Genomic DNA, 54,045 nt, shown 5'->3' with positions numbered 1-54,045 from the left:
CGAGAGCGAGCCGCAAGGCGGACCCCCCGGCCCCCGCCCGACCCGCTCCCCGCCCCGGCGCGTCACGCCTCCGGACCCCACCGGTCCCCCTAGGGGGTGTCTTGTCGGTCAGGCCGGGCTCGCGACGCCTGGCACCGCACCTCGCCGCGTTGTCGTCAGTCGACATGGCTCCGCCATGCCTCCCTCCTCCGCCTTGCGAGGCACGGCACCAGACGCCGCTCCCTGATCCGGCCTGACCGACAAGACACCCCCTAGCGTCGCTCGCCGCCACGTACTCTCCCCGTGCTGTGTCCGCCGTGCCCGGTCCGATTCATTCTCCCACCCGGTAAGGACGAACACACGGGCCGATCAGTTCGCCGCACACGCAAACCCCTTGTCGACAAAGAGTCACCACCAGACGACCCACCGTCCCCCCGACCGGGAACACCCCGCCGAACAGGCATCCGTTTGCGACACCCACCGGTGCGCCATGTAGGCTGTTGCCTCTTCCACGGGTGCGTAGCTCAGGGGTAGAGCGCTGCTCTTACAAAGCAGATGTCGGCGGTTCGAAACCGTCCGCGCCCACCAGTGCAAAGGCCCCCAGCCGATCACGGCTGGGGGCCTTTGGCGTCGATCATGGTGAGCGTCAGGGCTGTGGTTCCGTCGAAGGGGGAACGGTGGAGGACGTTTTCGACACGACTGGGAGACCGCCGACGGGATGGATGCACGCGATCTTCCACGGTGGCCCGTACGGGGAGGACGTGGGCCGTTGCGTTCCCGGTCCTCCCGCGCCGGCAACCCTCGCAGTGCCGCTGGCCCAGGGCGGTGTCCACGTGTACCGGCTGTGGAAGATCGGGTCGTGGTCCGATCCGGACGACCCCATAGCCGTCTACAACCCTGCCGGACCCGTCGTGCCGCCGTCTCTCTTGAGTGGCCAGGAGAAGAAGTGGCTCCGGGAAGGGCAGGGCAGGAAGGGTCTCGGCCCGGTCAGGCTCGTCGCACTGGGCGGTGACGGACGTATGGTGCGCGACCCCGATGTCCCCACCATCGAGGCGATGCTTGGCGAGCTGCGGAACGGGGAGGGCATGCTTCTCCAGCGGCTGACCGGCCACGATGAGGGTGACTGGTACATCCAAGTCCTGCTCGCTGAGGACGACACCTACGAGGTGGAACACCAAGCGGGCACAGCAACTGAGCGCGATCGGATGCGGTCAGCTTCCCTGGCAGCAGTCCGTGATGCCGTACTCCGCTGGTCCTGAGCCCTCAGGTCGACCACCGGCAGGGTGCCGAACTTCTCCTGGCCCAGTCGGACCGGACCTACCGGACGACGACGTTGTGGGCCGGAATGATTGTCGGCTGTACGTCGGCGTGGCCGAGGTCCGCCAGGATCGGGCCGAAGGCCTTCGCGTGGGTTTCCAGGGCCTCCGTGCTCTCCCAGACCTCCGTCACGCGGAACCCTCCGTCCACCGGGCCCGCCGCGTGGGAGAGAAGACCTGGGTTCGGGAGGTCCGCGAACCGGGTGAAGCCTTGCCCGTCGGTGACTCGTTCGATGACGGTGTCGTAGAGCTCGTGTCCGGCGCCAGGGAAGTCGAAGGTGACGATGATGGCCATGCGGATGCCCCTCTCTCGGTTGGCCGCGCGGCTGCGGCAACGCCCGTGATGTTAGCGGTAGGTGATCGAGTGGGATCACGGTGTGATCATCTGCTCGTCGGTCGACCGGCCCGTGGCCCTGCTGGAGTGAGTTGTGCGGAACTCGGGGTGTGACGGTGCCCCTGTCGCGTCTTGTGGTGGTCGCCGTGGCAGTGGCCGTCGCCGGGAGTTGACGGCTGTTCGATGCGGCGGGTGTACTCCCCCGTATGGTTGACGCGGGGGACGCGCCCGAAATCGGGGTGCAGGGTGGCGAGATGACGTCGCAGCGGTACATCGAGACGCGGCTCTCGCAGTATCAGGAGTGGTACGACTCCAAGGCGACCCGGATGAAGGCGATGCATCTGCGGATGCGTACGGTCTCCGTCGTCGGTGCGGCGCTGGTGCCGGTGTTCGTCAATCTCGATCTCGACTTCGCGCGGGTCACGGCCACCGTTCTGAGCGTGGTCGTCGTCGCCGCCGTGTCGCTGGAGAGCGTCTACCGGTACCGCGAGCAGTGGAAGAACTACCGGTCGACCGAGCAGCTTCTCGGGCACGAGCGGGTCTACTTCGAGGCCAAGGTGGGGCCGTATCACGGCCTGCCGAAGCGGGAGGCGTTCTCGCTGCTCGTCGCCCGGGTCGAGAAGGCCATCGCCAACGAGAACTCCGCGACCCTGAACGTGATGACGCTCGGCGGGCAGGTCGGCGCCGACGTGCAGCAGCACGGCATCCCGTCCCCGCGGGTGCCCGTGGAGTCGAGCTCCGAGTAGCGGACCGGAGCGGGCCCCGAAGATTCCTCCGGGGCCCCTCGTCCGTCAAGCGCGGTGCGGAGTCAGCACCACGTGTAGTCGACCCGCGTCGAGTTGTACGAGCAGACGTCGACGCGCGTGCCGTTCGACTTCTTCAGGGTCGCCGTATCGCGGTCGTTGTTCCAGACGTACGTGCCGCGGTTCTGGTAGACGTTCGCGGACGCGTTCGTGCCGCGGCCCGTGCGGACCGTCACGATCTTGCCCTTGCCGAGCGTGAAGTTGCCGAAGGTGTACTTGTGGTTGGCCGCGTCCGTGAGCGTCCAGCCCCGCAGGTTGACCGCCGCGCCGGTCGTGTTGCGTATCTGTACGTACTCGGCGTTGAGGCTCGTGTTCGAGCGGAGGTCCGTGCCGGGGCTGTCGTAGTAGATCTTGTACAGGTGGACCGAGCCGGCGGCCTGCGCCTGCGTGGGCAGCAGCAGGATGCCGGAGGCGGCGGCCGCGGTCACGGCCGCGAACGTGCGTGCGCGAAGCATGAATGTCCCTCAGTTTCTGTCGGACGCCCGCCGATGGGGTCCGACGAGCACACAGAATACGCACGACCTTCACGTAGTACGCACAGGATCAGGGGAGTTGGCGGGGGTGTTTTAGGGTTGTCCCATGTTCGACGAGTCCCTGCGTCTCACCGTCCTCGGCTCCGCCACCCCCTTCGCCCGGCCGGACAACGCGTGCTCCGGCCTCCTCGTCGAAGGCGGCGGGGTCCGCGTCTGGGTCGACGCCGGCAGCGGCACCCTCGCCGAGCTCCAGCGGTACGTCACCCTCGGTGACGTCGACGCCGTGTGGATCTCCCATCTGCACGCCGACCACTCCGCCGACCTCCTCACCGCCTCCTACGCCCTGCTGTACGCGGGCCTCGACGTACCGCTGCCCGTGCCCCTCCTCGGACCGCCCGGAATCGCCGACCGGCTCGCCGAGTTCCTCACCAACGGACCCGACCGCAGCCCCGTCGAGCAGGCCTTCGCCGTGGACGAGCTGTACGACGGTCATGCCGTACGGATCGGGGGGCTCACCCTGTGGTCCCGGGCCGTCACCCACGGACCGCCGGCCTTCGCGCTGCGCGTGGAGGACGAGGACGGGCGCTCCCTCGTGTACTCCGGTGACTGCGAACCCTGCCCCTCGCTGATCGAACTCGCCCGCGACTGCGACCTGTTCGTGTGCGAGGCCGACGGCGAGGTGCCCGGCCACCACTCCGCCGCGCAGGCCGGCCGGAGTGCCGCCGAGGCCGGTGCCCACCGGCTCGTCGTCACCCACGTCGGCGGGGGGACGCGGCCCGAGGATGCCGTCGCGCTGGCCGCCGCCGAGTTCCCCGGGGACGTCGCCCACGCCGATCCCGGGCGCCGGTTCGAGGTCACGCGTCGAAGTCGTACTCCAGGACGTACGCCGACGAGTCCAGCGTCATCTCGTTGAGCTCCACGGCCGTCCCGGCCCCGGTGAACGCCGTACGCCCGATGAGGACCACCGGCGTCCCGAACTCCAGGGTCAGCCGGTCCGACTCGTCCGCCGTCGGCATCCGGCAGCGGATCTCCTCACGGAACCGCACCGGCCGGTGACCCAGCTCCGTCAGCCGGGCGTACGTCCCTCCCGGGCCCGTGTCCGGCTCGGTGATCGGCGTGCCGCGCACCAGCTCCGCGGAGAGGTACGAGACGGACAGCAGCACCGGCTTGGCATCCAGGACGAAACGCCGGCTCCGGACACAGACCGGCGCGCCCGGCGCCAGGTCCAGCGCCGCCGCGACCCGCGGACCCGCCTCCGCCTCGGCCACCTCGATCTGGTCGACGACCAGGTCCCGGTCCTCCACGTCGGCCGACCAGACCGAACGCCCGTTGCCCCACCGCTCGCCGGACAGCCGCGGGATGCCCCGGCGGCGCAGCGGGCGGAAGACACGGACGAAGACCCCGGCACCTTTGCGGGCCTCGGCGAGACCCTCGTTGCGGAGCACGGAGAGGGCCTGCCGCGCCGTCATCCGGGCCACCGCGTACGCCGTCATGAGGTCGTTCTCGCCGGGGAGCCGGTCGCCCGGCCCGAAGGCGCCCGACTGGATCGCGGTTCTCAACTCATCGGCGATGCGCTGGTACTTGGGGCGACGAGCGCTGTCCTGGTCAGTCACGGGCGGACCACTCCCTTCATTTGCGGGACACCCTACGGCGCACCCCGAGGCCGGGGTGCACACGTGTGCGCCGTCCCGCCCCGCCGATCCATCCATCGGGGGACATCTCTAGAGATACGTTGACAGGGCGGGGCCGCCGGGCTTCCCTGGGTGTCCCCCAAACTTCAGGGACCGGGACGGAGGGGAAACGTGCAGCCACTGCCCGAGGTCGGTGACCTCGTCCGCGACACCGCCACCGGGCGGGTCGGTTTCTATGTGGAGAGCGTCTCCGGGCGCTTTCTGATCCGGGCCGTCCACGGCGGCGCCGAGTGGGAGGCCGAGCCCGTCGACGTACAGCTCGCCACGCCCCTGCGTGAGCTGCGGGCCCGGGCCGCCGAGATCAACGCGCGTAGCCGGCGGGGGCTCGGCACCTGAGGAGGGGCGGGCGGGCTAGGGGGTGTCTTGTCGGTCAGGCCGGGCTCGCGACGCCTGGCACCGCACCTCGCCGCGTTGTCGTCGGTCGACAACGCTCCGCGTTGCCTCCCTCCTCCGCCTTGCGAGGCACGGCACCAGACGCCGCTCCCTGATCCGGCCTGACCGACAAGACACCCCCTGGGGCTCCGCCCTGAGGAGGCCGGTCACGCGAGGGGTCCGGGGCGCCCGGTCGGTGCTCTCGCGGCGGTTGTCAGTGGGGCGCGCCACACTGGAGGCATGTGCCGCAGCATCAAGACGCTCCGACCGCCCGCGCTGCCCGAGGAGGCGACCGAGGACGACATCCGCGCCGCCGCCCTGCAGTACGTCCGCAAGGTCTCCGGGTTCCGTGCGCCCGCCGCCCACAACCGCGAGGTCTTCGACCGCGCCGTGGAGGAGATCGCCGAGGCGACCGCGAGACTCCTCGACGGCCTCGAGGTGCGCGGGGCGCACCCCGGTGTCAGGACGCGGCAGCGGGAGCCGCAGCCGGACGCCGTATGAGACAGGCGGCGAGACCGCCCGCCAGGAAGAGCGCGAGGGTCGACACCCCCGCGCTGAACCAGGTCGCGCCCAGCCACTGACCGCCGAGCCAGCCGAGCCCCACGCTGTACGAGGCCCAGGTGACGCCCGCGAGCGCCGACCACGGCAGGAACTCCTCCACCCGCCGCTTCGCCGCGCCCGCGCCGAGCGAGACCACGGACCGGCCCGCCGGGGCGAAGCGCGCGAGGACGACGAGCAGGCCGCCACCCCGGGCAAGCGCGGTGCCGAGACGTTCCTGCGCAAGGGACAGGCGCTTCGAGCGGGCGATGGCCCGGTCGAGCCTGGCACCGCCCCGCCGTGCGAGCCGGTACGCCAGGAAGTCGCCGAGGACCGAGGCCGAGGCCGCGCAGAGAAGCAGGGGGAGCAGAGACGGTACGCCGGGGGTGGCCGCGGTGGCCGTCGCCGCGGCGGTGGCGGCGGTGATCACCAGGAAGCCGCTCGGCAGCACGGGCAGGAAGACGTCGAGCAGGATCGACGTCGCCACCACCGGGTAGATCCACGGACCGGCGGTGAGCGACCGCAGCGATCCCAGGCTGTCGAGCAGATTCACAGGGCCAGAGCCTACGCGGGCGCGGGGAACCGCCTGCCGGGCGGGTGCCGGGGGATGAGTGGGGGGGCGCCTGGGGGTGTGGGGGGACACCTCCACGTACAGGTCGGCGGAGCGGCACAGGCGCCGGCATGCGGCGCCCGTACCGCTCCGCCGAGCGGACCGAGCGGACCGAGCGGACCGAGCGGACCGAGCGGACCGAGCGGACCGAGCGGACCGAGCGGACCGAGCGGACCGAGCGGACCGAGCGGTCCGAGCGGTCCGAGCGGAACAGCGACGGTCAGGCGGTGACCGGCGTGCCCTGTTCCTCGCGGGTCCCGTCCGTCTTGCGGGTCGTCGAGCGTGCGCCGACCCGGCTTCCGAAGAGCCGGTCCAGGGCCAGGGCGCCCGGGCCGGTGAACACGAGCAGCAGGAAGGCCCAGCAGAACAGGGCAGCGGTCTCGCCGCCGTTCTGCAGCGGGAAGAGGGACTGCGGCTGGTGGACCTTGAAGTACGCGTACGCCATCGAGCCGGAGGCGAGGAACGCGGCGCTCCGGGTGCCGAGACCGGCCAGGACCAGGACGCCGGCGCCGAGCTGGATCACGGCCGCGTACCAGCCCGGCCAGGTGCCGGCCGGGATCGTGCCGCCGCCCGCCGCGCCGCCGAGGACGCCGAAGAGCGAGGCGGCGCCGTGGCAGGCGAAGAGCAGGCCGACGACGATCCGGAAGAGGCCGAGGGCGTACGGCTGGGCCTGGTCCAGGCGGTCCACGAGGCCGTTGGCGCTGTTCGCGCCGTTCTGGCCGGCCGCACCGTGCGAGCCGGTCGGGTTGACGGGGTTGTTCATGGGGGGACTCCTTCGGCCTGACCGCGTCCGTGGGGTGGACGGGCAGTGGGGGACGGGAACCGATGAGGCCGCTAGGTTAGGCACCCCTCACTAGTACTTGCAAGTTCAACATTCAGGCCACCGGGGTGGGTGTGGCGAGCCTCACTCCCCGGTGGCCGTTGCTGACGCGGATTCAGCGACCCCGGGATCAGCAGCCGTTGAGAACCGACTGGAGGGCGCTCTTCTCGGCGGAGTCGATGCTGAGGTTCCAGTGGTACTTCACGTGCACCCACGCGCGGACGTACGTGCAGCGGTAGGTGGTCCTGGAGGGCAGCCACTCGGCCGGGTCGAGGTCGCCCTTCGCCTGGTTGACGTTGTCCGTCACGGCTATGAGCTGCGGCCGCGTCAGGTCGTTCGCGAAGGCCTGGCGCTGCGAGGTGGTCCAGGAGTTGGCGCCCGAGCGCCACGCTTCGGAGAGGGCCACGACGTGGTCGATGTCGAGGTCGGACGCGACGGTCCAGGTGGCGCCGTCGTACTCGGAGTACCAGCTGCCGCTGACGGAGGCGCAGCTGGAGTCCGTGACGACGTTCACGCCGTCGCGCTTGAGGACGGTCTCGCGGGTGTTGCAGGCGCCGGACTGGGTGATCCAGTGCGGGAAGAGATCCCTGCTGTAACCGGTGGAGGAACCTTCCGCCTTCACGGTGAGGGCGGCCAGGTAGGTGCGGGCCGTGGCGGCGCTGACCGGGGTGGGCATGGCCGCCTGTGCGGCGGGTGCGGTGGCGAGGAGGCCGGTGACGGTGAGGGCGGCGGAGGTGGCGAGAACGGCGATTCGACGCGCGTAGACCATGCCGACGGGCATGTGAACTCCCTTGAGATGGGGGGACTTTGGCTGGATGCCGTCCCCGCGGGGGTGCCGGGCGGCGGCCCGGTCATCGTGGCGGCGCCAGGTTTCGGTGGGGGGTGCGCCAGGTAACAGAGTGGCGACATGGACACGTCACATCAAGGGGTGTGGAGTATCCGGGATAGTCCTGGACTTCGCGGAGGGGTGGGGTCGGGGGTGCGACGAGGCCCGGATCCCCCGCCGACGCACGGGCGTACGGGCGTACCGGGCGTACGGGCGTACGACGAGACCCCGGGCTCATTCCCCGGCCCGGGGTCTTCGTGTCTGGAGGGGGCTCCCCTCGTGCGGGAGCCGTGTCCTACGGGAGGGCGGTCAGGTGGATCGAACCGTCGGCCGCGGGCTCGACCCGCACGTGGGTGAGGTCGGCGACATGGACGTCGGGCGCGAAGGCGGCCGCGCGCGGGCCCACGCCCACGACCCTCATGCCGGCCGCGCGACCCGCCTGGATGCCGGCCTCCGAGTCCTCGAAGACGATGCAGTCCGCGGGGTCGAAGCCCAGCTCGGCCGCCCCCTTCAGGAAGCCCTCGGGGTCCGGCTTGCTCGCGCCCACGCACTCCGCGGTGACCCGGGTCTCGGGCATCGGCAGCGCCGCCGCGCCCATCCGGGCCTGCGCGAGCGCCTCGTCCGCCGAGGTCACCAGGGCGTGCGGCAGCTTCGCGAGCGCCGCCATGAAGGCGGGGGCGCCGGGGACGGGGACGACGCCGTCGAGGTCGGCGGTCTCCTCGGCGAGCATGGCCCGGTTGTCGGCGTGGTTCTCGTCCATCGGGCGGTCCGGGAGGAGGACGGCCATCGTCGCGTACCCCTGGCGGCCGTGCACCACTCTGAGTACGGCGTCGGTGTCGAGGCCCTGTCGCTCCGCCCAGCGTCGCCAGCAGCGTTCGACGACGGCGTCCGAGTTGACGAGGGTGCCGTCCATGTCGAGAAGGAGGGCGCGGGCGGTGAGCGTTGCCGGGGTGGTGGCAGGCATCAGGTCTCCAGAGGGGTGGTACGGAGAACGAAGCGGTCCCGCCCACCGGTCAGGGTATGCGGGCGGGGCCACTTTGTTTTCCTACGATACAAAACCGGGGGCCGTCTTGGCCAGCCCGTCCGCATACCGGGACCGGGACGGAGCCGGTACGGGTCGGGCTGGAGCCGGTACGGGGTCGGGACGGGGGAGGGGCGAGGTTCGGACCAGGGCGGTCAGATGTCCGGTGTGCTCTCCTCCAGGACGCCGCGCGTAGCGGGGCCGTACACGCCCTCCGGGTCGCTCAGGCCGTAGTGCCACGACTGGTACCACGCCACCGCTTCCCGGACCCCCTCGTCGTACCTTCCGTTGATGGGGCCGCGGTAGGCCCACACGGCGGTCAGCCGCCGCTGGAGCTCCCGCACCTCCTGCCCGGTGGAGCCGAGGCTCAGGGTCGGCTCTTCCTCGTTCTCCTCCGGCGCCTCCGTCGGAGGGGCCGTCGCGGCCGGCGCCGTCGTCGTCGGCGCGACGCCCGGCGCCGAGGACGCCGACGAGGACGGGGACGCCGGCGGCGCCGCCGCGCCCGTCGTGCTCGCCGAGGCGCTGGGCGACGCGGTGGTGCGGCTCGCGGAGGGGCTGGGCGTCGGTGACGCGGACGTCCGGCGCGGGGTGGGGGAGGAGGAGGTCGGCTCCGGGCTCTCGGGCGAGGCGGACGGCGACGGGGCCTCCGACACGGCCAGGTTCAGCGACGCGCTCGTGGTCACCTCGGGTACGGCCGCCCGGTCGCCGGCCTCGTTCCCGCCGCCGAGCACGGCCGCCGCCAGGGCCGCCGTCCCCGCCACGGCGACGGCGGCGACGGCCGCCACCACCAGTCCCCGCCTGCGGCCACGGCCACGCTCCTCGGCGTGCGGAGGCGGTACGGCCCCGACGCCGCGCAGCAGCAACGGCATCGTCTCCGAGGGGTCGCCCTCGGGGTGGTGAGGTGTGGGGTACGGCTCCGGTGCTACGACCGCCCCCGGTACCGGCCCGGTGACAGTTCCCCCGTCCGGCCGGACCGCCGCCAACTGAGCCGTCGGCGGATCGTCACCGCCGCCCCCCGCCCCGTACGGGCCGTCCCCCGCCGCGTACGGACCCGCATCGCCCCCTTCCCCGTACGGGCCGCCTCCCGCCCCGTACGGGAGGCCCGGGTTCCCCTCCCCCTCCCGCGAGTCCAGCGTCACGTACGGCCTGATCCTGAGCGGATCGAAGTCCTCGGCCGCCGCCAGTTCCGCCTGGGCGCAGGCGCAGCCAGGTCTGTGTACACCGCATTCAGGACAGACGTGTCCCGTCATGATGGGTCCCCTCCCCGATACAACTGCGAGCGATTATGCAGCCCGACCCTTTCCGATGGGCGAACACTCGTGCCCCTCCGGAGGCCATAACCGGACATTCGGACCAGGATGGAGAGGCCGTCCCATGGGCCGTCCGGCGGGACGCCCGACGAGACGCCCCGAGGAGACGCCCATGGCCCAGGAAGCAAGCCCCTCCCAGCTCGGCGGCGCCCCCGCGCCGGGGGAGGGGCAGAGCCACCGCACCGTCCTCGTCGCGATCGGCGCGCTGCTGCTCGGCATGCTGCTCGCCGCCCTCGACCAGACCATCGTCTCCACGGCCCTGCCGACGATCGTCAGCGAGCTCGGCGGCATGGAGCACCTCTCCTGGGTGGTCACCGCCTACATGCTGGCGTCCACGGCGGCCACCCCGCTCTGGGGCAAGCTCGGCGACCAGTACGGGCGCAAGAAGCTCTTCCAGGCGGCCATCGTCCTCTTCCTCATCGGCTCGGCCCTCTGCGGCATCGCCCAGAACATGCCGCAGCTCATCGCCTTCCGCGCGGTCCAGGGCCTCGGCGGCGGCGGACTCATGGTGCTGTCGATGGCGATCGTCGGCGACCTCGTGTCCCCCCGGGAGCGCGGCAAGTACCAGGGGCTCTTCGGCGCCGTCTTCGGCGCCACCAGCGTCCTCGGACCGCTGCTCGGAGGCCTCTTCACCGAACACCTCTCCTGGCGCTGGGTCTTCTACATCAACCTGCCGATCGGGATCGTCGCGCTCTTCGTGATCGCCGCCGTCCTGCACATCCCGGTCCGCTCCACCCGGCACACCATCGACTACCTCGGCACCTTCCTCATCGCCTCCGTCGCCACCTGTCTGGTCCTCGTGGCCTCCCTCGGCGGCACCACCTGGGCGTGGGGCTCGGCGCAGATCATCGGCCTCGCCGTCCTCGGAGCCGTACTCCTCGTCTGGTTCGTCCGGGTCGAGCGGCGGGCCGCCGAGCCCGTACTGCCGCTCAAGCTGTTCCGGATCCGGACCTTCACCCTGGTCTCCGTCATCAGCTTCGTCGTCGGCTTCGCGATGTTCGGCGCCATGACCTATCTGCCGACCTTCCTCCAGGTCGTGCAGGGCGTCACCCCCACCATGTCCGGCGTGCACATGCTGCCCATGGTCGCCGGCATGCTCATCACCTCCACGGCCTCCGGCCAGATCGTCTCCCGCACCGGCCGCTGGAAGGTCTTCCCCCTCGCCGGCACCGCCCTCACCGGCCTCGGACTGCTCCTCCTCAACGAACTGACGGAGACCACCTCCACCTGGGAGATGAGCGTCTACTTCTTCGTCTTCGGAGCGGGACTCGGCCTCGTCATGCAGGTCCTCGTCCTCGTCGTGCAGAACGCCGTCTCGTACGGGGACCTCGGCGTCGCCACCTCCGGAGCCACCTTCTTCCGCTCCATCGGAGCCTCCTTCGGCGTCGCCGTCTTCGGCACGATCTTCACCAACCGCCTCACCCACAAGCTCGGCGAGGTGTTCGCCGCGGCGGGACCGGACGTGCCGCCGGGCATCGGCCCCGAGCAGGTCGCCGCCGACCCCCGCACCCTCACCGAGCTCCCGCCCGACCTGCGCCCCTCCGTGATCCACGCGTACTCCACGTCCATCACCGACGTCTTCCTCTACGCGGCGCCCGTCGTCCTCGTCGCCTTCGTCGTCGCCTGGTTCCTCAAGGAGGACAAGCTGCGGGCCTCGGTCACCGCGCCCGACACCAGCCAGACGCTCGCCTCCAACCCCGTCGAACGCTCCTCGCACGACGAATGCGCCCGCGCCCTGTCCGTCCTCGGCTCCCGCGAGGGCCGCAAGGCGATCTACGAGAAGATCACCGCCCGCGCCGGGCTCGACCTGCTGCCCGCCGCGAGCTGGCTGCTGCTCCGCGTCCGCCGCCACGGCACCGTCGAACCGGCCCGGCTCGCCGAGACCGTGCCCGTACCGCTGCGGGTGATCACTGAGGCCTCCCGGCAGGTGGAGGAACGGCACCTGGTCACCAGGGAGGGGCTCCAGCTCTTCCTCACCGAGGAGGGCGTAGCGGTGGCGACACGCCTTGCGGCGGCCCGGGAGGAGTCCCTCGCCGAACTCCTCGGCGACTGGTGGGGACCCGACCGGCCCACCGACCTCGTCCAGCTGGTGGAGGAGCTGACGGCCGAGCTCTGCGGCTCGGACGGGGAGCGGCCCCACGACCCGGACCCGCCCCGGGACCACCACGCCTAGGGTGCGCAACTGGGCCTCCCGCGGCCCTGTATGACGGTCATTCAAGCCCCTCAGTACGCTGTCCTCTCCAAGATCACGTCACAGGGGGACAGGCAGGATGAACAGCGAAGAGCCACGCCGGGGCATACCGACACCTCCGGGACACCCGCCGAACGGTCCGTCGAACGGCCAGTACGGCGGATACGACGGTTACGGGGGGCCCGGGGGGCACCAGGGACACGGGGGGTACGGCACCCCGGCCCCGCCGTCCTTCGCGGCCCGCCGGACATCACACCGGGGCGCCTGGATCGGCGCCGGGGCCACACTGCTCGCGGCGGTGATCGGCGTCTTCGGTACGTACCTGGTGAGCAGCAACAACGCAGCGAGCCCCGCCCCGCCCGCCGCCCAGAACCCGGCGCCCTCGGCCACCTCGTCGGAGACGGGGAGCGCCGACGACGCTCCCGCGGACGCCTCCCGGACCCCGGACACCTCGCAGTCCCCGGCCTCGCAGGCGTCCCAGCCCGCTCAGACCTCTCAGACCCCGGCGGCCCCGCCCGCGAAGCCGGCCGACACCGTCGAGTGGCAGGGCGCCCTGGCGATCACGTACACGGACTCCAAGGACCTCGACTCCGCGCCGCCCGTCGAGTCCGAGATCAACGAGGAGAACGACTTCTCCGTCTACCCCTTCGGCACCACCCACATGCTGCAGCCCGAGGCCGGGGCGAAGGCGCTGGTGTGGAAGGACTCGAAGGCGCCGTCGTACGCGGACTGCGCGGGCGGCATCGACACCCTCGGCACCGACGCGGAGATGAAGCTGAAGACCGGCCTGGTCGTCTGCGCCCGCACGAACGACGGCCGCCTCGCCCGGCTGACCGTCAAGGAACTGGCCGGCCAGGGCGGCGACACGCGCGGAATCTTCGACGTCGTCGTGTGGAGCGGCTGACCGCGTCGGCCTTTCGCGGGTCAGAGGTCCTTGCCGTACCAGATGTCCATGTACGGGCCGGTGCAGTACGCCGGGATCTCCGCGTACCCGTGCCGTGTGTACAGGGCGCGCGCCTCGACCAGGTCCAGGCGCGTGTTGAGGACCATCCGGCGCGCGCCGAGCGCACGGGCCGCCTCCTCGAGGCCGTCCATCAGGAGGCCGGCGCCGCCGAGGCCACGGAAGGCGTGACGCAGGAAGACCCGGGTCAGCTCGGCACGTTCCTCGCCGAGCAGGAGCACCCCGCCGCAGGCCGCCGCCTTGCCCTCGTACCGCCCGACCAGGAACTGCCCGGTCGGCGGGGTCAGCAGCTCGACCCCGTCACCGGCCAGCCCCTCGTCGATCTCCGCCTCGGTGGCCGGTCGCTTCCAGTAGCGGCTGGCCACGTCGTCGTAGTAGTCACGGCGCAGGGAGGTCGCGTCCGGGGTGTCGACGCGCTCGGGGGAGAAAGTCCAGGTCATGCGCGCCATTGTGCGGCGCGCACGACCCGGGGCGCAGCCCGGTTTCCCGCGGCCGTCCCGGCCGCGGAGCGGCTCAGCTCCTGGGGGACGCCTGCTGGACGACCTCGAACGACCACAGGGTCGACCCGGAGGCGGCGGGCTTCGGCCGCTCGCCGCCCTCACCACCGCCCGGGTGCGCGGCCTTCATGGAACCGTTCATCCAGGCCTGGAAGTCCTCCTCACTGCGCCAGCGCGTGTACACCAGGTACTGGTCGGTGCCCTCGACCGGGCGCAGCAGCTCGAACCACTCGAACCCGTCGGACCCCTCGACGGCCCCGGCCCGCGACGCGAACCGCTGCTCAAGCACCTCACGCTGCTCAGCCGGAACGGTCAGGACGTTGATCTTCACGATGCTCATGAGAGGCAGGATATGACCCACGACTCGGGTGTCCTCCCGGCAGACGCGATACGGACCCTGGCCGCGCGGTGGCTTTCCTGCCTTGGGGACGGTGACTTCGTCGTCTCGCCCGCCGGGTTGTGGCTCGCGCTCGGGGCCGTTGCCTCCGGGGCGCGGGGGCGGACCGGGGACGAGTTGCGGGAGTTGCTCGGGGTCGCGGGGGAGGGGGCCGCCGAGGCCGTGACCCGTGTCCGGGGACAGCTCGGAAGGTCCGGTGGGGTCGCCGTGGCGACCGGGGTGTGGAGCACGCTGCCGATCCGGGAGACGTTTCGGCGGGGGCTGCCCGACGTCCGGTTCGGACTGCTGCCCGGGGCCGTGTGGTTCGCGTTGCCCGACGAGGTCTTCGGGGCGACCGACGACATCTCCCTCGGTGACATCCCCGACGCCCAGGAGGAGCTCGACGCCTGGGTGCGGCGCGCCACCGGAGGGCGGATCGCGCGGCTGCCGCTCGATCTCGACGGGTCCGAGAACCTCGTCCTGCTCAACGCCCTCGCCCTGAAGGCCTCCTGGCTCACCGCCTTCCCCGCGCACCTCACCCACGACGAACCCTTCACCGACGGGGACGGCGACACCCGGCCCGTACCGACCATGCGGCGGCGGATCCCGGCCGGGTCGGTCTGGTACGTGGACGGGGTCACCGTCGTGGAACTGCCCTGTGCGGGAGGCGTACGGGTGCGGTTCGTGCTCGGGGCCGAGGCGGACGGGCCCGGCGGCGTGCTGCCCGCCGCCTGGGCCGGGGCCGGTGAACGGCGGCCGCTCGCCGCCGACTCGGCCGATCTCGCCCTGCCGCGCTTCACCCTCCGGACGAGGACCGACGCGGTCGAGCACCTGGCCGCGCTCGGCCTCGACCGGGCGCTGCGGCCGGACGCCGACTTCTCGGGGATCTCCGCGGCGGACCTGTACATCGACAAGGTCGTGCAGGAGGCGGTCGTCGACGTCGCCGAGGAGGGGGTGGAGGCCGCCGCCGTCACCCAGGTGACGATGCCGCGCGGCGCGGCCCCGCCCCACCCTCAGGTGGTGGAGCGGATCGCCTTCGACCGGCCCTTCGGCGTGGTCGTCCTCGACGGAACGGGCGAGGTGCCGCTGTTCGCGGGCTGGCAACGGAGCGCGCCCTCGGCCGGCTGACGGCCGGAGCACGTCCCCGGCACCCGCCCCCCGACCTACTCCACCACGCGGGCGAACAGCAGGCCGTCGTAGCCCTTCGTGCCGACCGTCTGGAGGGCCGTCGCGTCCAGGCGCGGTTCGGCGGCGACCAGGTCGAACAGTTCGCGCGTGCCGGTGATCGCCGGGTCCTCCGGGTTCGGGGTGGTGATCTTGCCGCCGCGCACCACGTTGTCGACGATGATCACCGTGCCGGGTCGGGAGAGCTTCAGGGCCCATTCCACATAGCGCGGGTTGTTGACCTTGTCGGCGTCGATGAAGAACAGGTCGAAGGGGCCCGCGCCCTCCGCCTCCAGCTGCGGCAGGGTGTCCAGGGCCGCGCCCGTGCGGACCTCGACGACCTTGTCCAGGCCCGCGCGGGCGATGTTGGTGCGGGCGACGTCCGCGTGGGCGGGGTCGTACTCCAGGGTGATCAGCCGTCCGTCGGCGGGCAGCGCGCGGGCCAGCCAGATGGTGCTGTAGCCGCCGAGGGTCCCGATCTCCAGGATGTTCCGGGCGCCCTGCGTCAGCGCGAGCAGGTGCAGCAGCTTGCCCTGGTTCGGGGCGACGGCGATCTCGGGCAGTCCGGCCGCCGTTGAGTCGGCGAGCGCGGCCGTGAGCGCCTCGTCGGCCGGGGCGATCGTACGGCTGATGTACTCGTCGACCGCGTTCCACTGAGGGTTCGTCATACGGCCGAACGTACACCGGAGCCGGTGATCGCGCGGCGCCGATTTCCCGCGCGTACGACGAGCAGCGTCGTGACCACCGCGAGCAGCAGGCCGCCGCCCACCGTCAGGAGCCATACGGGGATGCCGCCGCCGACGGTGAGCAGCCGGTCGGTGTACTCGACCTGGCGGTACGGGGTGTCGGCGACGGTCCGCAGACGGTGGTCGTCGTCGATCCGGGCGGGGTCGGGGAACTCCTGCTCCAGGACCGTCAGATGGACCGGCCCCTCCCCGGCGAGCCCGGCGACGGCGCCCTCGGGGCGCTCGATCCGGCCGGCGAAGGTGACCTCGGGGCGGTCGCCGCCGATGGCGGAGCGGGGCTCCATCCGGTGGTCGGCCAGGATGGAGAGGCCGAGGGTCTGGTCGTTCGCCGCGAGGCGGGAGAGGCGCATGGGGTAGACGAGCTCGGGGGAGGCGAAGGTGATGCGGAGGGGCGTCAGTTCGCCCTGGAGCACGGCGTCCTTCTCCTGGGGCGCGAGGCGGACGGCGACGTACTCCCACTTCCTGTCCACGTACGGCTGGAGCGCGCCGGTCAGCCGTTCGGGCAGCTCGAAGCCGTTGGCGCGCAGCCAGTCGCCGAGGGCCTCCGGGTCGGTGGCGGTCAGCCGGGCCACGTCGAAGGGGCCGAGCCGCTCGCGGCCGACGACCCCGACGCCGGAGCCCGCGCCGGGCGGCGGGGCCCCGGCCCCGTCGCCGTAACCGCCGTCGAAGGGCCAGTCGTCCCCGCGCGGCCAGAAGTAGAAGCGGTCGCGCTGTTCGGGCTCGGTGAGGCGTTCGATCTCGTCGAAGAGCGCCGGGTCGCCGAGGGTGACGCCCGCCCGGCTCGGCACCGGCATGATCCAGGCGGCGTGCCGGGCGTTGCCGTGGACGTTGAAGCGCATGACGATCGTCTCGGTGCGCCCGTCCCAGTGGACGGCCGACTCCTCCCGGTCGACGCCGATGCGCTCGGCCTTCGACGGGATCATGGCGCCGCAGCCGCAGGCGTACGCCGGTGCGATGAGCGAGCCGAGCTGGAGCGCCAGCAGCGCGACGATGGTGGTCAGGATTCTGGTGACCGTGCTTGTTCCGTGTGTCCCCCGCATGCGGGGTGGGACGTTCCGGGTGGGTCTCCGGTTCCCGTCGTACGGCTCATGCCGAGGTGCGCACCCGGAGTTCCTTCACGCCGTTCAGCCAGGCCGCCCGCAGCCGGCGCGGTTCGCCGGCGAGCGTCAGGTCGGGCAGGGCGTCCGCGACCGCGTTGAAGATCAGCTCGATCTCCTTGATCGCGAGGGACTTGCCGAGGCAGAAGTGGGGTCCGCCGCCGCCGAAGCCGAGGTGCGGGTTCGGGTCGCGGGTGATGTCGAAGCGTTCGGGGTCGGTGAAGACCTCGGGGTCGTTGTTGGCGGAGGAGTAGAAGAGGCCGATCCGGTCGCCCTCGGCGATCTTCTGCCCGCCGAGTTCGGTGTCCTGGGTCGCGGTCCGCTGGAAGGAGACCACGGGGGTCGCCCAGCGCACGATCTCCTCGGCGGCGGTCGCCGGCCGTTCCCGCTTGTAGCGCTCCCACTCGTCGGGGTGGGTGAGGAAGGCGTGCATGCCGTGGCTGATGGCGTTGCGGGTGGTCTCGTTGCCTGCGACGGCGAGCAGCAGGACGAAGAAGCCGAACTCGTCGGAGGAGAGGTTGCCCTGGCCCTCGGCGGCGACGAGTTGGCTGACGATGTCGGCGGCGGGGCATTCCTTGCGGGCGGCGGCCATGTTCATCGAGTAGCCGATGAGCTCCATGGCGGCCTCGGCGCCGATCTCCTCGGTGATGGCGTACTCGGGGTCGTCGTACGCGACCATCTTGTTCGACCAGTCGAAGATGCGGGAGCGGTCCTCCTGGGGGACGCCGATGAGTTCGGCGATGGCCTGGAGGGGGAGTTCGACGGCGACCTTCGTGACGAAGTCGAAGGTGCCGTCGGCGTCCGCGCCGCGCTTGGCCTCGTCGACGATGGCGTGGGCACGGTCGCGCAGGGCGGTCTCCAGGTTCCGTATCGCGCGGGGGGTGAAGCCGCGCTGGACGATCTGGCGGACGCGGGTGTGCTCGGGCGGGTCCATGTTGAGCATGATCAGTTTCTGGACCTCGATCTGGTCCCGGGTGATGTGCTCGTTGAAGCGGATGACGGCGGTGTTCTCGTACGAGGAGAACAGCTCGGGGTGGGTGGAGACGTACTTGACGTCCGCGTGGCGCGTGACGGCCCAGTATCCGCCGTCCTCGAAGCCCGTGACGCCGGGCGGCTGGGGGCACCACCACACGGGTGCGGTCTGCCGCAGCCGGGTGAACTCCGGGAAGGGGATGCGGTCGCGGAGCAGATCGGGGTCGGTGGCGTCGAACCCTTCGGGAAGGTGGGGGCAGGGCATCGGCAACACACTCCACATCTGATGGGCCGTCAGGAGTTGCCGGGGAAGTTAGTAACGAGTTCTACAAGTAGCAAGGGGCGGAACGGGAAGTGTTGCCTCCCGGACCCTTGCGTACCCGCGGTAGCAGTCATAAGACTGCACTGAGAACTAGAACGCGTACTAGTTCCCCCGTGACGCCGACCGACGGGCTGCCGGGACGCCCCGTCCGGTCGAGGAGAGGACGAGCCCATGGCCGCGGAACCCGTCATCGTCGAAGCCGTACGCACCCCCATCGGCAAGCGCGGAGGCGCGCTCGCCAACCTCCACCCCGCCTACCTCCTGGGCGAGACCTACCGCGAACTCCTCGGCCGCACCGGCATTCACGCCGACTGCGTCGAACAGATCGTCGGCGGTACGGTCACCCACGCCGGCGAACAGTCCATGAACCCGGCGCGCACCGCCTGGCTCACCATGGGCCTCCCCTACGAGACGGCCGCCACCACCGTCGACTGCCAGTGCGGCTCCTCGCAGCAGGCGAGCCACATGGTCGCCAACATGGTCGCGGCCGGGGTCATCGACATCGGGATCAGCTGCGGCGTCGAGGCCATGTCCCGCGTACCGCTCGGCTCCGGCTCCAAACACGGCCCCGGCAAGCCCTTCCCCGACGAGTGGAACGTCGACCTCCCCAACCAGTTCGAGGCCGCCGAGCGCATCGCCCGCCACCGCGGCCTCACCCGCGAACGCGTCGACGCCCTCGGCCTGCTCTCCCAGGAACGGGCCGCGCACGCCTGGGCCGAGGAGCGCTTCAAGCGCGAGACCTTCGCCGTCCAGGTCCCCACCACGGAGGAGGAGCAGGCCGCGGGGCAGGGCATGTGGCGGCTCGTCGACCGGGACGAGGGCCTGCGCGACACCACCATGGAGGGCCTCGCCCGCCTCAAGCCCGTCATGCCGACCGCCGTCCACACCGCGGGGAACTCCTCCCAGATCTCCGACGGCGCCGCCGCCCTCATGTGGGCCTCGAAGCGCATGGCCCGCGCCCTCAAGCTGAAGCCCCGCGCCCGGATCGTCGCCCAGGCCCTCGTCGGCGCCGACCCGCACTTCCACCTCGACGGGCCGATCGACGCCACGCGCGCGGTCCTCGGCAAGGCCGGGATGTCCCTCAGGGACATCGACCTCGTCGAGATCAACGAGGCCTTCGCCTCGGTCGTACTGAGCTGGGCACAGGTCTTCGAGCGGGACCTGGACGGTCTGGAGAAGGTCAACGTCAACGGCGGTGCCATCGCCCTCGGTCACCCCGTCGGCGCGACCGGGGCGCGGCTCATCACCACCGCCCTGCACGAGCTGGAACGCGCGGACAAGGAGTTCGCGCTCATCACGATGTGCGCGGGCGGGGCGGTGGCGACCGGGACGATCATCCAGCGGTTGTAGCGGCTCGGCCGCGCCCCGGAAACGCCGCAGGCCCCGCCCTCCCTGTGCGGGAGGCGGGGCCTTGCGGGTGCGCTGTGCGGCGGGTGACTCTTAGTACCAGCCGTTGGCCTGCCAGAACGCCCAGGCGGCGTTCGGGGAGCCGTAGCGCTCGTTCATGTAGTTGAGACCCCACTTGATCTGCGTGGCGGGGTTCGTCTTCCAGTCGGAACCGGCCGAGGACATCTTCGAGGCCGGGAGGGCCTGGACGAGGCCGTAGGCGCCGCTGGAGGAGTTGGTGGCCTTGTGGTTCCAGCCGGACTCGTGCGACACGATCTTGCTGAAGGACGCGTACTGCGAGGCGGGGACGATCTGTCGGGCGATGTCCTGGGGGCTGGCGGCCGAGGCCGAGCTCGTCGTGCCGAGCACCGCACCCGAGGCGCCGAGCAGCACGGCTGCGGAGGCGGCGAAGGTCTTCTTGCGGGCGGCGACACGAGTGGTGAGCGAGCGGATCAAGGTCATACCTAACGTCGGGGACAAAGGGCGCGTCAGGCGATTTCGGCAAGCCGGAACCAGAGCCCGGGAGACCCGGGAACTGGGGGGAACCGGCCGTCCGAGGCGCTGCGGTGAGCACCGGCTGCCTGGCGACGTCCACCAGACAACCAGGGCCGGAACGCCGATGCAACGACCCCCTGTACGAGGAAGGTTCGGACCCGGGGCCCCCTCGGCGGGAGGTCGCCGGGAGATCGGCTTGGGAGGTTTCCGCAGGTCATGCCCCGTAGTGGGCGATTTGTCCGAGTGTCGCCCGGCTACTATTCCGCCTCGTACGTGACGTGGGTCCTGTGGGGCGCCTCACCCGGAGGGGCCTTCTCGGGGGTCCTGAATGTGACCTGGGCCTCGAAGTTCGCCCGCCGCGTCGCCCGGCGCAACGCCTTCAGGAGCGTGCCGCCGACCGTCAGGGTGAGGACGACGGTCAGGACCGCCCGGCCGAGGTCCCAGCCGAGCGAGGTCGCCACCAGGAAGGCGAGGAAACGGGCCAGGTTCACGGGGGCCGGATCGCCCGGGACGAAGAAGATCCCGCCCGAGCTGTCGGCCGTCCCGCCTCCGTCGCCTCCGCCGCCGAGCGTCACCCAGCCGTAGAGGTTGGTGACCGTGCCGTACGCGAACGCCGCCGCGAAGCCGTACGCGGACAGCATCAGGAGCTCCGCCCGGCCCCGGAGCCTCCGGGGCCCCGGCAGGAGCCCGGCCCCCATCGTGAACCAGCCCATCGCCAGCATCTGCGTCGGCATCCAGGGGCCCACACCCCCCGTGAGCAGCGCGGACGCGAACATCGTCACCGAGCCCAGGACGAAACCGAAGCCCGGCCCGAGGACCCGGCCGCTCAGCACCATCAGGAAGAACATCGGCTCGAGCCCGGCCGTCCCCGCCCCCAGCGGCCGCAGGGCCGCGCCCACAGCGGCGAGCACCCCCAGCATCGCCACCGCCTTCGCGTCCATCCCGCAGTCGGCGATCGTGGCGACGACCACCGCGATCAGCAGCGGAAGCAGCGCGGCGAAGAGCCAGGGCGCGTCGGCGGCGTGCGTCGTGACGGCCGATTCCGCGTCGGCGAACAGGGGCCAGCAAATGGCGATGAGCCCGATCATCGACACCAGGAGCAGGGCGGTCACGGAACGTGGCCCGAGACGCACGGGCTGTACGGTCACAGCGCCTCCTCCACCTGCTCGACCGTGAGCCAGGGCTGCGGGGCGAGGATCTTCGCCACCTGCGGCGAGAACGCGGGCGAGGAGACGACGACCTCGGCCGTCGGGCCGTCCGCGACCACCTCGCCGTCCGCCACGATCACCACCCGGTGCGCCAGCTCGGCCGCGAGCTCCACGTCGTGCGTGGCGAGCACGATCGCGTGCCCGTCCGCGGCGAGGGACCGGAGATGGGCGACCAGGCGGGCCTTCGCCGCGTAGTCCAGACCGCGCGTCGGCTCGTCCAGGAGCAGCAGCGGCGGGCGGCCGGTCAGGACGACGGCGAGCGCGAGCGCCAGGCGCTGCCCCTCGGACAGGTCCCGCGGATGCGTCGCGTCCGCCACCCCCGGCAGCAGCTCCGACACCAGCGCCCGGCAGGTCCCGGGGACCGCGTCCGATTCCGCGTCGGCCGCGGCGCACTCGGCGGCGACGGTGTCCGCGTACAGCAGGTCCCGCGGCTCCTGCGGGACGAGTCCGACCTGGCGGATCAGCTCGCGCGGGTCCGTCGTGTGCGGGGTCCGGCCGGCGACGCGGACGGTGCCGGTGGTGGGGGCGATCATTCCCACGAGAGTGGAGAGGAGGGTGGACTTTCCGGCGCCGTTGCGGCCCATGAGGGCGAGGGTCTCGCCTGCGTGGACCTGGAGGTCGACTGTGCGGAGGGCCTCCACGCGGCCGCGCCGTACGCCGAGGGCGTTGACGGTTACGAGGGTGTCGGCGGGTGCGGGCTGGGTGCGGCGCCGCTTGAAGAGGTTGAATCCCCCACCCCTCCCCCTACGCCTGGCGGCGTAGGGGGAGGGGTGGGGAAGAAGCCCCGCAGGGTCCCGCCCATCCAGTCGCTCCTTCAGCTCGCCCGCACGTCTCCGCGCGTCCCGTACCGTCAGCGGCAGCGGGTCCCAGCCCGCCAGGCGGCCGAGGCCCACCACCGGTGGATGCACCGGTGACACCGCCATGATCTCGGCGGGGGAGCCCATCACGCCCTCCGGCAGCAGCAGCACCTGGTCCGCGTACTGCACCACCCGTTCAAGGCGGTGCTCCGCGAGCAGGACCGTCGTGCCGAGGTCGTGCACCAGCCGCTGGAGGACCGCGAGGACGTCCTCCGCCGCCGACGGGTCGAGCGCCGAGGTCGGCTCGTCGAGGACGAGGACTTTGGGGTGCGGGGTGAGGACGGAGCCGATCGCGACGCGCTGGCGCTGGCCGCCGGAGAGCGTGGCGATGGGGCGGTCGCGGAGTTCCGCGAGGCCGAGGAGGTCGAGGGTCTCCTCGACGCGGCGGCGCATGACGCCGGGCGCGAGGCCGAGGGACTCCATGCCGTACGCCAGCTCGTCCTCGACCGTGTCGGTGACGAAGTGCGCGGACGGGTCCTGGCCGACCGTGCCCACCAGGTCCGCGAGCTCGCGCGGCGGGTGGGTGCGGGTGTCGCGGCCGCCGACGGTGACGCGGCCGGTCAGGGTGCCGCCCGTGAAGTGGGGGACGAGTCCGGAGACCGTGCCGAGGAGGGTCGACTTGCCGACGCCCGAGGGGCCGACGAGCAGCACCAGCTCGCCCTCGGGGACGGTGAGGTCCACGTCCCGCAGGGTCGGCGGCTGCTGCCCGTCGGACCCCTCGTAGGTCACCGAGACGTTCTCGAAGCGGATCACGCGTTCTCCTTGGGAACGGGGGCCACGAACGCGGGCAGCAGCCCCACAAGCACCGATGCGGCGGGCCAGAGCGGGAGCTCCGGCGCCTCCAGGGGGACGACCCCGGGGTGAAGCGCATCCGGCGCGTACGCGTTCGCCCAGATCATCAGTACGGCGACCGCCACGCCGGAGCCGGAGACCAGCCAGGCCCGTGCGCCCCACAGGTCGGGCCGGTAGCGGGTGCGGACCGTCCGGCGCCCGCCGAGCCGCAGCCCGGCCATGGCCGCGAGGAGCCCGGCGCCGAGCAGCGGAAGCCCGTACCGCGCGCCCTCCGCCGCGAGCAGCCCGTACGAACCGGCGCAGACGCCGAGGAGGCCGCCGAGGGTCAGGACGTTCGTGGTGCGCCGGACGGAGGCCGGGACCTGCGCCGTCCGGCCGTAACCGCGCGCGTCCATGGAGGCCGCGACGGCGATCGACCGTTCGAGGGCCCCCTCGAGGACCGGCAGGCCGATCTGGAGGACCGCCCGGACACCGCCGGTCGGGCGGCCGCGCAGCCGCCGGGCGGTCCGCAGCCGGACCACGTCGGCGACCATGTTCGGCGCGAAGGTCATCGCCACGACGACCGCGACCCCGACCTCGTACAGCGCTCCCGGCAGCGACTTGAGCAGCCGCGCCGGATTGGCGAGCGCGTTCGCCGCGCCCACGCAGATCAGCAGGGTCGCCAGCTTGGCCCCGTCGTACACCGCGAACACCAGCTGCTCGGCCGTCACCCGGCCCCCGATCCGTACCCCTTCGGCCCAGTCGGGCAGCGGCACCTCGGGCAGCGTGAACAGGGCGTGCGTCCCCGGGATGGGGGAGCCGAGCAGCAGCGAGAAGACGACCCGCAGGAAGACGACGAACAGGCCGAGCTTCACGAACGCGCCGTACGAGCGGGCCCAGGGCGCGTCCGTACGGCGGGCCGCCACCACATAGCCCGCGACCCCGACGATCAGGCCGAGCAGCAGCGGGTTGGTCGTACGGGAGGCGGCGACGCCGAGACCGAGGGCCCACAGCCACCACGCGCCCGCGTGCAGGGCGTTGGCTCGGCTCGCCGCGGGGGCCGTGAACGCGCTGAGGCCGGGAGTCGTACGTGTCCGAGGTGGCGGGCTTTCGAGATCGCCGCCCCGCGCTTCGAGATCCCCGCCCCGCCCACGAACCGCACTCGTCCGCACCGGCGGGCCATCCGGATCCCCGCCCCGCCCACGCACCGCACTCATCCGCGGTGGCGGGCCTTCCAGATCGCCGCCCCGCCCAGGGCCAGCACGGCCGCCCCGCCCGCGAGCACGCCGAAGGACGGGCCGCCGCCCTCCTTGCCGGCGTTCGGGGTCGCCGACACCGGAGCCGTCTCGGTCTCCGTCTCCGTCACCTGCTCGCCGCAGCCCCGCGTCGGGTAGCCGGCGATCCCGCACAGCATGGCCGCGCTGTCGTACCGCAGGGGCTTCACCACCGTGGCGAGCGCCTCCGCGCCCGTCGCGTCCTCGCGGATCCGCGCGCAGCCGGTGGCGATCCGCTTCTCGGGCGGGGCCTCGCCGGGCGGGGTGTCCGCGGGGCCGCCGAAGTCGACGACGACCGCGACCCGCTTGGTGCCGTCCTTCTTCTCCACGTCGCCGCAGATCTTCGCGAAGTCGGGCGCGGCGGAGGGCCGGGAGGTGTCGTCCGTGCCGTTGCTGACCGCGAAGCGGAAGCCGATCGCGTCGCCGTCGGCGGGGCGGGCGGTCGCCGGCCCCTGGGTGGCGTACGCCCACGGAGTGCCGCCGTCGCTCTCCCAGAAGGACCAGTAGCGGTAGCCGGCCGCCTGGGCCGGAGCCGCGGCGACCGCCGTCAGGGCGAGCAGCGCCCCGGCCGCGGCGCCCGCGACCCGCGCGGTCACCACACCGCGGGTTCTCACTTCTTGCGCCCGCTGACGAGGAAGCCGATGCCGACGCCGACGACCATGCCGATGCCGATGATCCACCAGATGTCGAAGCCGGACTCCTCGTCGTCGCTCGTCGAGGACGCGGAGGTGTCGGGGGTCTTGGGCGCGGGACCGGTGGCGTTGAGCTGCTCCACCAGGTCCGCCGTGCCGAACTCGCGCGGGTCCGTGTCCGTCGCGCGGGCGGCCAGGATCAGCTGCGCGTAGGCGGCGGGGCCGCTCTCCTTCGCCCAGGCGGCGGAGTTCTTCTCCAGCCACTCCAGGGCCGGCTTCGCCTCCTTGGCGGCGCCGGAGGCGGCGAGCGCGACGACGGCGTCGGCGGTGTTGCCGATGTCGGGCTGCTCGGTCGTGTCCGTGGCGCCCGGCATCGGCGGCAGGGTGAGGTGGCCGGTCTTCGCGAGGGCCTTCGCCAGGTAGGAGGCGCCGTTGAGCGCGGCCCGCTCGACCGTCGGCTTCGACAGGTCGGTGCAGACCGGCGGCTGCTCGGGGGAGGCCTTCGTCGCGACGATGCTCTTGCCGAGCCCGGCGAGGGTGGCGGCGGCGGTGGCGTCGGCGTTCGCGAGCAGCTTGCCGTTCTTGTCCGGCTGGTACGTGAAGGCGCCGCCGCCGGCCTTGTCGGAGCAGGGCAGGGCGAAGGAGAGGAGCGCGTCGTAGGGCGTACGGCCCTCGGCGGAGGTGAACTGGCTGGGCCTCACCCCGGTCGCGGCGAGCGCGCCGATGACGATCGAGGTGGAGTTGGCGTCGCTGGCGCCCCCGGCGCCGTACCCCCAGCCGCCGTCCTTGTTCTGCACGGTACGCAGCCAGTCGGAGCCGGCCTTGACGGCCTGGTCGATCTTCTGCGGGTCGACGGACTGGCGGCGGACGGCGCGGAGCGCCTGCACGGCGACGGCGGTGGCGTTGGTGTCCCGCATCGTCTTCGCGTCGCAGGGCTTCGTGACGTCCGCCCGGTACGAGCTGAACGAGCCGTCCTCGCACTGCTGGCCGATGAGCCAGTCCACGGCCTGGTCGGCGGGCTGGAAACCGGTGGCGCGCTGGGCGAGGAAGGCGAGCGACTGGCGCCAGACACCGTCGTACGTCGGGTCCTTCGTGCCGTACAGGCCGGGCGGGACCGTGACGGCCGACGGGGAGGGGGAGGGCGCGGCGGTGGCGGCCCCGGCTGCTCCGGTGCCGAGCAGGACGGCGGCGGCGAGCGACGCGGCGGCGCCTCGGCGGACGGTGTTCATGGGGCCCTCTCCTGCGGCCGGGCACCGGCACGCCTCAGGGGCACCAGGCTCCGGCTCCGTATTCCTCGACGGTGCCGGCGGTCACGTCCCGGACGGGGCATTCCGACTCGCCGCTCACGGAGAGCGGCTCACGGTTGCGCGGTCAGTGCCGGATTCGCACCGGCTTCCCCCCGTACGGGCATGATGACGACGGGCCCACTCTACCGGCCCGTACCGTCCCGTCCCCGGGGGGTGCGAGGCGGCTCACACCCGGACGGGGGGCGGGCTCCCGGGTGATCCCGTACGGGCTTCGCGGGCGCGCTGCCGGAGAGCGGACCGCTGTGCCATGCTGACGGCCGCGCCCGTGTGCGCGAGGTCACGGGAGACCCCGTACGCACGAGACACGAGGCCCCACGCGCACGCGCACGCGCGCGCGCGCGTGGACAGGGACGGCCGGTGTGGTGGCACGGGGCGCGACGACGGCGTCTTCACGGGGGGTACGGAATGCGTCCGTTGACCGAGAGCGACCCGCGGGCGGTCGGTTCCTACCGGCTGCTCTACCGCCTGGGCGAGGGCGGCATGGGCCGCGTCTACCTGGGCCGGTCGCGGGGCGGCCGCACGGTCGCGCTGAAGGTGGTGCACGACGCCATCGCGGGCGACCCGGGCTTCCGCACGCGCTTCGCCCGCGAGGTACGGGCCGCCCAGTCGTTACGGGGAGCGGGCACCGTCCCGGTCCTGGACGCCGACCCGGACGCGGAGGTGCCCTGGCTGGCCACCGCGTACGTGCCGGGGCCCGCGCTCTCCGAGGCGGTCCTCGGGCACGGGCCGCTGCCCGAACCGGCCCTGTGGCGTCTGCTCTCCGGCCTCGCGCACGCCCTCGAAGGGGTGCACCGCGCGGGGCTCGTGCACCGGGACGTGAAACCGTCCAACGTGCTGCTCTCGCTGTCCGGCCCCCTGCTCATCGACTTCGGCATCGCGCGCTCAGCCGACGAGACGGCCCTGACGGGGACGGGCCTGGTCGTCGGTTCGCCCGGCTTCATGTCGCCGGAGCAGGCGGAGGGCCGGCCGGTCGGGCCCGCGGCGGACGTCTTCTCGCTCGGCGCGGTGCTGGCGTTCGCGGCGACCGGGCGGGGGCCCTTCGGGGGCGGCTCGGTGGCGGAGCTGCTGTACCGGCTCGTCCACCACGAGCCCGACCTCACGGGAGCCGAGGGTCCCTTCGCGGAGCTCGTACGCCGCTGCCTCGCGAAGCGGCCCGAGGAGCGTCCACCGGTGGCGGAGCTCGCGGCCGCCGCCGACGCCCACCTGGGGGACACCGGGTCCTGGCTGCCGGCGCCGGTGGTCGCGGCCATCGCGCAGAAGGCGGAGGAACTGCTCAACGCGGAGGCGGAGCCGGAGCCGGAGCCCACGGGCAGGGGCGGCGGGACGGGCACGAACACGCCCGCGAGCGCGGTCCCCGATCCGTCGCCGGGCGCCCTGACCGCCGTACTCCCGCAGCCGCAGCCGCAGCCGCAGCCGTCGCCGCCAACCGCCGTGCTCCCCGCGCCGCCTCCCGCCCCCGCCCGGACGCCCGCCCGCACTCCCGTCCGGGGCCCGGCCGCCGTGCCGCGGGCGCGGGCGTCGTCGAAGGGGGTGCCGTCCGCGCGGGAAGTCGCCCTGCGCACGCTGACCGCCGGCCTGGGCAGACCTGCCCTCGGCCTTTTCTACCTGGTGCCGATGCTGGCGTTCCTCGTGGGCGGGGTCGACCTCATGAACCGGGCGGCGGACCATCCCTCGGTCTCCGACCAGGCGGGCGGCGCCTACCAGTGGGCGATGAACGACTGGTGGCGCCTTCCCGCGACCCTGCTCCTCATCGCCGCGATGGCCGGGCTCCACAGCTACCGGCGGCGGCTGCGGACGGTCCCGCAGGTCCGGCTCCGGCTGTGGGCGGCCGGCATCGCCGTCTACTGGATCGCCCTGTGCGCCGTGCTGACGCTGCACCTCCTCTGGTTCCTGTTCGTCCACAACGGTTACGCGTACGGGGACGGTGGCGGGCAGCAATATCTGTGGTGGGTGGCGATTCCGGTGATGATCCTCGGCGGCGGCTTCTCCCCGATCGTCCTGGTCATGTCGATCCTCCGTCTGGTGAGGGCCTTGGGCCCGGTGAAGGCCAGTGGCCCGGTGAAAGCCGGAGGCCCGCTGAAGGCCTGAGGCCTCACACCGCCACGTACTGAACGGGGTCGGTGCCCGGCACCGGCTCCGCGCGGCCCAGCTTCACCAGACGGCGGAGGTGTGCCTCGGCCTCGCTGACGGCGATGTTCCGCGACCCGTAGGGGATCTGTTCCCAGGGGCGGTTCCACTCCATCCGCTCGGCGAGCTGCCAGGGGGTGAGGGGGGCGGCGAGGAGGCCGAGGAGTCCGGTGAGCCGTTCCTCGTGGTGGTCGAGGAGTTCGCGGACCCGGCCGGCGGCGTCGGTGAAGGCGTGCTGATGGGCGGGGAGGACCTCGGCGACGCCGAGGCGGCCGACGCGTTCGAGGGAGTCGAGGTAGTCGCCGAGGGGGTCGGTGACCGTGGAGTCGTCGGGGTCCTCGTAGAGGCCGATGTGCGGGGAGATCCCGGGCAGCAGATGGTCGCCGGAGAAGAGACGGCCGTGGCCGGGCAGCCGGGAGGGGTGCTCCTCCTCCAGGTGGAGGCAGACGTGGCCGGGGGTGTGCCCGGGGGTCCAGATCGCGCGCAGCCGCCGCCCGGCCAGGTCGAGCAGTTCGCCGGGGACGATCTCGCGGTCGGGCAGGGCGGAGCGCAGACCGGGCAGGGTGTCCATGCGGCCGGAGGTGCGGGCGGCCCGCAGCGGGGCGATGTGGTCCTCGGGGGCGCCGACGGTGGCGAGTTTGCGGGCGAGGTAGTCGAGCCAGGTGCCGGGTTCGGACTCGCGGGTGCGGCGGACGACGTCGGTGTCGGCGGCGTGCATGGCGATCCAGGCGCCGGACTCCTCACGGACCCGCCCGGAGAGACCGTGGTGGTCGGGGTGGTGGTGGGTGATGACGACGCCGTGCACGTCCGCGACGTCGAGGCCCAGCGCGCCGAGCCCCGCGGTCAGTTCGGCCCAGGAGGCCGGGTCGTCCCAGCCGGTGTCGACGAGGACGGGGCCGAGACCGGTGTCGAGGACGTGGACCAGGGTGTGGCCGAGCGGGTTGTCGGGGATGGGCACCCGCAGCGACCAGACGCCTCCACCGTGCTCGGTCACCTGCGTCATGGGCGGGTCCTCGTCTCTCCAGGGCGGTACGGAGCGTGCTCGACCGTTGCCCATGATAACTAGAACTGGTATCAGTTCTGAGTATCGGTTCTGATGAATCGTCAGGGAATTCCTTCTCCTCTGGAGGCGGCGGGCATGACCGAGCTTGTGGAGCACGGAAAGCTGTTCATCGGCGGGGAGTTGACCGACCCGCTCGGCGAGGAGGTCATCGAGGTCATCTCCCCGCACACCGAGGAGGTCATCGGGCGCGTCCCGCACGCCTCCGCCGCCGACGTCGACCGGGCCGTGGCCGTCGCGCGCCGGGCCTTCGACGAGGGACCGTGGCCGCGGATGGCCGTGGAGGAGCGGATCGCCGTCGTCAGCCGTATCAAGGACGGGATCGCCGCACGGTACGAGGAGATCGCCCGCTCCATCAGCGCGCAGAACGGCTCCCCGTACTCCTGGTCCGTCCTCGCCCAGGCCCTCGGCGCCATGATGGTCTGGGACGCGGCGATCACCGTCGCCCGCGACTTCACGTACGAGGAGCGGCGCGGCGGCATCCTCGGGCCGCTGCTCGTCCGGCGCGAGCCGGTCGGGGTGGTCGCGGCCGTCGTGCCGTGGAACGTGCCGCAGTTCACCGCCGCCGCCAAGCTCGGGCCCGCGCTGCTCGCCGGCTGCACGGTCGTCCTCAAGCCGTCGCCCGAATCGCCCCTCGACTCGTACCTCCTCGCCGACATCGCCACCGAGGCGGGGCTGCCCGAGGGCGTGCTCAGCATCCTGCCCGCCGACCGCGAGGTCAGCGAGTACCTCGTCGGCCACCCCGGCGTCGACAAGGTCTCCTTCACCGGCTCCGTCGCCGCCGGCAGGCGCGTCATGGAGGTCGCCTCCCGCAACCTCACCCGCGTCACCCTCGAACTCGGCGGGAAGTCGGCCGCGGTGATCCTGCCCGACGCGGACCCGGCGACCGCCGTCGCCGGGATCGTCCCGGCCGCCTGGATGAACAACGGCCAGGCGTGCGTCGCCCAGACCCGCATCCTCGCTCCCCGCTCCCGGTACGAGGAGATCGCCGAGGCCTTCGCCGCGGCGGCCGGCGCGCTCGTCGTCGGCGACCCCCTCGAGCCGGCCACCCAGGTCGGCCCGCTCGTCGCCCGCCGCCAGCGGCAGCGCTCCCTCGACTACATCGGCATCGGCCAGGCGGAGGGCGCCAAGGTCCTCGCGGGCGGCGGCCGCCCGGCCGGGCTCGACCGCGGCTGGTACGTCGAGCCGACGCTCTTCGGCGGCGTCGACAACTCCATGCGGATCGCCCGCGAGGAGATCTTCGGCCCGGTCGTCTGCCTCCTGCCGTACGGGGACGAGGCCGAGGCCCTGCGCATCGCCAACGACTCCGACTTCGGGCTCAGCGGCAGCGTCTGGACCGCCGACGTCGAGCACGGCATCGACTTCGCCCGGGAGGTGCGCACCGGCACCTTCAACGTCAACACCTTCAGCCTCGACATGCTCGGCCCCTTCGGCGGCTACAAGAACTCCGGCCTGGGCCGCGAGTTCGGACCCGAGGGCTTCGGCGAGTACCTGGAGCACAAGATGATCCACCTGCCGGCCGGATACGGGGACGCGTGATGGGCGACCGCTGGCACGTCGAGGTCGACCGGGGCGTCTGCATCGGCTCCGGCATGTGCGTGAACCACGCCCCGGACGCCTTCCGCCTCGACACGGCCCGCCAGTCCCACCCCCGCGCCCCGGAGACCGACGCGGGCGAACTCCTCCTCGCGGCGGCGGAGGGCTGCCCGGTGGAGGCGATCCTGATCACCCTGGCGGAGGGGGGAGAGCCGGTGTTCCCGCCGGAGGAGTGACCGGAGGCGAGGAGTACCCGTCCGAGGGGCCGACCATGGACACGGAGGACCGCGAGCGGCCCTGACGAAGGGCGCCCTTGCGCGTGGCCGTCGTTCCCACGTGCAAAACTGTGCCCTTGTCTACGGGGGCAAGAGGCCTTCGTGCGTGCCGATTTGGGAGAACTGTGCGCAAGGCGATGATGGTGGCCGCGGCCGCCGGTGTGGTGCTGCTGGTCGCGGGCTGTGGCAGCGAGGGTGGTTCGGGCAAGGGCGGTTCGTCCTCCGCGGGCTCGTCCTCCGCGGGCTCGACCGCCTCCGGCGGTTCGGGGTCGGGCGGTTCGGGCGACGAGCGGCTCACCGGTGCCGCCGTCACCAAGGAGCTCGACGACGCGGCGAAGGCGGCCGGATTCCAGCAGGACGCCTCGGGCGAGGAGATTCCGGCCGAGCTCAAGGACTGCATGGTCAGCTGGACGGCCGACGCCGAGAAGGCCGCGGACCCGAAGAAGTCCTACGCCGACACGGTCGCGGCTCTCGTCAAGGGCGGCTGGCAGGAGGAGCGGAGCCACGAGCAGGCCGGCTCCGTGATCAAGTCCCTGAAGAAGAGCGGCTGGCAGCTCAACGCCAGCGACCACTCCACGGGCCCGGTGAAGCTCGTGATGTTCGTCGGCGCCGACTCCAGCCCGGAGTGCGCGGCGCTCATCGCGAAGGACAACGCGAAGAACACGAAGTCCTGACCCGTCGCCGCCCGCGCCCCGCCGCCGGAATTGCGGCGGGCGCGGGCGGCGCCGCTCGCACACCCTGCCCGCTCGCACACCCCGCCCGCTCGCACACCCCGCCCGCTCGCGCACACCCCGCCCGGTCGCGCCGCCCGCCCGCGACGTCAGCGCCGCGCGGGCTCCCGCTCCGGTGCCGTCAGGTCGATCAGCCGGCAGACCGTCTCGATGTCGATCTTCACCTGTGCGATCGAGGCCCGCCCCGAGAGCCAGGTGATCAGCGCCGAGTGCCAGGTGTGCTCGATCACCCGGACCGCCGACAGCTGCTCCGGGGTGGGGTGTTCCGTCCCCATCGCGTCCAGGATGATCGCCGTCGTCAGCCGCGAGACCGTGTCGACCTCGGGGCTCACCCCCCGGTCCGCGAAGGTCAGCGCCCGCACCATCGCGTCGGCGAGCTGCGGCTCGCGCTGGAGCGCGCGGAAGGCGCGCATCAGGGTCTCCGCGACCCGTTCCGCCGGGTCGGTGCCCGCCGGCGGCCGCTTCCGCAGGGTCGTGTGCATGTGCTGGAGCTGGTCCTGCATGGTCGCGACGAGCAGATGGATCTTGGAGGGGAAGTAGCGGTACAGCGTCCCCAGGGCCACCCCGGCCGCCTCGGCGACCTCCCGCATCTGCACGGCGTCGAAGCCGCCCCGCGCCGCGAGCTGCGCGCTGGCGTTCAGGATGCGGCGGCGCCGCGCCTCCTGGCGCTCCGTGAGGGGCGGCGACGCGGGTCTGTGGTCCGCTCTGTTGTCTGCGGTCATGGGGTCCCGTTCCGTGCGGTGGGGAGCGACAGTATGGCGGTGCGGGCGCCGTGGCGCGAATCACCTGTTCCGGCTCTCACCACGGGGCTACCTGCCGGTAGATTCTGTCCTCCTTGAAGGATCAAGAAGGCCGGGAAGACCGGGCCCGCGATCGGTCGGACGATCGGGCCGACGATCACGCGACCGTTCAAGTCTGTAACTTGTTCTAGATTAGCGCGAGCGGTTACGCTCCGGCGAAACGCACGCTCGAAGGGGGTCGCGCATGACCGCTGAGGCCATAGAGGCAGGCCCCCGCCAGGGCGTCACCGCGACCGGTGACACTCCGCTGCGGATCGCTCTCCTGACGTACAAGGGAAACCCCTTCTGCGGCGGCCAGGGCGTCTACGTCCGGCACCTCTCCCGCGAGCTCGCGCGCCTCGGCCACAGCGTCGAGGTCATCGGCTCCCAGCCGTACCCCACCCTCGACGAGGGCGTGCCGCTGACCGAGGTCGCCAGCCTCGACCTCTACCGCTCGCCGGACCCCTTCCGTACGCCGAAGCGCGACGAGTACCGGGACTGGATCGACGCCCTGGAGGTCGCCACCATGTGGACCGGCGGCTTCCCCGAGCCGCTCACCTTCTCCCTGCGGGCCCGGCGCCTGCTCGCCGCCCGCCGCGGCGACTTCGACGTCGTCCACGACAACCAGACCCTCGGGTACGGGCTCCTCGGCGGCCCGCGCGCGATCGGCGCGCCGCTCGTCACCACGATCCACCACCCGATCACCGTCGACCGGCAGCTCGAACTGGACGCCGCCGCCGACTGGAAGCGCCGCGCCTCCGTCCGCCGCTGGTACGCCTTCACCGGCATGCAGAAGAAGGTCGCCCGCCGCCTGCCGTCCGTCCTCACCGTCTCCGGCACCTCCCGCCGGGAGATCGTCGACCACCTCGGCGTACGCGAGGACCGCATCGAGGTCGTCCACATCGGCGCCGACACCGGCCTGTGGTCCCCGGACCCGTCCGTCGCCGAGGTCCCCGGCCGGATCGTCACCACGTCGAGCGCCGACGTCCCCCTCAAGGGCCTCATCCATCTGATCGAGGCGCTCGCCAAGCTCCGCACGGAGAACCCGGACGCGCACCTCGTCGTCGTCGGCAGGCGCGCCGAGGACGGGCCGGTCGCCCGGGCCATCGAGCGGTACGGGCTCGACGGCGCCGTCGAGTTCGTCAAGGGCATCAGCGACGCGGAGCTCGTCGACCTGGTGCGGTCGGCGCAGGTGTCCTGCGTGCCGTCGCTGTACGAGGGGTTCTCGCTGCCGGCGGCGGAGGCGATGGCCACGGGGACGGCGCTGGTCGCGACGACCGGTGGGGCGATTCCCGAGGTCGCCGGGCCGGATGGGGAGACCTGTCTCGCGGTGCCGCCGGGGGACGCGGGGGCGCTGGCCGCGGCGCTCGGGCGGGTGCTTGGCGACTCCGCGCTTCGGGCGCGGCTCGGTGCGGCGGGGCGTGCCAGGGTGCTTGAGCGGTTCACCTGGGCGCGGGCCGCGCAGGGCACCGCCGAGCTGTACCGCGAGGCGGTGGCCCGTCAGGGTGCCGGAGTCCGCCGGTGACACCCCGCCATCGTTACCGGGGGCGGCCCGGTGGTGGGGTTGTGCCCACCCTCCCCCGAGCTCTCGGCTCCGCTCGAGCAGGGGGGACCCCCCTCGCCCTGCGGAACGCCTGCCCACACCCACCCTCCAACCCCGAAAGGCAGTCCTCGTGCTGACCGTCGACTTCACCCGCTTCCCGCTCGCACCCGGTGACCGTGTGCTCGATCTGGGCTGTGGAGCGGGCCGGCACGCCTTCGAGTGCTACCGGCGCGGTGGCCAGGTCGTGGCCCTCGACCAGAACGGCGAGGAGATCCGCGAGGTCGCCACGTGGTTCGCGGCGATGAAGGAGGCCGGGGAGGCCCCCGCGGGCGCGACCGCCACCGCGATGGAGGGCGACGCCCTCAACCTGCCCTTCCCCGACGAGTCCTTCGACGTCGTCATCATCTCCGAGGTCATGGAGCACATCCCGGACGACAAGGGCGTGCTCGCCGAGATGGTCCGCGTCCTCAAGCCGGGCGGCCGGATCGCGATCACCGTGCCCCGCTACGGCCCCGAGAAGGTCTGCTGGGCGCTCTCCGACGCGTACCACGAGGTCGAGGGCGGCCACATCCGCATCTACAAGGCCGACGAGCTCCTCGCCAAGATCCGGCAGGCCGGCCTCAAGCCGTACGGCACCCACCACGCGCACGCGCTGCACTCGCCGTACTGGTGGCTGAAGTGCGCTTTCGGAGTCGATAACGACAAGGCGCTGCCGGTCCGGGCGTACCACAAGCTCCTCGTCTGGGACATCATGAAGAAGCCCGCCCTGACCCGGGTCGCCGAGCAGCTGCTCAACCCGGTCGTCGGCAAGAGCTTCGTGGCGTACGCGACCAAGCCCCACCTCCCGAAGGCCGACGCCAAGTGACGTATCCCGAGCGGATCGCGGAGCACCTCGTCCTCCCGGGGGTGCTCACCGCCGAGCAGGCCGCCGAGACCGTCGCCGGGATACTCGCCGTCCAGCGCGAGGACGGCGCCCTGCCCTGGTTCCGGGGCCACCACCTCGACCCGTGGGACCACATCGAGGCCGCCATGGCCCTGGACGCGGCCGGGGAGCACGAGGCCGCCTCCCGCGCCTACGAGTGGCTCGCCCGGCACCAGAACGGCGACGGCTCCTGGTACGCGGCCTACCACGACGGCGAGCCCGACCAGGTCACCGACATGAGTCGGGAGTCCAACTTCGTCGCGTACATCGCGGTCGGCGTCTGGCACCACCACCTGTCGACCGGCGACGACGCCTTCCTCGACCGGATGTGGCCCGTCGTCTACGCGGCCGTCGAGTTCGTCCTCGGGCTCCAGCAGCCCGGCGGCCAGATCGGCTGGAAGCGCGAGGCCGACGGCACACCGGTGAACGACGCGCTCCTCACCGGCAGTTCGTCGATCCACCAGGCGCTGCGCTGCGCCCTCGCCATCGCCGAGGCCCGCGAGGAGCCGCAGCCCGACTGGGAGCTGGCGGCCGGGGCGCTCGGCCACGCCATCCGCAACCACCCCGAGCGCTTCCTCGACAAGTCCCGCTACTCGATGGACTGGTACTACCCGGTCCTCGGCGGCGCGGTCACGGGCGCCCGGGCGCAGGCCCGTATCGACGCAGGCTGGGACGCTTTCGTCGTGCCGGGACTCGGCGTGCGCTGCGTGGTCCCGAACCCCTGGGTCACCGGCGGCGAGAGCTGCGAACTGGCCCTCGCCCTCTGGGCGATGGGGGAGTCCGACCGTGCCCTCACCATCCTCCAGGACATCCAGCACCTGCGTGCGGAGAACGGCATGTACTGGACGGGGTACGTCTTCGAGGGCGAGACGGAGAGCGACAAGGCCATGTGGCCCGAGGAGCAGACCAGCTGGACCGCCGGCTCCCTGCTGCTCGCGGTCGCGGCCCTCGGCGGCGAGGAGGCCACGGGCGCCGTCTTCGGCGGCGAACGCCTCCCCAGGGGCCTCGAACCGGACTGCTGCGCCTGACCCGGCCGTGGATCCGGACTCGCCTTCAGGGTAAGTACGCGTACTCAGGTGGCGGCGACCGGAGTTCACCATGCTGGTGCGCGAACGCCGTACCGACGCGAGGGGACCCCCATGGACCACGCCCTGCAGTTGCGCCCCGCCACGCCCGAGGACCGCGACTGGATCCACGAGCTGCGCCACCGCGTGTACGCGGAGGAGCTGGGGCAGCATCCGGTGGATCCGTCCGGGCGGCTGAGCGACGGGCTCGACGGCGACAACGTGTATCTCGTGGCCGCGCGCGGGGAGACGCGGATCGGCTTCGTCAGCCTCACCCCGCCGTGGGTCGGCCGCTACTCCCTCGACAAGTACCTGACGCGCGAGGAGCTGCCGGTCCTGACGGAGGAGGCGCCGTTCGAGATCCGCGTCCTGACCGTCGAGGACCGCTGGCGCTCCACAGCGGCGGCGCCGCTCCTCATGTACGCGGCGCTGCGCTGGGTCGCGGCGCGCGGCGGCCGCACGGTGGTGGCGATGGGACGCACGGAGCTGCTCGACATGTACCTCGCCGCGGGCCTTCGCCCGCTGGGGCGGACGGTCCGCTCGGGTGCCGTCTCCTTCGAGGTGCTGAGCGGCTCCGTCGCCGAGCTGACGAGGACGGTCGGGGAGCGCCACGGCCGGACCCTGGAGCGGCTGCGGCAGGGCCTCGACTGGCGGCTCGACGTGCCGTTCGCGCCCCGCGCGGACGGCTGTGAGCACGGCGGCGCCTTCTTCTCCGCCATCGGTACGGACTTCCGGACGCTGACCCGCCGTCACGAGGTGGTCGCCGCAGACGTCCTCGACGCCTGGTTCCCGCCGTCCCCGAAGGTCCGCGCGGTCCTGTCGGAGGACCCGGGGTGGTCGGCGCGGACCTCGCCGCCGACGGGCGCGGAAGGACTGCTCGCGGAGATCGCCGCGGTCCGCGGCCTTCCGGTGGAGTCCCTTGTCGTCGGGGCGGGCTCCTCCGACCTGATCTTCCGGGCGTTCGGCCGGTGGCTGACGCCGGGCAGCCGGGTCCTCCTGCTCGACCCGAGCTACGGCGAGTACGCCCATGTCACCGAGCGGGTCGTCGGCTGCCGGGTCGACCGGCTCCCGCTGAGCCGGGAGGACGGCTGGCTGCTCGACCCGGCCCGGCTCGCCGCCGCGACCCGGAGCGGACGCTACGACCTCGTGGTCGTCGTCAACCCGAACAACCCGACCGGCCGCCACGCCCCCGCCGGCGCGCTGCGCGCGGTGATCGAGGCCTCGCCCGCGCGGACCCGGTGGTGGATCGACGAGGCGTACCTGGGCTATGTCGACCCGGCGGACTCGCTGGCCGGGCTCGCCGCGACCGACCCCCGGGTCGTGGTCTGCACCTCGCTCTCGAAGATGTACGCCCTGTCGGGGATGCGGGCCGCCTATCTGGTGGCCGCCCCGGACACGGCGGGGGAGCTGCGCCGCTGGACGCCGCCGTGGCCCGTGAGCCTCCCGGCCCAGCTCGCCGCTGTCACCGCGCTGCGCGACCCCGCGTACTACGCGGAACGCTGGGCCCGCACCCATGTGCTGCGCCGGGGGCTCGCCGCCGCGCTCACGGAGCTCGACGGGTTCTCCTCGGTCGACGAGGGGGTGGCGAACTTCCTCACGGTGACCCTTCCGCCGGACGGGCCGAGCGCCGCCCTGTTCGTACGGGAATGCCGCCGCCACGACGTGTACCTGCGGGATCTGTCGCCGATGTCCCCGGCATACGAGGGGCGGACCGTCCGTAGCGCCGTCCGTGACACGGCGGAGAACGCGCGGATCGTGGCGGCGTGCCGGAGCGCCCTGGACGCGCTGCGCTCCCCGGTGGGATCCGGGTGGGGCGGGCCGGACGCGCGGGTCGCCCGGTGACGACGGTCGCCGGGCTCGTGCCGTACCTCGGCGGGGCCCTGGCGGTCGGCGGGGTCGCCGTGGCGGCGACCCGGCGGCGTGAGCTGATGGTCCGCTGGTGCGTGTGGGCGCTCGGAGTGCCCCTGATCACCGCCGCGTTCTGGCTCGGTCCGCCCGGGACCGCGGTGCTCGCGGCGGTGGTCGGGGTGATCGCGGTCGCGGAGTACGGCGGGCTGCTGCGGCTCGGACCGGTGGACCGGGCCGTGCTCGGCGCGGCGGTCGTCGGGCTCGTCCTGACGGCCTGGCTGGCTCCCGGGGAGGTGCCGCGGGTGGCGGCGGCCGGGGCGCTCGCGATCGCCGGGGTGCCGCTCCTGTCGGGTGACGCGGATCACGGGCTCCGCCGCCTGGGGGCGGGGCTGCTCGGGCTCGTGTGGCTGGGAGTCCTGGCCGGGCTCGTGCCGCTCGGCGCCCTCGGCCTCGTCCTGTTCGTGGCGGTGTCGGTCGCCGACATCGTCGCGTACGCGGCGGGGCGCCGTCTCGGCGGGCCCCGGCTCTCCCCGCTGTCGCCCGCGAAACGGTGGAGCGGCACGCTGGCCGGGGCGGCGGCCGGCCTCGGCACGCTCGCCGTCCTCTCGTCCCTGACGTGGCAGACCGCGGTGGCCGTGGCGGTCGGCGGCCCGCTCGGGGACCTGCTCGAGTCGATGGTCAAGCGGGGGGCTCGCGCGAAGGACGCGGGCCGCTGGCTTCCCGGCTCCGGCGGTCTGCTCGACCGGATCGACTCCCTCCTCGTCGCCCTCGCGGTGCTGCTGGTGCTGAGCTGAATCCGGGGGCGTGACACCCCGGGCCCCGGACGGAGCGCTCCGGGTGGCGGCGGGCGGGGCGCCGGGTGAGGCTGGCGCCATCACCCCCCAAGGAGGTCCCGTCGTGGCCGGAAGTCTCTCGCGCGGAGTCGTGGCGCTGCTGCTGTCCTGCACCCTGCTCATGACCACCGCCGCCTGTGGCGGCGACGACGACGCGAGCGCGAGCGGTGCCGCCGCGACCCCGACGAGTTCGAGCACCGCCGAGCGGCAGAAGCTCGCGAAGACCCGGTTCGTCGCCAACGCCGGTCTGGCCGCGGGCGCCACGTACCAGTGGATCGTGAAGCCGTACAAGGCGGGCAAGTTCAAGAAGGGCGCGGACGGGCGGACCGTCGCCCTGGTGAAGGCGGGCCTCGCGGGCGCGTTCACGTACAACCGGCTCAAGGCGGCGGTGAACAACGCCAAGGGCGACCCACTGCTCTCGAAGGCGGTCGCGCCGCTCACGGCGGGGATCGACTCGCTGAAGGACCTCGGCACGAAGCTGCGCAAGGGCGAGGCGGGCGACGCGGACGTCGGCGCCTTCGAGAAGATCATCAACGGCGTGAAGGACGCGGGGAAGAGCGCCGGCGCCGAGGTCGTCGACAAGGTCCCGAGCACGTCCCAGCTCGGCGGCGGCTGACATCAGGCGTTGAGCTGCGCGAGCAGGCGGAGCGTGGCGGGGTCCGGTGACGTGACGAGGAGGTCGGTCACCGGGCCCCGCCGCCATGACTCCAGGCGTCCGGCGATCCGCTTCCGGGGGCCGACGAGGGAGATCTCGTCCGCGAAGGCGTCCGGCACGGCGAGGACGGCCTCCTCGCGCCGCCCGGCCGCGAACAGCTCCTGGACGCGCCCGGCCTCCTTCCCGTACCCCATCCGCCCCATCAGGTCGGCGTGGAAGTTGCGGGACGCGTGTCCCATGCCGCCGATGTAGAAGCCGAGCATCGCCTTGACCGGCAGAAGTCCGGCCTTCACGTCCTCGCAGACCTGGGCGCGGACCATGGGCGCGACGAGGAAGCCCTCGGGGAGTGCGTCCGGCAGCGCGTACACCTCCGCCCAGCGGTCGGGCGTCCAGTACAGCGGCAGCCAGCCGTCGGCGATGGCGAGGGTCTGCGCGATGTTCTTGGGACCTTCGGCGCCGAGGAGGACGGGGACGTCGGCGCGGAGCGGGTGCGTGATCGGCTTGAGCGCCTTGCCGAGGCCGGTGCCGTCCTCGCCGCTGTAGGGGTGGGAGTGGTGGCGCCCGTCGAGCCGGACGGGGGCCTCGCGGCGCAGGACCTGGCGGACCACGTCCACGTACTCGCGGGTCGCGGTCAGCGGCGAGCGGGGGAAGGGGCGCCCGTACCAGCCCTCGACGACCTGCGGCCCCGAAAGGCCGAGTCCGAGCAGGACGCGCCCGCCGGAGAGGTGGTCGAGCGTGAGGACGTGCATGGCGGTGGTGGTGGGGGCGCGGGCGGCCATCTGCGCGACGGCCGTGCCCAGCCTGACGCGGCTGGTGTGGGCGGCGATCCAGGTCAGCGCGGTGAAGGCGTCGGAACCCCAGGCCTCGGCCGTCCACACCGAGTCGTAGCCGAGCCGCTCGGCCTCGCGGGCGAGGTCGAGATGGGCGGGGGAGGGGCCGCGGCCCCAGTAGCCGAGGGCGAGTCCGAGTCGCATGCCCCACACCCTTCCTGACTGATCGTCAGATAAGTCGATGCGGGGACTGTACGGCAACGGCCCCCCGCCCGGAAGTGATTCCGGTCGGGGGGCCGTGAGGCTGCCTCGGGGGTCAGCCGCGCTGGATGCCCGTCGTGTCCTGGAGGACACCGCGGCGGCCGTCCTGCGTCTGCGCCACGAGCGCGGCACCGCGCTGCTCGACCGCCAGGTACCAGGTACCCGGGGCCAGTTCGGCGATCGGCGCCGGGGAGCCGTCCTCCGCGTACAGCTGGCGGGCGACCGGGACGGCGAACCAGAACGGCGTGAAGTCCGAGGCCGGCTGCGCCTGCGGGGTCTGGGCCTGCGGCTCCGGCTGGTGCGGGGCGTGCGGCTGCGCGGCGGCGGCCTGCGCGCCGAACGGCTGGCCGGCACCCTGCGAGGGGTCCTGCGGCCCGCCGTACGGCTGCTGCTGCGCGCCCGGGTAGCCGTAGCCGCCGGGGACACCCTGCGGGCCGGGCTGGCCGGGCTGCATGCCGTACGGCTGCGGGGCCTGCGGCTTGGGCGCGGGAAGGAGCGGGCCCTTGAGGGCGGGGACCAGCGGCCCGGCGACGGCGGCACCGGCCGCGACCAGGGAGGCGATCAGGCCGAGGATCAGACCCGCGCCGGCGTTCTCCGACTCGAAGATCCACATCAGCAGGGTCCAGGCGGAGGCGATCGTGAACGCCGTGCCGACCTGGCCGAGCTCCAGGCCGGCCACCTTGCGCTGCTGCGGCAGGGCGCGGGAGGCGACGACGAGGGCGACGCCGACGATGCCGAGGAAGAAGGCGCCCCAGCCGATCGGCGACAACTCCCACGAGTTGGCGCTGAACTGGTCGCAGACCGCGTCAGGGCCGTCACAGCCGGAGGTGTCGAGGAACGAGGCGATGAACAGCACGACCGCTGCACCGATCAGCACGCCATCGCCTCGGGTGAGGGAGCGGATATTCACGTAAGAGTCCTTCGTCGGTCGTCAGTCGTCGCGTCGGGGTGGCGCTCAAGGTTCATGGCACGGGGGAGGCCCCATCGTACGGAGCGAATCTATCGCCCGCCGGTTCTACCCTTCGAGGTAGGTCTCGATGCCGTCGGCGATGCCGCGTGCCGCTTTCTGCCGCCACGCCGCCGAGGCGAGGAGCTCGGCATCCTTCGGATCACGCATATTGCCGCATTCGACGAAGACCTTGGGGACGGTCGAGAGATTGAGCCCGCCGAGATCGTCGCGCACGTCCAACCCCGTACCGGCGCCGAGGTAGTTGGAGGGTTCCGTTCCGGTGGCGCGGGCGAACCGTTCGGCGATCCGCTCGCCGAGCTCACGGGAGGGGCCGACGATCTTCGTCGTGTCGGCGGATCCGCCGCGCACGGATGCGGGCAGGATCACATGGAATCCGCGGTGGCCGACGGCGGAACCGTCCGCGTGGACGGAGACCACGGCGTCGGCGCGGGCCTCGTTGCCGATCCGGGCGCGCTCGTCGATGCACGGACCCCAGGGACGGTCGGCGTCATGGGTGAGGACGACGGTGGCGCCGCGCGCGGTGAGGAGGTCGCGCAGCCGGTGGGAGACGTCGAGCGTGAACGAGGCCTCGGTGTATCCCCCGTTCGTGGAGGTGCCCGTGGTGTCGCACTCCTTGCGGTTCGTCCCGATGTTCACCTTCTGGTTGATTTCCGTGGAATGACGGAAATTGCCGGGGTTGTGACCGGGGTCGATCGCGACGGTGCGTCCGGCGAGCGGGCGGGCCGGCTGTGCGGTCGGGGCCGGGGTCGCGCTCTCGCGCGGGGCCGCCTGGGACGGGGAGGTCTCCCGGGACTCCGGGCTCTGTCCGGACTTCCCGGTCGGCGGCGAGGCCTGGGAGGCCCCGCACCCGGCGAGTACGGCGCAGCAGCCCGTGACGGCGAGGAGGAGGGCGAGGGGACGGCGGGCGGTGTTCCGGTGGTCGTACGGCACCCAGCGACTTTAGGCCCTGCGCGGGCCGGAATGCGGTAGGGGTACGTCGCAGGTTGGTCACCGGCTTTCGCGGAACGGTGGACGCGTGTGCGTGAACCGTGAAGGGTATGCCGGAAGAGGCGACGGTGGGTGCCACCGCGCATGGACCCACGAGGGGGAACCGTGGTGGGGGAAGAACCGAACGACGCACGCCCTGAGCCGCGTGATGCTCGACCGGAGCCACATGCTGCTCGTCCCGAACCCGACGATGCTCGTCCTGAGCCGGGTGACGCCGGACCTGAGCCGAGGGACGCTCGTCCCGAGCCGAAGGACAGACCTCCGGGTGACGCTTCGGGCGCCTCGGAGGCGCCTTGGGCCGCCCCGAGTCCGGCCGCGCCGGTGGCTCCCGTGGCGCCGGTACCTCCGGTCGCTCCGGTGACCCCGGTCGCTCCGGTGGCGCCGGTACCTCCGGTGACCCCGGTACCTCCGGTCGCGCCCGCCGCCGGGCCGCCCACGCTCGCCTTCGGCCCGCCGCCGGGCGGGGCGGCCACCCCGCCCCCTGCGGGGGCGACCCCGTCCGCCGCCCCGGGCGGCACGCCCGGCTACGGTGCCGCGCCCGACTGGTCCGGAGCCGGAGCCGGAGCCGGAGCCGCACCCGGAGCCGCGCCCGACAGGTCCGGTGCCGGACCCGGAGCCGCACCCGGACCCGCGGCCGGATACGGAGCCGTACCGCCGCCCGCCGCCCCGCCCGGCTACGGCCCTCCGCCGGGTTACGGCCCGCCCCCCGGTTACGGTCCCCCCGGTTACGGCCCGCCCCCCGGCCACGGCGGCGCCCAGCCGCCCCCGCCCCCGCCCGGCGACGCCAACACCGCCCAGGCCGTCATGATCGGCCTCCTCAACCTCTCCTGCCTCGGCCTCGGTTACGTCCTCCTGCGCAACTGGATCGGCGCCGCCCTCTGCTGGGTCGCCACCGCCGCGCTGCTCGTGCTCGCGCTCCCCGCCGACGTCGACGGCGTGGCCCCCGGCCTCCTCATCGGCTACGGCGTCTTCCTGCTCGCCGCCGCCGCCGACGGCGCCAGGCGCGGGCTGCGCGCCACCCTGAGGATCGGCACCGGCTTCCGCCGCCTCGCGCTGCCGCTCGCCCTCGTGCTGCTCGCGGTGCCCGCGGGCGGCTCGCTCGCGTACGGCGCTGCCCGCGACGAGGCGAAGGAACAGGCCCTGCTCGAACAGCTGGCCGCCGCCGACGACCTGGTGAAGGCGGGCGACGGACTGCCCATCGCCTCGGCCGAGCCGATCTGGCGCAAGGCGCTCACCACCTACCAGGACCTCGGAACGAAGCACGCGGGCTCACGAGCGGGGAAGCTCGTCCCCGAGCGCCTCGACGCGTACTACGAGACGGTCTCCGGCCCGTACAAGGAGAAGAAGTACTGCGCGGCCGTCCCGCTGCTCAAGCACCTGCGGGGGCTCCCCGGCACCTTCGACAAGGAGCTCCTCGGCTCCCGCCCCGCCAAGACCGACGAGCCGCTCGCCGAGTCGCTCTACGAGTGCGGGACGGCCGCACTGGGAGTGCAGGCCGCCGAGCCGCCCGCCAGCGACAGCCTCAACGAGCTCCTCGACACCTTCCCGAAGTCGGCCCACGCCACCCGCGTCGAGCCGGCCGTGCGCGCGGCCGTCAAGACCCGGACGAGCGCGCTCGGCGGCGCCGAGCCCTGCGACGCCACCACCGAGCTGCGCGCCCTGCGCTCCTCCCTCGACAACATGACGGACCCGTCGTTCGAGCCCGTGGCGAAGGAGGCCGCCGCCGGCGTCCAGCGGGGCGACTTCGCGTGCGGGACCGACCACTTCAAGGAGAAGGAGTTCAGCTCCGCGGCCAAGGCCATGACCGAGTACGCGACGACGTACCCGAGCAGCCCGCAGGCCGCGCACGCCCGCTCCATCGCCATCGCCGCCGAGATCGCCGAGGAGGAGCCCGAGGCCGGCAAGAAGCTGCCGCCCGCCGGAGTGCCCGGCGGTGCCCGGATGGTGATGGTGGTGAGCAACGACGGCCCCGGTGAGGTCGAGCTGCTCTACACGGGCCCGATGACCGGCAAGGTCACGCTCGACGCGTGCAAGACCTGCACGAAGTACAAGACCCCGATCCTCACCATCTCGCCGAAGATCAAGGCCTGCACGGGACCGGCCTCCAAGTACCCCAAGGCGACCATCCTCCTGCCCGCCGGCGACTACCACTTCCTCCAGAAGCGGGCCGCCGGCACGTCCTCGGCCGGTGACACGAAGTCGAGCAGGACGAAGATCGAACCCGGGTACAGCTACACCAACTGCCTGTACGTGACCTCGCTGTACTGACCCGGCTGTTCAGCGGCGGCGCAGGACCCGCAGCGAGTCGGTGACGGAGAGCTCCTCGAAGTCGCCCGACTCCAGTGCCCGGAGGTAGATCCGGTACGGGGCCTGGCCGCCGTCCGCCGGGTCCGGGAAGACGTCGTGGATGACGAGCAGGCCCCCGGGGGCGACCTTGGGGGCCCAGCCCTCGTAGTCGTTGCCCGCGTGCTCGTCGGTGTGCCCGCCGTCGATGAACACGAGCCCCAGCTGCCCGCCCCACACCTTCGCCACCTGCGGCGACCGCCCGACGACGGCGATGACGTACTCCTCAAGGCCCGCCTTGCGGAGCGTGCGGCGGAAGGTGGGCAGGGTGTCCATCAGCCCCACCTCCGGGTCGACCACCGTCTCGTCGTGGTACTCCCACCCCGGCTGCTGCTCCTCGCTGCCCCGGTGGTGGTCCACGGTCACCGCGACCGTCCCCGCCTGCCGGGCCACGTCCGCGAGCAGGAGGGTGGAGCGCCCGCAGTACGTGCCGACCTCCAGGAGCGGCAGCCCGAGCTTCGCGGCCTCGGTGGCCGCCTCGTACAGCGCGAGGCCCTCCCCGGCGGGCATGAACCCCTTCGCGGCCTCGAAGGCGGCAAGGATCTCGGGCGCGGGCACGGACATGGTGACTCCTACTGGCGGGTACGCGGGTACGGGCGCCCATCGTGCCCTACGCGTCGCACTCGAACCACACGGTCTTGCCTGCGGCCGTCTCGTCGGCCCCCCACCGGTCCGTCATGGCCTCCACCAGCGCGAGCCCCCGCCCGCTCTCGTCCAGCGGGTCCGCCGCTTTCGCGTGTACGGCCCCGGGCACGGCATCCGAGACCTCGACCCGCAGCCCGTACGGCTCCCGCAGGATCAGCACGGAGCACCGCCGGCCGGGCACGTGCCGGACGACGTTCGCGACGAGCTCGGTGAGCGCGAGGCTCGCCGGGTCGGCGAGGGGGTCGAGCTCCCAACGCGTGAGGAACATGCGCAGGATGCGGCGCATGTGACCGGCGGAGTGCTCACCGACGGTGAATCCCATGCGGTAGCTCGTCGCAAGTACCGCAGGATAGAGGTCTGTTGCCTGATTCATGCCACCAGGGTGGGGCGGTTTCGTTACGCTCGGCTACGGACCGAACACAACGCCTCACCGCGTGAGCTTGGGGGTGACCTCGCCGTGGTCAACATCCGCAACCTGGATCCGAGCGCCTCGCCGCTGGACTATTACGGATCGGAACTCCGCCGTCTGAGGGAGGAGGCGAAGCTCGGCCAGGCCGAGTTGGGTTCGATCCTCTACTGCACGGCCTCGCTCGTGGGCCAGATAGAGACGGCGAAGAAGGTCCCGACACGCCAGTTCTCGGAACGGCTGGATGCGGCGCTCCTGACGGGCGGGGTCTTCTCCCGGCTGGTGGGGCTGGTGCTGAAGAGCCAGTTGCCGACGTGGTTCCAGGCGTACGCGGAGATGGAAGCGAAGGCGACGTACATCTCGACGTACCAGTCCCAGCTGGTCTACGGCCTGCTCCAGACGCCCGCATACGCCCGCGCGGTACTGAGCGTCGAGAGGCCGGGGCGGCTGGAGGATCAGGTGGCGGCCCGGATGGAGCGCCAACGCATCCTGGAGCGGGAGCATCCGCCTGTGCTGTGTGTCGTCCTCGACGAGGCGGTGCTCTACCGAGAGATCGGCGGTGCCGAGGTCATGCGGAACCAACTCGCCCACCTGTTGGGTTTCCTGGACCATCCGTGGATCCAGGTGCAGGTGCTTCCGTTCGAGGTCGGTCAGCACCCGGGGCTGTTGGGTTCGTTCACGCTGCTGCGCTTCGAGGACGACCCCGACATCCTCTACTCGGAGAGCTACGAATCGGGTCACATGACCGCCAATTCCCAAGTGATCAGGGAAGTGTCCGTCAGCTACGCTCGGCTGCAAGCCTCTGCCCTCTCCAGGGAGGCATCGGCGGCGTTGATCGAACGTGTAATGAAGGAGCGGTATGGGCACCAGCCAGGTCCTGCGGTGGCGTAAGTCGTCCTACAGCGGCCCCAACGGTGGTGACTGCATCGAGTGCGCACCGCTCGGCACCGCTGCCTGGCGTAAGTCGTCCTTCAGTGGCCCTAACGGCGGCGAATGCATCGAGATCGCCGACCTCACCGCCCACATCGCCGTCCGCGACTCCAAGAACCCCGAAGGCCCCGCCTTCCTCGCCACCCTCGCCGCCTTCACGGCCTTCGTGAGCGCCGCCGCCCAGGGGCGTATCGGCCGCTGACCGTGGCGACCCTCATAGGCATGCTGATCCTCGCCCTCGCCCTTCCGGCCTGGGCGGGGATCACCTTCGTGGGCCTGGTCCGGGCCCGGAGGGGCGAAGGGCTGCCCCCACCGCCCCGGCCGCGCAGGACGCCCGCCAAGAAGGCCGCCTGGATCGCCGGGCTCGCGTACGTCGCGGGCGGTGCGCTGCACGTGTACGGCCTGTCGTACCTGCCGTTCCTCTTCCCGGAGGACGCGTGCTGGTTCAACGCGGGTCACAAGGCCGTCCCCGACTCCAGCGGCGCGCTCCCCGTCAGCCTGGTGTGCGCGGGCGAGGAGATCGTCCCGTGGTGGGTCAACCCGGGCCTCCTCGTCCTCGCGGTCACCGCCGTCATCGCGACCGTCACGAGCGTCGTCCTCGCCGCGCGGCGGCGGAGCCGGGGGAACCGTCCGGCTTAGGGCCGCCCGGAAGCCGCCGGGGTCGGGCCGTTCAGCCTCCCGCAAGAACGGCCCGCAGTCTCCGTACGCCCGCCTTCCACTCCTCGCCGTCCGACTCCTCCCACAGTTCCAGGAGTTCGGACGGCTCGGTGAGGACGCGGTCCAGAGCCTCGACGGCCGCCGGGCGGAGTTCCACCGGGAGCACGGGCAGCGGCTCGTCCGGTCCGTACGCGGTGGTGACCGGCTCGCCGCCCGGGCACTGCGCCGCGACCAGGGCGGCCGCCGCGATCGCCTCCACGGCCACGTCCGAGTCCAGGTCGTCGTCACCCGTCCCGGTCACCTCGCGGAACGCGGCGAGGAGTACGTCCGCCTTCTTCTCCGCCGGGGCCTCGTCCACCGTGGACGAGAAGTCGGCGGCGGTGTCGTTGTCGAACGGCCCGATGTCCCACGTACCCATGGCGTGCTCACTCTCTCCGTCGTCCAGGTCCACGGAGATCGTGACAGGCGGCACTGACAACGGACGTGCCGCTCAGTCCTCCGCGCGGAGGCCCGGCTCAGTAGCGGTAGCCGGGCCAGTGCGGGTCGTCCCAGCGCGCCGGTCCGGTCAGTCCTATGAGCCGTATCCGGTGCAGCAGTTCCTCGTGGGCGCCCTGGGGGCCGAGCCGCGCGGGAGCGTGCCGGACGAGCCAGGCACCGAGCTCGGTGCGGAAGGCCTCCTCGTTCTCCTCCTCCCAGGTGTCCCAGGGAAGTTCGTCGCCCAGCAGGCCGTAGTCCCATCGGTCGGCGGCTTCGGCGAGGTGCCGGTCGGCCACGCTCTCGTCGAGCGCCTCCCAGGCCGCGAGCCACGGGCCGAGCGTGCCGGACGCCTCCGCGCACAGTGCGAGGAGTTCGTGGACGGGGACGGCCGGATCCGGATCGGTGAGGGCGTGGGCCCACCAGGCGTGCAGGAACTCGCCCACCGCCGCCGCCTGGTCCCCGGGCCACTGCTGCCAGTTGCCGCGGGCGAACGAGAGGCCCACCTCGTCCATGCCGAACAGGGGCTCCCCCCGTCCTTCGACGAGCGTCCCGGCGAACTGGGGCAGGATGCGGCGCAGCACCGCGCCGTGATCGCGCCAGTCGGGAGCCGTCCACGTGCGGTGCAGGAGGTCCGGGTCGAGCGGGACGTCCGGGACCTTCAGCAGCGCGAGCTCTTCCTCGCTGCCCCAATGGCAGACGCACTGGACCTCGTCGCTCCGGGCGGTCATGCCGCGGAAGGTGACGGACAGCCCGTCCAGGGCCCGGTCGAGCCGGAGGCGTGCGGGGGTGTCGTCGACGCTCATCGGTGTCGGAACCGCCTTGTCAGGACTCCGGGTGGCTGCCGCCCGCCGAAGGTTCCCACCTTACCGGCCCCCTTACCGGCTCCTTGGGCGTCGGGCCGGCTGTGCGAGGATGCGCCGTTCATTACCGATCACGAAGGGAGACGTGCCCATGCGTGCGTCGTTCAGAGCGCTGCTCGCCGCGCTCTTCTCGACAGGTCTGCTCCTCGGCACGGGGACGGGGCCGGTTCAGGCCGACGAGGTGACTCCGCAGACCGCACCGGAGCTGCGCTTCGTCTCGTACAACGTGTGCGGTGCCAGTTGCCCGCTGACGGAGGCCACCGACGCCGTCAGGTCCGCGTGGGTCTCCAGCCTGGTGAAGGAGATCGACGCCTGGGACGCGGATCTGATCATGCTTCAGGAAGTCTGTTACGGGCAGTGGAAGCTGGTCCGCGACGCGCTGGCGGGACGCTCCGGCGAGGACTCCTACGACACCGTGTGGGGCGCGTCGCTGGCCTCCGCTTCCAAGTGCGACCAGTGGGATCCGGTCGACCGCCGATACGGTCTCGCGATCTTCTCGAAGGGTGCCGGCTCGGTCGTCGCGGGGACGCGGAGCGTCACCTTCCTCCCCGAGGTGTCCACGAAGGACACGGAGAACCGCATCCTCCTGTGCGCCCAGACCAAGCTGGGCGCCCGCGTGGCCCGCGCCTGCAACACCCACATCGATCCCCATGACGCGACCACGGCCGAGCAGATCCCCGAGGTGGCGACGCTCGTCAAGGCCGGCCGGCAGGCGGGCGAACCGGTGGTCCTGGCGGGAGACTTCAACCAGGTGCCCGGACACGTCGACATGAACACTCTCTACAACCACGGGACCGGTTCGACCGGCCTGTTCCAGGAAGTGGACGAGAACGACAAGGAGCACTTCACGGCCGTCGACTGCCCGCAGACGGCGGACCGCTGCCGCAGCGGCGAGGCGACGGCCACCACGACCTGCTCCTCGGAAACGACCGGGAACAGTAAGATCGACTACGTCTTCCTGAGCTACGAGTGGTTCAAGACCGTGCGGGGGGACGCACTGCCCTGTCCGCCGGGCATGTCCGACCACCACCTCCTGCGCGGCGCGGCGGCCTGGGAGCAGTAGCGGTCGGCGTACGGCAGGCCCCGTCGGTCCGCACGCGCGGATCGACGGGGCTTTCCGCCGCGAGCCGGCCTCCACCTGCCCCCGCCGACTACGCTCGGGGTGCCTCCGTGAAGCGGTCGAAGCCGACGATCCGGGGGGAGAACACGAGCGTGCCGTGCTCGGCGAGCACGTCCCGCAGCCCGGCCGCGACCTCGGCGTCCGGCTCTCCGAACACCTCGAAGTGCTCCACCCGGCAGTGCTCCATGACCTCCGCGATGTACGGATCCGCGAGCCTCCAGTGCAGGCGGACCGCGTCGGAGTCCCGGTAGAGCTGGAAACTGTGGGCGAGCATCCGCTGCTCGTCGAGGAACGTCTGCACCATCAGCTGCGGGCCGTGTCGCTCCGCGAAGTCCACGGCTTTCGCGATGGCCTCGCGGAAGCCCTCCAGGTGGCCTTCCGTGATGCGCATGGTGTTGCGGAAGAGAAGGGTTCCGTCGCTCTCTGCGGTCATGTCTCCATGCTGAAACCTCGACCACGGTTGAGGTCAAGTCTCCGGCCCGGCCGCACTCCGAGCCTCATCTGACCTTCCGTCAGAATGAAACGTGTTCTAGTCTGCCCGCCATGGGCATCGCCATCACGCACGAACAACGGGAGCTCGCCCGGTCCGTCCGTGGCCTGCTCGCCCGCGCCGTCCCCCCGGAGGACGTACGCAAGGAGCTCGACGCCCCCGAACCCGCCACCGGCCGGCCCGGGTACTGGGACACCCTCGCCTCGCAGGGGCTCCTGGGGCCGCACCTTCCCGAGGAGTACGGGGGAGGCGGCGGCGACCTCGGCGACCTGGCCGTGGTCGTGGAGGAGGCCGCCCGGGCCCTGCTGCCGGGGCCGTACCTCCCCTCCGTCCTCGCCGCCGAGCTCCTCCACCGGGCGGGGCTCGGGGAGCCGGCCGCCGCACTCGCGCGCGGGGAGCGGATCGGGGCCGTCGGCCTGAGTGGCACCGGTGGCGCTCCCGGCGCCCTCACCGCCGTCCCCACCGCCGGCGGCTTTCTCCTCGACGGCACCGCGCCCCCCGTCCTCGGCGGCGCCCAGGCCGATCTTCTGATCCTGCGGGCCGCCACCGCCGACGGCTCCGTCTGGCTCGCCGTGGACGCCGCCGGGCTCGCCGTACGGCCCCACACGAGCGCCGACCCGACGCGGCCCACCGCCGAGGTCACCGCACGGGCCCTTCCCGTCCCCGCAGCCCGCGAACTCGCCCTCGACCCCGCCCTCGTCCATGACCTCGCCGCCGTCCTCCTCGCAGCCGACGCCTGCGGCACCGCCGCCCGCGCCGTCGAGACCGCCGCCGAACACGCCCGCACCCGCGAACAGTTCGGACGGCCCATCGGACAGTTCCAGGGGGTCAAACACCTCTGCGCCGACATGCTCGTCCGGCTCGAACAGGCCCGCGCCCTCACCTGGGACGCCGCCCGCGCCACCCGCACCGAGGCCCGGTCCCTCACCGCCTCCCTCGCCGCCGCCACCGCCCTCGACACCGCGTACACCTGCGCCAAGGACTGCATCCAGATCCTCGGCGGCACCGGCTTCACCTGGGAACACGACGCCCATCTGCTGCTCCGGCGCGCCCTCGTCGCCCGCCAGCTCCTCGGCACCGGCGAGCGGCACCGCCTCGCCGCCCTCCGCCACGCCTCCGCCGGCGTCCGGCGCGGCCTCCGCCTCGACCTGCCGCCCGAGGCCGACCCGTACAGGAGAGCGGCCCGCGAGGCCGTCGCCCCCGCCGCGGGACTCGACCCGGCCGCCGCCCGGCGCGCCCTCGCCCCCACCGGCTACGCGGCCCCGCACCTCCCGGAGCCGTACGGACTCGGCGCCGGCCCCCTCCAGCAGCTCGCCGTCCAGCGCGAACTGGACGAGGCCGGGATCACCGTCGCCGGGCTTGGCATCGCCACCTGGGTCGTGCCCTCGCTCCTCGCCCACGGCACCCCCGCCCAGCAGGCCGAACACCTCGGCCCGACCCTGCGCGGCGAACGCCTCTGGTGCCAGCTCTTCTCCGAACCCGGCGCCGGCTCCGACCTCGCCTCCCTCCGCACCCGCGCCGAACGCACCGAGGACGGACGCTGGCGGATCAACGGCCAGAAGGTGTGGACGAGCGCCGCCCAGTGGGCCCACCACGGCATCCTGCTCGCCCGTACCGACCCCGACGCCCCCAAGCACCAGGGGCTCACCTACTTCCTCGTCGACATGCGGAACACGCCCGGGATCGTCGTACGGCCGCTCAAGGAGATCACCGGGGACTCCCTCTTCAACGAGGTCTGGTTCGACGACGCGATCCTCCCCGCCGACGCCGTCGTCGGCGAGGTGAACGACGGCTGGCGGGTCGCCCGCAACACCCTCGGCAACGAACGCGTCCACATGGCCGACCAGGTCGCCTTCGACAGCGGCCTCGAAGCCCTCATCGAGCGTGCGGACGGCGTCGACGACTCCGTCCGGGTACGGATCGGGGCCCTCCTCGCCGAGGCGCACGCGCTCGCGTGCATCGGCCTGCGCACCACCCTGCTCCAGGTCTCAGGACTCGAACCGGGCGCGGGCGCCAGCGTCCGCAAGCTCGTCCAGACCCTGCACCAGCAGAAGGTCGCCGAACTCACCCTCGAACTCCTCGGCCCCGAAGGCGCCGTGCGCGAGGGCCCCGGTGAACGGGCCGTCCACGGACTGCTCATGTCCCGCTGCCTCACGATCGCGGGCGGCACCACCCAGGTACAGCTCAATGTCGTCGCCGAGCGGCTGCTCGGCCTGCCGAGAGACTGAGGGGGACCGCGATGACCACCAAGGCGTACGTCGTCGGTGTCGGGATGACGAAGTTCGAGAAGCCGGAGACCCGGGACTGGCAGTACTGGGACATGGTCCGCGAGGCGGGCACCGCCGCCCTCGCCGACGCCGGCGTGCCCTACGCGCGCGTGGAGCAGGCCGCCGTCGGCTACTGCTTCCAGGCCTCCACCGCGGGACAGCGCGCCGTGTACGAGCTCGGGCTCTCCGGCATCCCCGTCCTCAACGTCAACAACAACTGCGCGACCGGCTCCACCGCCCTCATGACCGCCCGCCAGTTCGTCGAGGGCGGGATCGCCGACTGCGTCCTCGCGGTGGGCTTCGAGAAGATGAGCAGGGGTTCGCTCGGCGGCGGTTCGGGCGCGGGGGACTTCGCCACCTCGCCCGTCGCCCGGCACTACGGCATCATGGCCGCCGCCCACGGCTTCGAGGCCACCCCGCCCACCGCCCAGATCTTCGGCAACGCGGCCCGTGAGCACATGGAGCGGTACGGGACGACCGAGGTGCAGCTCGCGGCCGTCGGCGCCAAGAACCACCAGCATTCGGTGGGCAACCCGTACGCCCAGTTCCAGGACGCCCGCACCGTCGACGAGATCCTCGCCGCGAAGACCGTCCACCGGCCGCTCACCAGGCTCCAGTGCTCGCCCACCTCCGACGGCGCGGCCGCCGCCCTCGTCGTCTCCGGACGCTTCGTCGAGGAACACGGCCTGCGGGAAAGGGCCGTGGAGATCGCCGGCCAGGCCATGGCCACCGACACCGAGGAGTCCTTCGCCTCGGGCTCCTGCATCGACGCGGTCGGCCGCCCGATGTCCCGGGCCGCCGCCCGGCAGGCGTACGAGCGCTCGGGGCTCGGCATCGAGGACGTCGACGTCATCGAACTCCACGACTGCTTCTCCATCAACGAACTCCTCACGTACGAGGCGCTCGGCATGTGCGAGGACGGGGCTTCCGGCAAACTCGTCGAGTCCGGCGCCACGACGTACGGCGGGCGCTGGATCGTGAACCCCTCGGGCGGTCTCATCTCCAAGGGCCACCCGCTCGGCGCGACGGGCCTCGCGCAGACCGCCGAACTCGTCTGGCAGCTACGGGGCGAGGCCGGGGCACGGCAGGTGACGGGGGCGCGGGTCGGACTCGCGCACAACATCGGCCTGGGCGGGGCGGC

57 protein-coding genes, 1 tRNA gene and 1 riboswitch (2 of these 59 running past the window's edge) are annotated in these 54,045 nt (G+C 72.6%); of the genes, 28 read left to right on the top strand and 30 right to left on the bottom strand.

Going from position 1 to position 54,045, the window contains the following annotated elements; translation table 11 throughout:
* Positions 1-166: the beginning of a coiled-coil domain-containing protein gene (locus tag ACZ4VK_RS02825; RefSeq protein ID WP_468347753.1), read on the bottom strand. It extends 1,289 nt beyond the left edge of the window; the window shows 166 of its 1,455 coding nt (coding positions 1-166); its start codon is at positions 164-166; the stop codon falls past the left edge of the window.
* A 326-nt stretch (positions 167-492) separates the two neighbouring features.
* Between ACZ4VK_RS02825 and ACZ4VK_RS02820 the strand changes: the two genes are divergently transcribed.
* Positions 493-567: transfer RNA gene (locus ACZ4VK_RS02820), tRNA-Val, on the top strand.
* 89 nt (positions 568-656) lie between these two features.
* Positions 657-1,238, top strand: coding sequence for a hypothetical protein (locus ACZ4VK_RS02815; RefSeq protein WP_468347752.1), 582 nt, complete (start codon positions 657-659; stop codon positions 1,236-1,238).
* Between the two features lie 58 nt (positions 1,239-1,296).
* Here the strand turns inward: ACZ4VK_RS02815 and ACZ4VK_RS02810 are convergent, their stop codons facing one another.
* Complete coding sequence (locus ACZ4VK_RS02810) at positions 1,297-1,590, bottom strand: hypothetical protein (protein ID WP_468347750.1); 294 nt, start codon at positions 1,588-1,590, stop codon at positions 1,297-1,299.
* 293 nt (positions 1,591-1,883) lie between these two features.
* Here ACZ4VK_RS02810 and ACZ4VK_RS02805 point away from each other — a divergent pair, with 293 nt between their 5' ends.
* A complete protein-coding gene (locus ACZ4VK_RS02805) occupies positions 1,884-2,375 on the top strand; it encodes a DUF4231 domain-containing protein (protein ID WP_468347748.1) in 492 nt (163 codons plus the stop codon).
* Positions 2,376-2,437: 62 nt separating this feature from the next.
* Here ACZ4VK_RS02805 and ACZ4VK_RS02800 read toward each other — a convergent pair whose 3' ends face one another.
* A complete protein-coding gene (locus ACZ4VK_RS02800) occupies positions 2,438-2,887 on the bottom strand; it encodes a lamin tail domain-containing protein (protein WP_468347746.1) in 450 nt (149 codons plus the stop codon).
* 124 nt (positions 2,888-3,011) lie between these two features.
* Here ACZ4VK_RS02800 and ACZ4VK_RS02795 point away from each other — a divergent pair, with 124 nt between their 5' ends.
* On the top strand, positions 3,012-3,818 hold the full coding sequence (locus tag ACZ4VK_RS02795; RefSeq protein ID WP_468347744.1) for an MBL fold metallo-hydrolase: 807 nt from the start codon (positions 3,012-3,014) through the stop codon (positions 3,816-3,818).
* Here ACZ4VK_RS02795 and ACZ4VK_RS02790 read toward each other — a convergent pair.
* Positions 3,760-4,518 (bottom strand): GntR family transcriptional regulator, encoded by a 759-nt coding sequence (locus ACZ4VK_RS02790; RefSeq protein WP_468347742.1) that lies wholly within the window; start codon positions 4,516-4,518, stop codon positions 3,760-3,762. The genes ACZ4VK_RS02795 and ACZ4VK_RS02790 overlap by 59 nt on opposite strands.
* A gap of 189 nt (positions 4,519-4,707) precedes the next feature.
* On the opposite strand from ACZ4VK_RS02790, the gene ACZ4VK_RS02785 reads away from it, so the two are divergent.
* The gene (locus ACZ4VK_RS02785) at positions 4,708-4,932 is read left to right on the top strand and encodes a hypothetical protein (protein WP_468347740.1); all 225 of its coding nucleotides are present in this window, start codon (positions 4,708-4,710) and stop codon (positions 4,930-4,932) included.
* 276 nt (positions 4,933-5,208) lie between these two features.
* Complete coding sequence (locus ACZ4VK_RS02780; protein WP_468347739.1) at positions 5,209-5,469, top strand: DUF2277 domain-containing protein; 261 nt, start codon at positions 5,209-5,211, stop codon at positions 5,467-5,469.
* Here the strand turns inward: ACZ4VK_RS02780 and ACZ4VK_RS02775 are convergent.
* The 5 genes from ACZ4VK_RS02775 to ACZ4VK_RS02755 all read right to left on the bottom strand — a co-directional run bounded on the left by ACZ4VK_RS02775 (position 5,429) and on the right by ACZ4VK_RS02755 (position 9,126).
* Positions 5,429-6,052 carry a DedA family protein gene (locus ACZ4VK_RS02775; protein ID WP_468348821.1) on the bottom strand — a complete coding sequence of 208 codons (624 nt, stop codon included), beginning with the start codon at positions 6,050-6,052 and terminating at the stop codon, positions 5,429-5,431. The genes ACZ4VK_RS02780 and ACZ4VK_RS02775 overlap by 41 nt on opposite strands.
* Before the next feature lie 283 nt (positions 6,053-6,335).
* The gene (locus ACZ4VK_RS02770) at positions 6,336-6,878 is read right to left on the bottom strand and encodes a DoxX family protein (protein WP_468347737.1); all 543 of its coding nucleotides are present in this window, start codon (positions 6,876-6,878) and stop codon (positions 6,336-6,338) included.
* A 187-nt stretch (positions 6,879-7,065) separates the two neighbouring features.
* The gene (locus ACZ4VK_RS02765; RefSeq protein WP_468347735.1) at positions 7,066-7,716 is read right to left on the bottom strand and encodes an HNH endonuclease family protein; all 651 of its coding nucleotides are present in this window, start codon (positions 7,714-7,716) and stop codon (positions 7,066-7,068) included.
* Between the two features lie 340 nt (positions 7,717-8,056).
* Entirely contained in the window at positions 8,057-8,725 is a 669-nt protein-coding gene (locus tag ACZ4VK_RS02760; RefSeq protein ID WP_468347733.1) for an HAD-IA family hydrolase, read from the bottom strand.
* A 212-nt stretch (positions 8,726-8,937) separates the two neighbouring features.
* Positions 8,938-9,126: a peptidoglycan-binding domain-containing protein gene (locus ACZ4VK_RS02755; protein ID WP_468347731.1), complete on the bottom strand. Its 189-nt coding sequence runs from the start codon at positions 9,124-9,126 to the stop codon at positions 8,938-8,940.
* A 10-nt stretch (positions 9,127-9,136) separates the two neighbouring features.
* Between ACZ4VK_RS02755 and ACZ4VK_RS02750 the strand changes: the two genes are divergently transcribed.
* The 3 genes from ACZ4VK_RS02750 to ACZ4VK_RS02740 all read left to right on the top strand — a co-directional run bounded on the left by ACZ4VK_RS02750 (position 9,137) and on the right by ACZ4VK_RS02740 (position 13,187).
* Complete coding sequence (locus ACZ4VK_RS02750) at positions 9,137-9,682, top strand: hypothetical protein (protein WP_468347729.1); 546 nt, start codon at positions 9,137-9,139, stop codon at positions 9,680-9,682.
* 522 nt (positions 9,683-10,204) lie between these two features.
* The gene (locus ACZ4VK_RS02745) at positions 10,205-12,265 is read left to right on the top strand and encodes an MDR family MFS transporter (protein WP_468347727.1); all 2,061 of its coding nucleotides are present in this window, start codon (positions 10,205-10,207) and stop codon (positions 12,263-12,265) included.
* 97 nt (positions 12,266-12,362) lie between these two features.
* Complete coding sequence (locus tag ACZ4VK_RS02740) at positions 12,363-13,187, top strand: hypothetical protein (protein ID WP_468347725.1); 825 nt, start codon at positions 12,363-12,365, stop codon at positions 13,185-13,187.
* 20 nt (positions 13,188-13,207) lie between these two features.
* On the opposite strand, the gene ACZ4VK_RS02735 is transcribed toward ACZ4VK_RS02740, so the two are convergent.
* Together ACZ4VK_RS02735 and ACZ4VK_RS02730 are read right to left on the bottom strand one after the other, a co-directional pair.
* A complete protein-coding gene (locus ACZ4VK_RS02735) occupies positions 13,208-13,693 on the bottom strand; it encodes a GNAT family N-acetyltransferase (protein ID WP_468347724.1) in 486 nt (161 codons plus the stop codon).
* Between the two features lie 64 nt (positions 13,694-13,757).
* The gene (locus tag ACZ4VK_RS02730) at positions 13,758-14,081 is read right to left on the bottom strand and encodes an antibiotic biosynthesis monooxygenase family protein (protein WP_468347722.1); all 324 of its coding nucleotides are present in this window, start codon (positions 14,079-14,081) and stop codon (positions 13,758-13,760) included.
* 12 nt (positions 14,082-14,093) lie between these two features.
* Here ACZ4VK_RS02730 and ACZ4VK_RS02725 point away from each other — a divergent pair, with 12 nt between their 5' ends.
* Positions 14,094-15,245, top strand: coding sequence for a serpin family protein (locus ACZ4VK_RS02725; protein WP_468347720.1), 1,152 nt, complete (start codon positions 14,094-14,096; stop codon positions 15,243-15,245).
* Between the two features lie 35 nt (positions 15,246-15,280).
* Here the strand turns inward: ACZ4VK_RS02725 and ACZ4VK_RS02720 are convergent, their stop codons facing one another.
* From ACZ4VK_RS02720 to ACZ4VK_RS02710, 3 genes are read right to left on the bottom strand one after another with little or no spacing between them, the layout of a single operon-like run.
* Positions 15,281-15,949 carry an O-methyltransferase gene (locus ACZ4VK_RS02720; protein ID WP_468347718.1) on the bottom strand — a complete coding sequence of 223 codons (669 nt, stop codon included), beginning with the start codon at positions 15,947-15,949 and terminating at the stop codon, positions 15,281-15,283.
* Positions 15,946-17,067 carry a DUF2330 domain-containing protein gene (locus tag ACZ4VK_RS02715; protein WP_468347716.1) on the bottom strand — a complete coding sequence of 374 codons (1,122 nt, stop codon included), beginning with the start codon at positions 17,065-17,067 and terminating at the stop codon, positions 15,946-15,948. Before ACZ4VK_RS02715 ends, ACZ4VK_RS02720 begins: the two co-directional genes overlap by 4 nt.
* Positions 17,068-17,113: 46 nt before the next feature.
* The gene (locus ACZ4VK_RS02710) at positions 17,114-18,361 is read right to left on the bottom strand and encodes a cytochrome P450 (RefSeq protein ID WP_468347714.1); all 1,248 of its coding nucleotides are present in this window, start codon (positions 18,359-18,361) and stop codon (positions 17,114-17,116) included.
* A gap of 228 nt (positions 18,362-18,589) precedes the next feature.
* Between ACZ4VK_RS02710 and ACZ4VK_RS02705 the strand changes: the two genes are divergently transcribed.
* Positions 18,590-19,768 carry a steroid 3-ketoacyl-CoA thiolase gene (locus tag ACZ4VK_RS02705; RefSeq protein WP_468347712.1) on the top strand — a complete coding sequence of 393 codons (1,179 nt, stop codon included), beginning with the start codon at positions 18,590-18,592 and terminating at the stop codon, positions 19,766-19,768.
* Between the two features lie 90 nt (positions 19,769-19,858).
* On the opposite strand, the gene ACZ4VK_RS02700 is transcribed toward ACZ4VK_RS02705, so the two are convergent.
* The 6 genes from ACZ4VK_RS02700 to ACZ4VK_RS02675 all read right to left on the bottom strand — a co-directional run bounded on the left by ACZ4VK_RS02700 (position 19,859) and on the right by ACZ4VK_RS02675 (position 26,270).
* Positions 19,859-20,260 (bottom strand): aggregation-promoting factor C-terminal-like domain-containing protein, encoded by a 402-nt coding sequence (locus ACZ4VK_RS02700; RefSeq protein ID WP_468348819.1) that lies wholly within the window; start codon positions 20,258-20,260, stop codon positions 19,859-19,861.
* Between the two features lie 296 nt (positions 20,261-20,556).
* Positions 20,557-21,387 (bottom strand): ECF transporter S component, encoded by an 831-nt coding sequence (locus ACZ4VK_RS02695; RefSeq protein ID WP_468348817.1) that lies wholly within the window; start codon positions 21,385-21,387, stop codon positions 20,557-20,559.
* 56 nt (positions 21,388-21,443) lie between these two features.
* Positions 21,444-23,117, bottom strand: coding sequence for an ABC transporter ATP-binding protein (locus ACZ4VK_RS02690; RefSeq protein WP_468347710.1), 1,674 nt, complete (start codon positions 23,115-23,117; stop codon positions 21,444-21,446).
* Complete coding sequence (locus ACZ4VK_RS02685; RefSeq protein WP_468347708.1) at positions 23,114-24,352, bottom strand: energy-coupling factor transporter transmembrane component T; 1,239 nt, start codon at positions 24,350-24,352, stop codon at positions 23,114-23,116. The genes ACZ4VK_RS02690 and ACZ4VK_RS02685 overlap by 4 nt, the downstream gene beginning before the upstream one ends.
* Complete coding sequence (locus tag ACZ4VK_RS02680) at positions 24,349-25,008, bottom strand: SCO2322 family protein (RefSeq protein WP_468347706.1); 660 nt, start codon at positions 25,006-25,008, stop codon at positions 24,349-24,351. The genes ACZ4VK_RS02685 and ACZ4VK_RS02680 overlap by 4 nt, the downstream gene beginning before the upstream one ends.
* Before the next feature lie 11 nt (positions 25,009-25,019).
* A complete protein-coding gene (locus ACZ4VK_RS02675) occupies positions 25,020-26,270 on the bottom strand; it encodes a prenyltransferase/squalene oxidase repeat-containing protein (protein ID WP_468347704.1) in 1,251 nt (416 codons plus the stop codon).
* 95 nt (positions 26,271-26,365) lie between these two features.
* Positions 26,366-26,440, bottom strand: a riboswitch (cobalamin riboswitch).
* 313 nt (positions 26,441-26,753) lie between these two features.
* Between ACZ4VK_RS02675 and ACZ4VK_RS02670 the strand changes: the two genes are divergently transcribed.
* Positions 26,754-28,436, top strand: a complete 1,683-nt coding sequence (locus ACZ4VK_RS02670; RefSeq protein WP_468347699.1) for a serine/threonine-protein kinase — start codon at positions 26,754-26,756, stop codon at positions 28,434-28,436.
* A gap of 4 nt (positions 28,437-28,440) precedes the next feature.
* Here ACZ4VK_RS02670 and ACZ4VK_RS02665 read toward each other — a convergent pair whose 3' ends face one another.
* Positions 28,441-29,478 (bottom strand): MBL fold metallo-hydrolase, encoded by a 1,038-nt coding sequence (locus ACZ4VK_RS02665; RefSeq protein WP_468347697.1) that lies wholly within the window; start codon positions 29,476-29,478, stop codon positions 28,441-28,443.
* 135 nt (positions 29,479-29,613) lie between these two features.
* Between ACZ4VK_RS02665 and ACZ4VK_RS02660 the strand changes: the two genes are divergently transcribed.
* The 3 genes from ACZ4VK_RS02660 to ACZ4VK_RS02650 all read left to right on the top strand — a co-directional run bounded on the left by ACZ4VK_RS02660 (position 29,614) and on the right by ACZ4VK_RS02650 (position 32,020).
* Complete coding sequence (locus tag ACZ4VK_RS02660; protein WP_468347695.1) at positions 29,614-31,074, top strand: aldehyde dehydrogenase; 1,461 nt, start codon at positions 29,614-29,616, stop codon at positions 31,072-31,074.
* Entirely contained in the window at positions 31,074-31,307 is a 234-nt protein-coding gene (locus ACZ4VK_RS02655) for a ferredoxin (protein WP_468347692.1), read from the top strand. Before ACZ4VK_RS02660 ends, ACZ4VK_RS02655 begins: the two co-directional genes overlap by 1 nt.
* 164 nt (positions 31,308-31,471) lie before the next feature.
* Entirely contained in the window at positions 31,472-32,020 is a 549-nt protein-coding gene (locus ACZ4VK_RS02650; RefSeq protein ID WP_468347690.1) for a hypothetical protein, read from the top strand.
* A 146-nt stretch (positions 32,021-32,166) separates the two neighbouring features.
* On the opposite strand, the gene ACZ4VK_RS02645 is transcribed toward ACZ4VK_RS02650, so the two are convergent.
* Entirely contained in the window at positions 32,167-32,799 is a 633-nt protein-coding gene (locus ACZ4VK_RS02645) for a TetR family transcriptional regulator (protein ID WP_468347688.1), read from the bottom strand.
* A 262-nt stretch (positions 32,800-33,061) separates the two neighbouring features.
* Here ACZ4VK_RS02645 and ACZ4VK_RS02640 point away from each other — a divergent pair, with 262 nt between their 5' ends.
* From ACZ4VK_RS02640 to ACZ4VK_RS02615, 6 genes are all read left to right on the top strand, one after another.
* The gene (locus ACZ4VK_RS02640; protein WP_468347686.1) at positions 33,062-34,381 is read left to right on the top strand and encodes a glycosyltransferase family 4 protein; all 1,320 of its coding nucleotides are present in this window, start codon (positions 33,062-33,064) and stop codon (positions 34,379-34,381) included.
* A gap of 148 nt (positions 34,382-34,529) precedes the next feature.
* Positions 34,530-35,264, top strand: coding sequence for a class I SAM-dependent methyltransferase (locus tag ACZ4VK_RS02635; protein ID WP_468347684.1), 735 nt, complete (start codon positions 34,530-34,532; stop codon positions 35,262-35,264).
* A complete protein-coding gene (locus tag ACZ4VK_RS02630) occupies positions 35,261-36,349 on the top strand; it encodes a prenyltransferase/squalene oxidase repeat-containing protein (RefSeq protein WP_468347683.1) in 1,089 nt (362 codons plus the stop codon). Before ACZ4VK_RS02635 ends, ACZ4VK_RS02630 begins: the two co-directional genes overlap by 4 nt.
* Before the next feature lie 111 nt (positions 36,350-36,460).
* Positions 36,461-38,227, top strand: coding sequence for an aminotransferase class I/II-fold pyridoxal phosphate-dependent enzyme (locus ACZ4VK_RS02625; RefSeq protein WP_468347681.1), 1,767 nt, complete (start codon positions 36,461-36,463; stop codon positions 38,225-38,227).
* The gene (locus tag ACZ4VK_RS02620; protein ID WP_468347678.1) at positions 38,224-39,027 is read left to right on the top strand and encodes a phosphatidate cytidylyltransferase; all 804 of its coding nucleotides are present in this window, start codon (positions 38,224-38,226) and stop codon (positions 39,025-39,027) included. The genes ACZ4VK_RS02625 and ACZ4VK_RS02620 overlap by 4 nt, the downstream gene beginning before the upstream one ends.
* A gap of 160 nt (positions 39,028-39,187) precedes the next feature.
* Positions 39,188-39,682, top strand: coding sequence for a hypothetical protein (locus tag ACZ4VK_RS02615; RefSeq protein ID WP_468348815.1), 495 nt, complete (start codon positions 39,188-39,190; stop codon positions 39,680-39,682).
* Between the two features lie 2 nt (positions 39,683-39,684).
* Here ACZ4VK_RS02615 and ACZ4VK_RS02610 read toward each other — a convergent pair whose 3' ends face one another.
* The 3 genes from ACZ4VK_RS02610 to ACZ4VK_RS02600 all read right to left on the bottom strand — a co-directional run bounded on the left by ACZ4VK_RS02610 (position 39,685) and on the right by ACZ4VK_RS02600 (position 42,652).
* Positions 39,685-40,695 carry an LLM class F420-dependent oxidoreductase gene (locus ACZ4VK_RS02610; RefSeq protein ID WP_468347675.1) on the bottom strand — a complete coding sequence of 337 codons (1,011 nt, stop codon included), beginning with the start codon at positions 40,693-40,695 and terminating at the stop codon, positions 39,685-39,687.
* Positions 40,696-40,807: 112 nt separating this feature from the next.
* On the bottom strand, positions 40,808-41,662 hold the full coding sequence (locus ACZ4VK_RS02605; protein ID WP_468347673.1) for a hypothetical protein: 855 nt from the start codon (positions 41,660-41,662) through the stop codon (positions 40,808-40,810).
* Between the two features lie 105 nt (positions 41,663-41,767).
* Positions 41,768-42,652 carry an N-acetylmuramoyl-L-alanine amidase gene (locus ACZ4VK_RS02600; protein ID WP_468347671.1) on the bottom strand — a complete coding sequence of 295 codons (885 nt, stop codon included), beginning with the start codon at positions 42,650-42,652 and terminating at the stop codon, positions 41,768-41,770.
* Positions 42,653-43,102: 450 nt separating this feature from the next.
* On the opposite strand from ACZ4VK_RS02600, the gene ACZ4VK_RS02595 reads away from it, so the two are divergent.
* Positions 43,103-44,977: a hypothetical protein gene (locus tag ACZ4VK_RS02595; protein WP_468347669.1), complete on the top strand. Its 1,875-nt coding sequence runs from the start codon at positions 43,103-43,105 to the stop codon at positions 44,975-44,977.
* A 9-nt stretch (positions 44,978-44,986) separates the two neighbouring features.
* On the opposite strand, the gene ACZ4VK_RS02590 is transcribed toward ACZ4VK_RS02595, so the two are convergent.
* Together ACZ4VK_RS02590 and ACZ4VK_RS02585 are read right to left on the bottom strand one after the other, a co-directional pair.
* Entirely contained in the window at positions 44,987-45,616 is a 630-nt protein-coding gene (locus ACZ4VK_RS02590; RefSeq protein ID WP_468347667.1) for a class I SAM-dependent methyltransferase, read from the bottom strand.
* Positions 45,617-45,662: 46 nt separating this feature from the next.
* Positions 45,663-46,070, bottom strand: coding sequence for an ATP-binding protein (locus ACZ4VK_RS02585; RefSeq protein ID WP_468347665.1), 408 nt, complete (start codon positions 46,068-46,070; stop codon positions 45,663-45,665).
* An 84-nt stretch (positions 46,071-46,154) separates the two neighbouring features.
* On the opposite strand from ACZ4VK_RS02585, the gene ACZ4VK_RS02580 reads away from it, so the two are divergent.
* The 3 genes from ACZ4VK_RS02580 to ACZ4VK_RS02570 are packed head-to-tail and all read left to right on the top strand — an operon-like array spanning position 46,155 to position 47,672.
* The gene (locus ACZ4VK_RS02580; RefSeq protein WP_468347663.1) at positions 46,155-46,994 is read left to right on the top strand and encodes a helix-turn-helix domain-containing protein; all 840 of its coding nucleotides are present in this window, start codon (positions 46,155-46,157) and stop codon (positions 46,992-46,994) included.
* Complete coding sequence (locus ACZ4VK_RS02575) at positions 46,963-47,235, top strand: DUF397 domain-containing protein (protein ID WP_468347661.1); 273 nt, start codon at positions 46,963-46,965, stop codon at positions 47,233-47,235. The genes ACZ4VK_RS02580 and ACZ4VK_RS02575 overlap by 32 nt, the downstream gene beginning before the upstream one ends.
* Before the next feature lie 20 nt (positions 47,236-47,255).
* The gene (locus ACZ4VK_RS02570) at positions 47,256-47,672 is read left to right on the top strand and encodes a hypothetical protein (RefSeq protein ID WP_468347660.1); all 417 of its coding nucleotides are present in this window, start codon (positions 47,256-47,258) and stop codon (positions 47,670-47,672) included.
* 31 nt (positions 47,673-47,703) lie between these two features.
* Here the strand turns inward: ACZ4VK_RS02570 and ACZ4VK_RS02565 are convergent, their stop codons facing one another.
* Together ACZ4VK_RS02565 and ACZ4VK_RS02560 are read right to left on the bottom strand one after the other, a co-directional pair.
* Positions 47,704-48,108, bottom strand: a complete 405-nt coding sequence (locus ACZ4VK_RS02565; RefSeq protein WP_468348813.1) for a DUF4259 domain-containing protein — start codon at positions 48,106-48,108, stop codon at positions 47,704-47,706.
* Positions 48,109-48,205: 97 nt separating this feature from the next.
* Positions 48,206-48,970, bottom strand: coding sequence for a hypothetical protein (locus tag ACZ4VK_RS02560; RefSeq protein WP_468347658.1), 765 nt, complete (start codon positions 48,968-48,970; stop codon positions 48,206-48,208).
* Between the two features lie 148 nt (positions 48,971-49,118).
* Here ACZ4VK_RS02560 and ACZ4VK_RS02555 point away from each other — a divergent pair, with 148 nt between their 5' ends.
* Positions 49,119-50,090: an endonuclease/exonuclease/phosphatase family protein gene (locus ACZ4VK_RS02555; protein ID WP_468347656.1), complete on the top strand. Its 972-nt coding sequence runs from the start codon at positions 49,119-49,121 to the stop codon at positions 50,088-50,090.
* 88 nt (positions 50,091-50,178) lie between these two features.
* Here the strand turns inward: ACZ4VK_RS02555 and ACZ4VK_RS02550 are convergent, their stop codons facing one another.
* Positions 50,179-50,580, bottom strand: coding sequence for a hypothetical protein (locus ACZ4VK_RS02550; RefSeq protein WP_468347654.1), 402 nt, complete (start codon positions 50,578-50,580; stop codon positions 50,179-50,181).
* A gap of 110 nt (positions 50,581-50,690) precedes the next feature.
* Between ACZ4VK_RS02550 and ACZ4VK_RS02545 the strand changes: the two genes are divergently transcribed.
* Positions 50,691-52,865, top strand: a complete 2,175-nt coding sequence (locus ACZ4VK_RS02545) for an acyl-CoA dehydrogenase (RefSeq protein WP_468347652.1) — start codon at positions 50,691-50,693, stop codon at positions 52,863-52,865.
* An 11-nt stretch (positions 52,866-52,876) separates the two neighbouring features.
* A protein-coding gene (locus ACZ4VK_RS02540) for a lipid-transfer protein (RefSeq protein ID WP_468347650.1) crosses the window boundary here: on the top strand, positions 52,877-54,045 show its 5' portion. Its footprint extends 28 nt past the window's final position; only the first 1,169 of its 1,197 coding nucleotides appear in the window; the start codon lies at positions 52,877-52,879; its stop codon lies beyond the right edge, outside the window.

The sequence above is a fragment of the Streptomyces sp. NPDC028711 genome (assembly GCF_055565415.1).
This window is presented reverse-complemented; position numbering and strand designations above follow the sequence as displayed.

Coding starts and splice junctions, on each gene's coding strand:
- ACZ4VK_RS02585 (WP_468347665.1), bottom strand. CDS start 46,070: ATGAATCAGGCAACAGACCTCTATCCTGCGGTACTTGCGACGAGCTAC.
- ACZ4VK_RS02710 (WP_468347714.1), bottom strand. CDS start 18,361: ATGCCCTGCCCCCACCTTCCCGAAGGGTTCGACGCCACCGACCCCGAT.
- ACZ4VK_RS02640 (WP_468347686.1), top strand. CDS start 33,062: ATGACCGCTGAGGCCATAGAGGCAGGCCCCCGCCAGGGCGTCACCGCG.
- ACZ4VK_RS02760 (WP_468347733.1), bottom strand. CDS start 8,725: ATGCCTGCCACCACCCCGGCAACGCTCACCGCCCGCGCCCTCCTTCTC.
- ACZ4VK_RS02720 (WP_468347718.1), bottom strand. CDS start 15,949: ATGACGAACCCTCAGTGGAACGCGGTCGACGAGTACATCAGCCGTACG.
- ACZ4VK_RS02570 (WP_468347660.1), top strand. CDS start 47,256: ATGCTGATCCTCGCCCTCGCCCTTCCGGCCTGGGCGGGGATCACCTTC.
- ACZ4VK_RS02675 (WP_468347704.1), bottom strand. CDS start 26,270: ATGAACACCGTCCGCCGAGGCGCCGCCGCGTCGCTCGCCGCCGCCGTC.
- ACZ4VK_RS02575 (WP_468347661.1), top strand. CDS start 46,963: ATGGGCACCAGCCAGGTCCTGCGGTGGCGTAAGTCGTCCTACAGCGGC.
- ACZ4VK_RS02610 (WP_468347675.1), bottom strand. CDS start 40,695: ATGCGACTCGGACTCGCCCTCGGCTACTGGGGCCGCGGCCCCTCCCCC.
- ACZ4VK_RS02655 (WP_468347692.1), top strand. CDS start 31,074: ATGGGCGACCGCTGGCACGTCGAGGTCGACCGGGGCGTCTGCATCGGC.
- ACZ4VK_RS02615 (WP_468348815.1), top strand. CDS start 39,188: ATGACCACCGCCGCCTGTGGCGGCGACGACGACGCGAGCGCGAGCGGT.
- ACZ4VK_RS02550 (WP_468347654.1), bottom strand. CDS start 50,580: ATGACCGCAGAGAGCGACGGAACCCTTCTCTTCCGCAACACCATGCGC.
- ACZ4VK_RS02715 (WP_468347716.1), bottom strand. CDS start 17,067: ATGCGGGGGACACACGGAACAAGCACGGTCACCAGAATCCTGACCACC.
- ACZ4VK_RS02740 (WP_468347725.1), top strand. CDS start 12,363: ATGAACAGCGAAGAGCCACGCCGGGGCATACCGACACCTCCGGGACAC.
- ACZ4VK_RS02705 (WP_468347712.1), top strand. CDS start 18,590: ATGGCCGCGGAACCCGTCATCGTCGAAGCCGTACGCACCCCCATCGGC.
- ACZ4VK_RS02805 (WP_468347748.1), top strand. CDS start 1,884: ATGACGTCGCAGCGGTACATCGAGACGCGGCTCTCGCAGTATCAGGAG.
- ACZ4VK_RS02795 (WP_468347744.1), top strand. CDS start 3,012: ATGTTCGACGAGTCCCTGCGTCTCACCGTCCTCGGCTCCGCCACCCCC.
- ACZ4VK_RS02735 (WP_468347724.1), bottom strand. CDS start 13,693: ATGGCGCGCATGACCTGGACTTTCTCCCCCGAGCGCGTCGACACCCCG.
- ACZ4VK_RS02695 (WP_468348817.1), bottom strand. CDS start 21,387: ATGATCGGGCTCATCGCCATTTGCTGGCCCCTGTTCGCCGACGCGGAA.
- ACZ4VK_RS02660 (WP_468347695.1), top strand. CDS start 29,614: ATGACCGAGCTTGTGGAGCACGGAAAGCTGTTCATCGGCGGGGAGTTG.
- ACZ4VK_RS02685 (WP_468347708.1), bottom strand. CDS start 24,352: ATGAGTGCGGTGCGTGGGCGGGGCGGGGATCCGGATGGCCCGCCGGTG.
- ACZ4VK_RS02725 (WP_468347720.1), top strand. CDS start 14,094: ATGACCCACGACTCGGGTGTCCTCCCGGCAGACGCGATACGGACCCTG.
- ACZ4VK_RS02590 (WP_468347667.1), bottom strand. CDS start 45,616: ATGTCCGTGCCCGCGCCCGAGATCCTTGCCGCCTTCGAGGCCGCGAAG.
- ACZ4VK_RS02810 (WP_468347750.1), bottom strand. CDS start 1,590: ATGGCCATCATCGTCACCTTCGACTTCCCTGGCGCCGGACACGAGCTC.
- ACZ4VK_RS02625 (WP_468347681.1), top strand. CDS start 36,461: ATGGACCACGCCCTGCAGTTGCGCCCCGCCACGCCCGAGGACCGCGAC.
- ACZ4VK_RS02800 (WP_468347746.1), bottom strand. CDS start 2,887: ATGCTTCGCGCACGCACGTTCGCGGCCGTGACCGCGGCCGCCGCCTCC.
- ACZ4VK_RS02745 (WP_468347727.1), top strand. CDS start 10,205: ATGGCCCAGGAAGCAAGCCCCTCCCAGCTCGGCGGCGCCCCCGCGCCG.
- ACZ4VK_RS02670 (WP_468347699.1), top strand. CDS start 26,754: ATGCGTCCGTTGACCGAGAGCGACCCGCGGGCGGTCGGTTCCTACCGG.
- ACZ4VK_RS02545 (WP_468347652.1), top strand. CDS start 50,691: ATGGGCATCGCCATCACGCACGAACAACGGGAGCTCGCCCGGTCCGTC.
- ACZ4VK_RS02780 (WP_468347739.1), top strand. CDS start 5,209: ATGTGCCGCAGCATCAAGACGCTCCGACCGCCCGCGCTGCCCGAGGAG.
- ACZ4VK_RS02730 (WP_468347722.1), bottom strand. CDS start 14,081: ATGAGCATCGTGAAGATCAACGTCCTGACCGTTCCGGCTGAGCAGCGT.
- ACZ4VK_RS02555 (WP_468347656.1), top strand. CDS start 49,119: ATGCGTGCGTCGTTCAGAGCGCTGCTCGCCGCGCTCTTCTCGACAGGT.
- ACZ4VK_RS02770 (WP_468347737.1), bottom strand. CDS start 6,878: ATGAACAACCCCGTCAACCCGACCGGCTCGCACGGTGCGGCCGGCCAG.
- ACZ4VK_RS02565 (WP_468348813.1), bottom strand. CDS start 48,108: ATGGGTACGTGGGACATCGGGCCGTTCGACAACGACACCGCCGCCGAC.
- ACZ4VK_RS02645 (WP_468347688.1), bottom strand. CDS start 32,799: ATGACCGCAGACAACAGAGCGGACCACAGACCCGCGTCGCCGCCCCTC.
- ACZ4VK_RS02665 (WP_468347697.1), bottom strand. CDS start 29,478: ATGACGCAGGTGACCGAGCACGGTGGAGGCGTCTGGTCGCTGCGGGTG.
- ACZ4VK_RS02765 (WP_468347735.1), bottom strand. CDS start 7,716: ATGCCCGTCGGCATGGTCTACGCGCGTCGAATCGCCGTTCTCGCCACC.
- ACZ4VK_RS02560 (WP_468347658.1), bottom strand. CDS start 48,970: ATGAGCGTCGACGACACCCCCGCACGCCTCCGGCTCGACCGGGCCCTG.